Consider the following 57,671-nt stretch of genomic DNA (forward strand, 5'->3'; position numbering starts at 1 on the left):
TGGGTTTCTGCAGGAATTTTTAAAGCTAAGTTCCCTTTAAGCGTGGGGACCTTTACTTCCCCGCCCAACACCGCTGTTGTTAGCGGTACATCAATGTTGGTAAGTAAATCATTTTCTTGCCGTTCAAATGTTTGGTGAGGTTTGACAACCACCGATAAATATAAATCGCCCCCTGCACCGCGCCCTTGCCCGGCAATTCTTATTCGTGACCCGGTTTTTACCCCGGCCGGAATTTTTACTTCAATGCGCTTTTCGGACGGTTGTGTTCCCGTTCCCATGCATGTCGGACAAGGCGCCTTTTGGACGCGCCCGCTTCCTTTGCAAGTAGGGCAGGGTTTTTGGTCTTGGATGCTGAAAAGGCGGGTCGATCCGCTAAATGCCTCTTCCAAGGTTACTTCAATGGAAGACTCAATATCCCTGGCTTGCTTCGGAGGTGCTTGTTTTTGTTTGCGCCCCATATTAAAAAGGTCGCCGAAAATACTGCCGAGATCGTCTCCGCCAAAGCTGTAGCTTTGAGACTGACCTCCTCCCCCGAATATATCGCTGAAATCATAATGCTGGTACCCCGCTCCCTGTCCCCCCTGCGCTCCTTTTGAGAACCGGTCGGCGTATTGCCACTGGTCACCGAATTGATCGTATTTTTTACGCTTTTCGGCATCCGAAAGCACCTCGTACGCCTCGCTTATTTGCTTGAACTTTTCCTCGGCGCTTTTATCTCCCGGATTAACATCGGGATGGTACTTACGCGCCAGCTTGCGGAAGGCTTGTTTGATTTCCTTATCGTCGGCGGTTTTGTCTACCCCCAGCAGTTTATAATAGTCTTTTTCTGCCATAACAGTATTCCCTGTTTCCTTTATTTTCTATCGTAATTATAACGTAATTATAAGCAAATTGTCAATAATGTGGCAATAAAGTTAATAAAACAATGTCAACCAATGCTTGTGTGTGCCTGTAAAACAGACCGGAGCGGTTGTGTATTGGGAGGGAAAGGGGTCTGTTTTAGAGAATGTTGCGTAACTCAAAATACTTCATCAAAATCTTCAAGGAAAAGGCTTTGTTTCTTTAAAAAATTGGTTGACAAAACCTTTATTAGGGTATTGACAAGACCCAGTTTGTGGATTAGAATGAGGACGGTGCAGCCTGAGATATAGAGAATTTGATTGGTGCTATGTATTTCGTTATTGAAACGGGCACCTCTTTAGAGTTCGGAGTCAGGGGGCATTAAAAATTATCAAATCGCATCAATTCTTCAGTACGAAAATTATGTTTGGACTGTGAATAATATCAACAACAAGGAGGTGGTGTTTATCGAAGCAGACTCAACAAGGTTTATTGATATCTTTCGTAACATGTCGATAACAATGAAAGGAGAAAGAATTGAAAGAAGAAAAGGATTTGAAAACAGAAGAAACCAAACAATCAGGTGAAGTTTCAAGAAGAGACTTTCTTGTAGGTGCCGGTACCGTGGTTGTTGGCGGAGCTGTCGGTGCTGGGTTACTTTCCAGCTGTAACGGCGGCGAAGAGAAGACTGTAACGACAACTAAAACTGTTGAAAAGACAGTCACGGTTAGTGATGGTGCTACTGCTACCGTAACTGAAACCAAAACCGTTGGTGGCGAGGGAGCCATTACCGTAACCGAAACCAAAACCGTATCCGATGGTAGTAGTGGGGTTCTCGAACCTTGGCAGGAACCGGAGAGGGGTTATGTATATGCGACTAAGACTCCTACCCAATTTGAAGTTAAAAACGGTAGGATTATTAGGTGCAGAAGGATACGCTTTAATGACCACAACCCGGATATTAAGCAATGGTCAGTCACCGCTCGCGGTGCAACTTGGAAAGCCCCTCTGAAAAGCTCCTGCTCGCCTTACTATTTAATGAACAAAACCCGACAAACTTCCGCAAACAGAATTCCCTATCCTCTGCAGAGGGTTGACTGGGAACCTGGCGGCGATCCGGCAAAGATTAATGCCCATATGCGCGGTCGCAGCGGTTACAAGAGAATTTCTTGGGACGAAGCTGCTACCATTATTGCCAGTGAAATGAAGAGGGTTGCTGACACTTACGGTGGGGAAGCTGTTTCTTGTGCCCGTAGCGGTCACCATCATGAGGGTGGCGGTATCACCGGTACAACAACAACCGTTGATAAATTACTCCTCCACTGGACTATTGCCAACTATGGCTATGAACATGCCTCCACCGAGCGTGACGACCAAGGTAACAGTTTCGCAGGCGGACAGACTGGCGGTAGGTGGGTACTTGGTTCGGATTACGAAGCTACCGATCACTTTAAAGACATTCTTGAAAACTGTGAATTACTGATGGCTTGGCCCAGCGATGCCAGTCAGAAGACATGGATTGGTGCCAACGGTATTGCAATTGCAGCCCTTAACAGGTATGTCCACCACGATGTCAAAATCAGACAGGTGTATGTTACCCCTGAATTCAACAGATCTTGCAAATTTGCATATAAATGGGTTCCGGTTATTCCGCAGACCGATGCTATATTGGCTCTTGCTATCGCATATATTTGGTTGAAAGAAGGAACTTACGACCAGGCATACCTAGATACACATACCATAGGTTTCTCGGAATTCAAGAAATATGTACTCGGCGAAGACGGCAGCGGAGAAAAAACACCTGAACTAGCATCAGAACACACCGGTATTCCTGTATGGACCATTAAGGCTATCGCTCGAGAATGGGCGAGAGTACCGACTTCGACTCTCTACGGTGGACAGGGCGGTGGTGTTGCTTGTCGTAATATTTATGCTCATGAGACTCAGAGACTGCAGATTTATTTGAAGTGTATGCAAGGGCTCGGCAAACCCGGTATTCATCAGTGCCGCTACTACGGCGTTCCGATGGGCAATCCGGCGAAGAATCCTGCTGTTACTGCATATGCCGCAACTAATATCATGAATGCCAATATTGCCAAAGATACCGGTAAGAGGCTCAACATGCAGGACAGAGACCGCCCGATGATTCCGAGCGGTAGATGGCGTGCTGCTATGCTTGAACCGTCCGTAACCTGGTATAACAGAGAAGATCAGTTCTTTAAGAGAACCTATCCGATGCCCGGCAAATCAAGAATTCGCCTAATGTGGGCTGCCGGTGGTTCCTTTACCGGTAGTGATCAGCACGGACACGGTGCACAGTTAGGTCTACAGTCACCCGAACTTGAGTGCTATATTAACAGTAATATTTATCTGGAAGATACAACCGCCTATGCCGATATTATTCTTCCGATTACCCAACAATTAGAAAGACCTGAAATTGGTAACAATGGTTGGGCTTATAAGGCATTTGCCGCAAACAAAGAACCCATCGTTAAGCCTTTCTATGAAGCTAAGACTGACTTTGAACAGTGCTGCATTGTTGCCGAAAAACTCGGATTCCTTGATAAGCTCCTCGAAGGAAAGACTTACCAACAATTTGTTGATGATAATTTGAAAGAAGCTTACGAAAAATCCGGTGTTACCGACATGATTAGTTGGGACGAATTGGCTGAGGGTAAAGCTCTTTGTCAGGCTCCGGTAGAGGGCTGGTATGATACTGAGCCGTATTTCCATAAATTCTATAATGATCCTAAAAAATATCCGTTGAACACCGAATCCGGTTTGCTGGAAATTGTTTCCGGAAAGCTTCAAGAAAACTTCCCGGATGACAAGGAAAGATCCGGATTGGCAAAATGGGTACGCGGTGGTCCTCCGGAAGACGGTTGGGCTCATGACGAAGATCGCTTTATCAGTAAGAATAAAGACAAGTATACTCTGGTTATGATGAGTAATACTTCAGCGTGGAAATATCACTCCATGTTCTCTGATCAGCCGTGGTCAAGAGAAATTGAAAAGGTAGTCGGTTGGGATGGCTATGCGTATGCCCCGGTTTTGATTAATCCGGAAGACGCGGCCGCAAGAGGCATTGAGGCCGGAGATATCGTCCATTACTACAACGACAGAGGCGGTGTCCTTGGTGGCGCTGTTGTAACTCATCGTATGGTTAAAGGCGCTATCGGTGCTGAGAAGGCCGGTGGTGGTCACCACATTATCCCCGGTAAGTTGCATCGTGGCGGTAACCCCAACGCTATTAACCCGGATCACAACCACTCTATCACTGCGTACGGCGGTGCTTACACAGGCTTCTTAATCGAGCTTGAAAAAGTTACTATGGCAATGATGGAAGGTTGGAAGGCAGAGTATCCGGAAGCATTTGCCAGAGGTCCTGAGAACGGTGGTAAATACAGTAAGGTTTATGATCCTGCCTATGGTCCGTTCGCTGCCGGCTGGATCGAGGGAGGTATATAATATGGGTAAAGTTTTTATTTACGATGTTGACGCATGCTTAGGATGTTATTCTTGCCAGATAGCTTGTAAAGACGAGCACTGCAATAATGACTGGATGCCCTACGCAAAACCGCAACCTGTTTGGGGACAGTTCTGGTATAAATTAGACTTTAACGAGCGAGGCGAAGGAGACAAGCAGAAAATAAACTGGTTGGCCACTTTGTGTATGCATTGTGATGATGCTCCTTGTATGAAGGTTTGTCCCATTAATGCCATAACCAAGAGACCTGACGGTTTGGTTATTATTGAACCTGCCAAATGTGACGGTTGTATGGCTTGTGTTGGAGCTTGCCCTTACGGTGCTATCTACTTTAACCAAGATCTTCGCTTGGCTCAGAAATGTACCGGATGTGCTCACCTCCTCGATCGTGGTTGGCCGATTAAAGAACCGAGATGTGTGGATAACTGTTTTGAGAACTTAGCTTTAAGATTCGGTGAAGAGTCAGAATTTAGTGCCGATATTGCCAAGGCTGAGGTGTTCAAACCTGAGAACAAGCCCAGAGTGTACTATCTAAATCTTCCGAAGAAATTTGTTGCCGGTAACGTATACACTTCTTCAGATAAAGAAGTTGTTATCGGCGCGACCTGTACGCTTTCCGGGGCCGGTTCCGCTACCACTACCACAGATGTATTCGGTGATTTCTGGTTCGAAGGGTTGGCTGATGGTACGTACCAGGTAAAAATTGAAAAAGACGGCAAATCGGTAACACTTGATGCCGATACCACAAGCCGTGATGTCAACTTAGGTTATATAGATCTTAAATAATTCTGTAATCTGTAACTAAGGCTATATACGATGAAGGGTGAGGCTCTACCGATATTGCTTCACCCTTCATCACAATAAAAACAAAAACTTAAAGGAGAATTTGTTATGGGTGGTACCAAAGCTTGGATATTCCGAGCATTGCTTGCCGTTGCTACCGGCTTGTTTTTATTCTCGTGGTTTAACCCATGGTGGGAAGCTTACATTGTTAGGCTTGAGGTAAACGCGGTGGAGATTTATGCTCACGGCCTGGTTTCTTTCATACCTGACGAGTACTTATGGTGGATTTCAGGTTATGATGATATCATGCCTGCGTTTTTCACCCCCCTTATGTGGGTTTGGATGGGGCTTTGTGTTTTGGCTTTGCTGGCTAGTATGTTCTTAAGTAATAAGAAAGGCCTGAGCTTAGGCAAATTCAGAATGTCTTGGCCCACAATTCTCATTGCCGTCGTCGGTATATCGATGATTGTGGTTTGCATTATCGGTATTATTGTTATCCTTGCCAACCTCGAAAGTTTCTTTGGCGCGCCCTTGAACGGTCGTATTATGATTGACTTTGGTGATCCGTATGCCAGCGAAGTTGATACAAAACTTCTTCCCAGTTACTACATACTTGCAGGCACCGGTGTATTCCTGATTGTCCTTTCTTTCTTACGACGTTTTTTTGTTAAAGATTAAAGTTATTTAAACTGATACAGGGCAACAATTTTGGCTATTCGATTCAGACGAACAGTATGAAGTTGTTGCCCTGTATTGTGATATAATTAGATATATTTTCAAAGAGGTGTAAAAGAATTGTCCGAAAAAGAAAATAAACAAGACGAAAAAAATGAGAGTATTACAGAAAACAAACAAGCAGAAAATTCGGAAGAGATATCAAAGATACCCACTCCTGTTGCAGTCGGGGACGAAAGAGTAACTGTTACAAGGCATGATTTTTATAATGAGACTATCCCTGACGGGACGCAAATAGTTAGCGGCGTTAAGTTGGAGATGCGAAATAATACGGATAGTGTTGTGGCTAGCGTGCATTTTGATCTCAATTTTATTAATGAAGAAGGCCGGGTGTTTGATAGTATTGCCTCTAAGGTGTTTAACATCCAGCCTCAATCCAGTAACTTTTTTCGTGTAACTTCCGCTAAATTTCGTGATAATAAAATCAAGAGTTATGATTTTAAGATATTGGATACAACTTTTATTCCCGAGCCCTTTTTTGCCGGTAACGACTACGTGACCGTACTTAGGCACTCAGTAACCGATTGTGTTCCCGGAGAAGGTGACTGGGGGGATTCGGCAAGGGTTGAAGCTGCTATTGCCAATGCTACCGATAAAACTTTGTCGACTATTTTATTTGATGTCGAATTTTTAGATATTGAGGGCAATGTTATTTCAACTACCGAACATGTTGAACAAGAAATTAAGCCCGGTGTCAGCCGTGCTATTATGATTAAAACAAGTATTTACGAGCCGGGTTTATTGCAGAGTTATAACATAAAGATAGCAAAGGTAACAACTGCAGATGTCGAAAGATTTCAATTCCGCAGACAAGAAATGTCCACAAAGCAAACGGGAGAAGAGGAAATTATCGGTACTATAAAAAACCTTGGTACTGAAATAGGGTCTACCGCTGTAGTGGCTGCTTTTTATGATTATAGCGATAGGAATATTGGAACAAAGGTAATTATTGTATCCGATATTGAACCTGATGATGTTAAAAAGTTTCGCATTGTGTTTAAACCTCAAGAAGGAGATGTTGTAAGGAATGCAGATCTTCAGATTGCTCAGTTGGATGAGTACCTATCCTATTAGTTAATTTCTGTATTTGTAAAGCCATGTTTATCATGGCATATTATTGTTGTAAAAGGCTTCGTTTGTTATGAAAGTACTTCTGATTTTTCCCCCGGTATGGGCTCCTTACCGCCCGTACTTGGGGTTGCCGTCGCTTACGGCATATTTAAAAGAACACGGTGTGGATGTAATCCAAAAAGATCTCAATATAGAGATTACGAATATGCTTTTGTCCCAAAAACATTTAGAAAGTGTAGGCAAGAAACTTAACGGGCGCTTTAACCTTATTAACTCTAAAAACATGTTATCCGCAGGGATAGAACAGAAGTATTACAGTGATCTCTACAAAGCTAAGTCTTCCGCTCATTATCTTGCCGAAACAATTGAAGAATCTAAGAACGTGTTCCGGGGCAGTGATTTTTATGATATAAACAAGCTTTCTCGTGCGCGAGAAAAGCAGAAAAATGCCCAGAATATTGTATCTGTAAATAGTTTCCCGTCGGGGCAAGATTTATTTTGGCCGGTTAATATAAAATTTCATCGCACATATGCGGATATCAAGAAAATTACGGCAAATAGGGCGGAAAACCCATTTTATACCATTTATGAAGACCATTTTATCCCTTATTTATTAAAAGAGAAACCGGATATAATCGGCATTTCTATTGTCGGAGAAACACAATGGGTTCCGGCGTTGACGCTTTCGCGCATGATTAAAAGCATTTATAAAAGAGGACATATTACAATCGGTGGCTACACAACTACCGTTCTGTCAGAATCGTTCGAAAAATACCCTGATCTTTTTACGACATTTTTTGATAGTGCAATAATTGATGAAGGAGAAATTCCTCTTCTGAAACTGGTTGAAGCTATCTCGAAAGGCAAATCTCTGTGTGAAGTCCCCAATTTGGTCTATGCGGACGGCGGAAAAGTCGTTTCAAACGAAGGGACGTTTCCCGAAGATGTAAATAACCTGCCTACCCCATGTTTTGATGGAATGCCGCTTGATTTGTACTTAAGCCCCGAACCTGTATTACCTATTCTCTCCTCGAGGGGCTGTTATTGGAGTAAATGCGCTTTTTGTTCTCATAACGAGGTTTATAGGTGTAACTATCAGGTAAGAGATGCCAAGAAAGTTGTTGATGATATAAAGAAACTATCCGAATTGTATAACGTAAGACATTTCGCCTTTTCGGATGAAGCTATTTCCCCTGCTTCAGCAAATAGGTTATCCGACGAGATAATTCAAAGCGGGCTTGATATCAGGTGTTCAACAAATATTCGGCTGGAACCGCAGCTTAAACCGGAGCTTTGCCAGAAGATGTATAAGGCCGGTTTCAGGTTATTGTACCTGGGGCTTGAATCGGGATCTAACCGTGTGCTTGACCATATGCAAAAAGGTATCACCAAAGAAGTTGCCGCTGAGGTTTGTAAAAATCTGCATAATGCCGGGATTTGGGCGCATTTGTACACTTTCCTTGGGTTCCCTACCGAAACCAAAGAAGAAGCCCTTGAAACTATAGATTTCTTAATTGACAATAAAGATGTTGTTTCGTCGTTTTATATCGGGTCATTCCTGCTTAATAAGGGAGCAGTTATGCTAAAGCAACCCGAAAAATACGGGATTGCCGGTTTTGACAGCGGCCCTCATACTGATTTTAGTTTAGCGTTTAATCATGAGGTATCTTCAGGGTTATCTTTTGCTGAAGCGGACGAAATGAGTAAGAAATATCAGGCCGAAATAGTAAACAGCCGCCCCGGTAACGAAGTATTCAAAATAGATTACGAAGAAATTTTATTGTATCTGTCACACTACGAAAAAACGGACCCATGGCTCCTATCCTTAGGAAAACCCGAAACCACAAACTTAGGAAACAGAGAGTCGGTAATTTCGGGCAAATCCATACCCGTTTTAAAACCGTATGTCATATTCGAAAGCATCAATTTTAACATTTTTGACATATTGAGTGGCGCGGTTGAAAGCCCTAAGTCTGCGCTACTTCCTCAAAAAATATCACTTGTATTTGACCCCGTTAAATCAAACATTCAAGCTATTAACCCGCTGTTTATTGAGATTTTAAAACTTTGTAACGGAATTAATTCTGTTTCTCAAATAGCTTATGAGTTATCCATGAATTACGATGGTGATGTGGATAAGATAGAACAAGATTGCACTCGCCTACTTGAGTTTTTGCTTGAAAATGATATACTGGAAATGAGATGAGTATTTCGGGTTTTATAATCGGGTCGGTTGCTGGACTTGGTTTCTTTATAACTAATTCCATGGCGAGTTATCGTATAAGCTACATTTTTTATATTATTGATTGGTTCAATTGGTTCACACTCCCGTTAGCTTTTACGGGTTTTGGCCTTTGCCTGGTGGGTGCCATAAAGGGGCCTCATCGAGTCCTGGGAACTTTAGGGGCTTTGCTGTGTGCTGGTATAGCAGTGTTGAGTATTTCAAAGTTGGTGTAAAATTAACCGAAAACAACGATGTGCCTCAAGGTTTTAGAGAGATTAAATGAAATTACGGTCAATTAATTTTTATAATTATACAATGGATTTTCTCCTTTTGTATGGTTCGCTTACCCTCCTTTTTTCAAATATTGTGCTTTGGTTTGTTTTGCCGGCTAGTACCGGGCTTGGTGGTATTTATCGTTGTGATTACGGCTATACCGGTCAAGGCAGTGTCGGCAATATAGAAAAGGTTCTTAGCATCGGACGATTTGATTGGATTGAAGTTCATATTTGGATAGCGATTATATTGGCAATCATGGTTGTTGTTCATATTTTGATGCATTGGGATTGGAGTATTGAATCAATAAAGAGGGTAAAAAACTATACAAACACTAATAAAGTTGCGGCTTTAGAGCGTTATGTTGTAAATATTTTAATGGTCGTTTTTTCGGCCTTTGAGTTGCTTTCAGGTCTTGTTATTTGGCTTATTTTGCCACGTGGCCTCGGCTATCAAAATTTGGTTCATATTGGGGCCGGTCCTACATTTTGGAACTTGCAGAGGGACGAGTGGCGTAATTTGCACGATTGGGCGGCCGTGGCCCTGGTTGCCTTAATTATAATCCACGTTATTATTCATTGGGATTGGATTACAAAGATTACCATGGGAAAGTTTAAGGGCAAAAAAACCAAAGACGCAACTGAAAAAGAGTGCCCACAGGTACTTTTGGATATAGATGATGGAATCAACAGAACCGGTTACAGTAAAAGGGCAGGGTTTTTGCTGGGGCTGTCAGGAGCTCTATCCTTTATACCGCTCCTGCTTTTTTTCCAAATTGATCAAATGGCAAGATACGGATTCATGCTGTATCTCATTCCACTCCCCCTTATTTGTTTTTTGGTTGCCCAAAAATGGCATCGTATTGGCGGAGCACTACTTACATTTGCGGGCGTTGCTTCCCTGTTGATTTATTATTATTTCCCAGTAGGTACGCGCTGGCAAGCCCCCGGGCTGTGGAGTAGTTCCTTTTGGGGGGAACTGACAATAGCCCTTCTTGTTACTATTCCTCTGATTATTTCCGGCATTATCTATCTTTTGCATGGTCAGGAAACGGCTCAATGTGAAGCGGAACAAAAACTTAGCACTTGATAATTTGTTATAGTAATATCTTAAAACTGCTAACATCGACACCCCTAGCCTCCAAAAAACTCCTGCAAAATATTGACATTTAACCTTTCGGGTTCTTATAATAAAAGAAACCCTTTCTTTTGAAGCCCCTATGTTTGTTATTACTAGGTACTCCGTTGTATTTAAATTCCAAGATTCATGCAAATCGTGTGAAGGTATAGAAGTGCAAAATTTATTGAAATTTGGGGAGCAGTTTTTTATATGTCAAAGTATATCTTTGTAACCGGCGGCGTTGTTAGCTCCGTTGGCAAGGGCATTGCAGTTGCTTCTATCGGTAACATTCTCAAAAGCCGCGGCCTTAGTGTCTCGGTACTTAAAATGGACCCCTACCTTAATGTTGACCCCGGTAACATGTCACCCTATCAGCACGGCGAAGTTTTTATTACCAAAGACGGTGCTGAAACAGACCTTGATCTCGGCAATTACGAACGCTTTATTGATATTGAGCTCACCGCGAATTCCAGCGTCAGCTCCGGGCAAATCTACAGCTCCGTAATTACCAAAGAGAGGCGCGGAGATTACGGCGGCGGCACTATCCAGGTAGTTCCGCATCTGACCGGTGAAATCAAACAGCGTTTCAAAGCGCTTTCGGAAAAATCGCAGTCCGATGTAATCTTAGTGGAAGTCGGCGGTACCGTCGGCGATATCGAAGGCCAGCCATTTTTGGAAGCCATCAGGCAAATGCGTAAGGATGTCGGGCGAGATAATGTGCTTTACATTCATGTAACGCTGCTGCCGTACATCAATTCCACCAAAGAGCTAAAAACAAAACCCACACAGCACAGCGTCAACGAACTCAGGCGAATCGGTATTCAGCCGGATGTTATTATTTGCCGCAGTGATATTCCAATCCCCGACAGCATTCGCGATAAAATCTCCCTTTTCTGTGATGTAGATTTGGAAGCCGTTATTCCTTTGCTTACTGTTTCCACCATATACGAAGTCCCCATAGTTTTGGAAGAGTTCGGGATGACCGAGTTAATTGTAAAGCGTTTGCATTTAAAAGAAGCCGGCGGCCCCGACCTTTCGCTTTGGAAAGACATGGTTTCCTATATCAATTCACCTTGCGAGGAAGTTAATATCGCTCTGGTAGGGAAGTACGTTGAGCTTGAAGATGCTTATTATTCCGTGCGTGAGTCTTTATGCCACGCCGGGTTCTATCATAAAAGAAAAATCAACCTGAATTGGGTTCATTCGGAGGATTTGGCAAAAGAAGGCGGCGAATCCCTGCTGCGCCATGCGCAAGGCATTATTGTCCCCGGTGCATTCGACACCTGCGGCATTGAAGGCATGGTTAAGGCTGCCGAGTATGCCAGACAGCATAAAGTCCCTTATTTTGGCATCTGCTTCGGCATGCAGGCGATGGTAACGGAGCTGGCGAGCGCTTCCATAAAATCCGGAGCCGCTAACTTCGGCGAAGCCGCCGCCAAGGCGGATATTGAATCCTTATCCAAGCAGCTTTTTAGCAGCGATAACGGCAACCCCATGCGGGTCGGCGAGTACCCTTGCAAGTTAATCCCCGGCACAATTGCCGCTTCGCTTTACGGCCAAGCAGAAATCGGTGAACGCCACCGCTATCGTTACGAGTTTAATAACGAATACCGCGACGCGCTTGCCGCTGCCGGTTTGGTTTACAGCGGCTTATCTCCCGACGATAAGCTGGTTGAGATATACGAAATGCAAGATCACGTATGGATGCTGGGATGCCATTTTCATCCCGAGTTCCTTTCGCGCCCCGGCCGCCCCCATCCCCTCTTCCGCGGCTTTATCGGCGCTGCCAAAGATATACTGCGCGAGGGCGCACAGCCGTCGCTGCCTTTAAATTCATAATACGGAGCAGGAAATGAAATTATTTTTAGATACAGCCAATATCGAACAAATACAGCAGGGCGTCAAACTGGGGGTAATTTCAGGGGTCACCACCAATCCGACGCTGGTGGCCAAAGAGGGGCATCTTGATTACAAATCGGTTGTAAAGCAAATTTGCGCGATTGTTCCCGGGCCTGTTTCGGCCGAAGTTGTTGTTGAGGGTACCTCCGCAATGATTGAGCAAGCCAAAGAAATTGCTTCTTGGGCCGAGAATGTCGTTATCAAAATACCGGCAACGGCTGAAGGGTTGGAAGTAACCTCGGCACTGGCTCGGGATCATATCAAAGTTAATATGACGCTCGTCTTTTCCGCTAATCAAGCGCTGCTTGCCGCGTTGGCCGGAGCCTCATATGTCAGCCCCTTTGTCGGCAGGTTAGACGATATCGGCACCGACGGAATGCTGTTGGTTAAGGATATTGTTGATATCTTTAAGGCTTATAACTTGACAACGAAGGTAATTGCTGCTAGTATTCGACATCCACAGCATTGTTTAGCGGCTGCTAAAACGGGAGCCCAGATTGCAACTGTTCCCTACGGAGTTCTTACCCAAATGATAAAGCATCCGCTTACCGATATCGGAATTGAGCGTTTCTTTGCCGATTGGCGTAAGGTGTCTGAGGCTAAGGCTGAAGTCAAAGCTGAAGCCGAAGTTGAAAATGAAACCGACACCGAAGCTGGCGAGGTTTAATTCGTTATTTGGTTGCCGTTATGGTTCGACAAGCCCGTGCATCCTGAGCCTATCGAAGGACGCGAACGGCTGAAGATAACCACGAACGGTGGGGCTTTTCTCGTTCGCCCTGAGCTTGTCGAAGGGTTAAACGAACGAGAGGGAAAACGAAGATGCTGTTCGGTTGCCGTTATGGTTCGACAAGCTCACCATGAACGGCTAAAAGGCTCGTGCATCCTGAGTCTGTCGAAGGACACGAACGGCGGGGGGAACCCGAAAACACTAATTTATCATATTTGATTTAAATAAATAATAATAAACTCGAACTCAGAAGCTAACTGTCCTCTTATTTAGATATCCGAAAAACACATTTAGGGGTTAATGTCTAAAAGAGGGGATACGAGTCGGTCTTGGGGAGGTACAGAGAAAAAGAAAGAGGAAAGCTATGGAAATCAGTCAGTTAGAAAATAAAAGCAGAGAAGAGCTCTTAGAGCTGGCAAAAGAAAGCGGGCTCACCAGTTGCTCGGGGTTACGCAAGCAAGAACTTGTTATGAGGCTTTTGCAAGCCAACGCCGAACAGCAGGGCAACCTCTTCTGCAGCGGTATTCTGGATATTATGGCCGATGGCTATGGCTTTTTAAGGCAGTCCTCGTTACTGCCAAGCTCCTCCGATATTTATGTCTCCCAGTCGCAAATCCGCCGCTTTGGGTTACGCACCGGCGATTACGTCGTCGGGCAGGGGCGGCCGGCAAAAGCCGGCGAGAAGTATTACAGCCTTCTGCGAGTCGAAGCGATTAACGACCTCAACCCCGAAATATCCAAAACCCGTCCTTTCTTTAATTCTCTTGTTCCAATCTACCCCGATAAACTGATAAACCTCGAAACAACCCCCGACAACCTCTCCACCCGTTTAATTAACCTAATCGCCCCGGTTGGGCGCGGACAGCGCGGTCTGATTGTAGCGCCGCCTAAAGCCGGTAAAACAATGCTTCTCAAGAAAATTGCCAATGCCGCCACTACCAATTACAGCGATATCCATCTGATTGTCTGCTTAATCGGCGAGCGTCCCGAAGAAGTTACCGATATGCAGCGTTCCGTCAAGGGGCAGGTTATTGCCGCCACTTTTGACGAGCCGGTTGAAAATCACACCCGCGTTGCGGAATTAACCCTTGATATCGCTAAAAGAATGGTTGAAGCGGGCAAAGATGTCCTTTTGGTGCTTGACGGTATTACCCGCTTAACCCGAGCCTATAACCTGGCAATGCCCTCCAGCGGCCGTACACTTTCGGGCGGTATTGACCCCGTTGCCTTGCATCCGGCCAAAAAGTTTTTCGGTGCGGCGCGTAATGTTGAGGGGAACGGCAGTTTAACAATCCTTGCCACTTGTCTTGTTGATACCGGCAGCCGTATGGACGACCTTATCTATGAAGAATTTAAGGGCACCGGCAATATGGAACTGCATCTTGACCGCCGTCTTGCCGAGCGCGGTGTTTATCCGGCGATTGATATTAACCGCAGCGGTACCCGCCGTGATGATTTGCTGATGGATTCGGAAACGATTCGTCAGGTACAGCTTTTAAAGAGGATGATGTCCTTAATCAGCGCCGATGCGACCAATACGGTCGAGACTACGGAGCGTGTACTGGAACGCCTGCGCAAAACTCAAACCAACGCCGAGTTCTTGGCGAAGTTAACCAAAGAGAAATAGGCTTTTCGGATTGCCCCCCAAAAAGAAACGTCTTTGCGAGGAAGAAGCGTTAGCGAACAACGTTGCAATCTCTTACCCCCCGTCTTTGCGAGGAGGGAGCCGTTAGGCGAATGACGTGGCAATCTCGTTCCCACCGCCGTCTTTGCGAGGAAGGAGCCGTAAGGCGAATGACGTGGCAATCTCCAACAAATGGAATACCTCTTTGATTTATTAGAGATTGCTTCGCCTTCCCTTCGGGAATGGTCTCGCAAAGACAGAAGAGTATTGCTTCGCTACGCTCGCAAAGACAAAAGAAGTACGCAAAGACAAGTATTGTTGTCAAACCCCCCACAAATAAGCTTAAATAAACAGCAAAAAGAGCACCTCATGGAAAAACAATATTACATATATATAATGGCCAACGAACGTAACACCACCGTCTATACAGGCGTGACCGGTGACCTCAAAAAGAGAGTCTACGAACATAAAGGGAACTTCGTGGACGGGTTTACCAAAAGGTACAATGTCCACAAATTGGTATATTACGAGGTGTCCCAAAGTGTGGTTAGTGCCATTGAAAGAGAAAAGCAGATAAAGGGTAGGAGCAGGGCGTATAAAAACGAGTTGATTAATCAGTTTAATCCTGATTGGCGGGATTTATATGAGGAGTTATAAGTCATATCGTCTTTGCGAGGAGAGAGCCGTTAGGCGAGTGACGTGGCAATCTTGCCCCTCGCCGTCTTTGCGAGGAGTGAGCCGCCAGGCGAATGACGTGGCAATCTCCAAGGAATTTAATCTATATGAGATTGCTTCGCTGCGCTCGCAAAGACAAAGGTACATTTATATGAGATTCTTCGCTTCGCTCTGAAAGACAAAAGAAGGATTGCTTCGCTGCGCTCGCAAAGACAATGGTATATCTATATGAGATTCTTCGCTTCGCTCTGAAAGACAGGGGAGGATTGCTTCGCTGCGCTCGCAAATACAGAGGTATATTCATATGAGATTCTTCGCTTCGCTCGCAAAGGCAGAGGTGTATTTATATGAGATTCTTCGCTTCGCTCTGAAAGACATTTGCTCCCCCCCTTGCCATTCCCCACCCCGTTTCCCTATAATAAAACCTCGAGGTAACTGTTATGATTATAGTGGCATTGGTAGGCATGACCGGGGCGGGCAAGTCCGAAGCCGCCCATTTTTTTACCGAGATGGGTTTTGCCAAAATCCGTTTCGGCGACATCACCGATCAAGAAATCCAAAGGCGCGGCCTGATCTTAAATGAGGAAAACGAGCGTGCCGTTCGTGAGGGCTTTCGCAAGGAGCACGGCATGGCAGCATATGCCATCCTTAATCTTCCGCGGATTGAACAAGCGCGCAAGACTTCTCCGGTTATTATCGACGGTCTTTATTCTTGGGAAGAGTATAAAATCCTCAAAGATTACTTCGGCGCCGATTTTTCCGTTGCCGCCGTCTATGCCAGCCCCCAAACGCGCTACCAACGTCTTGAAATACGCCAAGTCCGTCCGCTGACGTCCGCCGAAGCGGCAGGGCGCGATGAGGCTGAAATCACCAACATCAACAAGGGCGGGCCGATTGCCATCGCCGATTATACAATTGTTAACGAGGGCACCATCGCCGATTTGGAAGAAGAAGTTCAAAAGGCGTTCGCATTTCTTACGGAGGCAAAATGAAAAGACCCGATATCGATGAATATTTTCTGAAGCTTGCCGCCGTTGTTGCCGAGCGTTCAACTTGTTTACGTCGTCATGTCGGCGCCGTTGCCGTGCGCGATAAGCATATTCTTTCTACCGGATACAACGGGGCTGCCGCCAACTGTAAGGATTGTCTTGAACTGGGCTGTCTGCGCAATCAGCTTAATATCCCTTCGGGGGAACGGCACGAAATCTGCCGCGCCATCCACGCCGAGCAGAACGCGATTATTCAGGCGGCGTTGCATGGGGTTAGTATTGAAGGATGTACTATCTATTGTACGCATACCCCCTGTATTTTATGTGCCAAGATGCTTGCCAACGCGAAGATTAAGCGCTTTGTTAGTTTTGGGGAGTATAGCGATAATGCTTTTTTGGAGCTTTTTAAGGAAGTAGGGATTGAGTTTGACCTGAAATCCCGCCCCCCCTCCCTCATTACCTTTTTGGATTGATGATTGATACCGCCGCCCCATGTCCCCTTTGTCACCCCACGTCTCCTTTGTCACCCCACGCCCCCCCTTGTCATCCTGCCTTTCCCCTCTTGTCATCCTGAACGCAGTGAAGGATCTAAGAGGACGGGAAATACAGGCTATGAGGTTACCTCAGAAGCACGAAAGAGGCAGCGCTCTACCATATAATAGGTAACCGAACACTGCACTATTCACCAACTCCTAGATTCTTCGGCAGGCTCAGAATGACAAAAAAGGGGTGTCTTCGGCAATAAGAAAAGGTAGCGCCCTACTCTCTCCAATCCAAGCTAAGGTCACGCCATTCCGGATTCTGTGATTCGATTAAAGCGATTTTCTTGTTGCGAGTCCAGCCCTTTAGTTGCTTTTCGCGAGTTATCGCCGAGATAACATCGGGAGTGCTTTCAACGTAAACAAGATAATCTATGTTGTACTTTTTGGTAAAACCGGGGAGTGATTTTGTTTTGTGTTCTTCTGCCCTGCGATACATATTATTGGTAACGCCGATGTAGAGGGTACGCTTACTGTTTGTCATGATGTAAACATAGTATTGTGACATTAAAAAAACCTCTCGGTAGATTACATCATCAGCCTATGTTTGGGCAAGTCCGTAACCGAACACTGCACTATTCGCTAACCCCTAGATTCTTCGGCAGGCTCAGAATGACATTATTGTGTCACCCCGAACGCCCCCTTTTGTCATCTTGAACGCTCCCCTTTTGTCATCCTGAACGCAGTGAAGGATCTAAGAGGTCGGGAAATATAGGCTATGATGTAATCTCAGAATCAGAAAAGAGGAATCGCCCTACCTTATAATCCACAGCCGAACGGTGCACTATCCGCTAACCCCTAGATTCTTCGACAGGCTCAGAATGACATTATTATTGTCACCCCACGCCCCCCCTTGTCATCCTGCCTTTCCCCTCTTGTCATCCTGCCTTTCCCCTCTTGTCATCCTGTCTTTTCCCCTTGTCATCCTGAACGCAGTGAAGGATCTAAGAGGACGTGAAATACAGGCTATGAGGTGTCTTCAGCAATAAGAAAGAAGCATCACTCTACCGTATAAATGCTCTATTCGCTAACTCCTAGATTCTTCGGCAAGCTCAGAATGACAAATGGGGGGATCGCCCTACCATATAATAGGTAACCAAATAGTGCTCTATCCTCTAACTCCCAGATTGCTTCACTTCGCCCCCCGCAACAAAGTAACACAAAAAAAATAAAAAAACCTCAAAAAACTTAAAATACCCCTTGACACGCCCATCCATTATATGTAGTATATGAGAGAACCCGCTGGTAGGCGGGCTCGCCAAGTAAATAAAAAAGGAGGAAAATGCGATTGGAAACAGCCCGCAAGGGGGATTGTTGCGTCCGCGACATATACAGATTTATAGGGATAACCATGTCTCTGCAAGAAGTGAAGGAGCCATCGGTTCCTGAATGTTTTGCGGGGATGCAATTGGATAATAAATATAAACAAGGAACATATACTCTTTAAGGAGAAATAAAAGTCGAATGAAAAATAAAATAATGAAAATATTGGGCGTCGTAATGACGGTTGCCATGCTCGGTAGTTTTATGGTAGCAGGTGCCCCGGTTTCCGCCGCGGGTTCAGCTCCTTCCGTAAACGACTGGAGCTCCGTAACCATGCCGAATTTGATGCCTGATACCGATGTTGAGCTGATTGAACAGGCTGTCGACGACGGCACCATTTTTATCAGCGTCTATTTTGAAGAATCCACTACCATTAAAACTGACGTTGGCAATAAGGTAATGACAGCCGAAACTTGGGCGATGTTTAAGTCAACCGACGGCTACAACTGGGAGCTGACCAACATTTATAACCAGCCCCACATTACCGCCATTGAACCTTCCGCCAACTACAAAAACGACAAAGTCGTTTACGTAGCGGTTGAATCCCTTGGTGCCTACACCACCCTTTATCGCTGTACCGACGGCGCTGATATCAAAACCAATAAGGGTGAGATGGGGCAGATTTCCGCCGGACAGGGCGGTAACCTCGTCGCTACTGAGATCTACGACCTCGACAGCTACTACGACGGCAGTTATGTTTGGCTGCTCGCCGCCACCGATATCGATGCTTTCGCTATCCGTGACGACAGGGGCTTAACTACCATTTGGACCGATATGCAGCTCTCCGAAACCCTTGGCGGTGCTGATTATTCTGATGCTACCGGTACGGGTGTCGAAGTATACAAAGCCAAGTTCGCCAAAGATTACGCTCAATCGGGTGTTATCTGGGCGGTCTATTATGATAATGTCGGTTTCGAACCGGCCGCTTTGGTTGACAGAGGCTTGGCAGATGTTTTCGGAACCGACGGCTACGGCATTATTGCCCGCAGTTCCGGTTCAACCCTCTGGGGCACCAAGATTACCCCGATTGTTCTCGGACCTGAGGATGATGGGATTGCCACCGCATACTGCGACTTCGAATTTTCCACTAACTACAACAGTGATGATAACCCCGAGATTTATCTTGCCGTAGGCTTTGATGAAGCCGATGGCAGTAACGGTGTCTGGAGATTCGAAATCGGTTTCTACGGTGATGCCGGTGAAAGAACTGCCTTTGATGCCGGTGAAGACGATATTGGTTTCTGCAGTCTCGAAGTTAACGGCACCAATCTGATTGCCGGTGCTTATGATGAAATCAACGGCGCGGGCGAGTCTACCCAAGTTTGGTTCAGTACCAACAGCGGTACCACCTGGAACCAGGCTGATATCGACCCCACCGGTGAACTTAATTGGACCTGTAACATTTTAATCAGTAAATACGGCGCTACCAAGGGCTTAGCCTTTGCTGCCACCGGCGGCGCACAGAGCGCCATCTCGATTTCCGAAGCCGAAGATAAGGGCAATATCTGGGCGCAGACCGCTTTTATTGATGATGTTATCGATTCTGTAATAGGTATTGCATTTAATCCGACTAACACCATAGCTTTATTGGTTACCGAAAATGATGACGACAATCAGAGTGTTTGGGTGACCGATAATGTTAATTCAAAGACTGTTAAATGGAAGAGAATTCTCTGCACCGGATATAACAGTAATACTATTAACGAATTCGAAAAATTTGATTTTGCTGCCGATGGCTCTGCCTTTATGGTTTTGAACGATGGCGTAATATACAGTTCTACCGATGGCGGCAAACACTACTCCAAACTAAAGTCCATCCCGAGCTGGGGCAATATTGAAGCTTGGATAATCCCCAACGCTTCCACCGTTTATGCCGCTACCGATGAAGGTTTCTGGACAACCACTTTGGTTAGCAACAGATTAGCCGATAAGGACCTCGTTTCAATTGCTAAGAGCGGCAATTCCATTGTTGTTGGTGATAATGCCGGCAAAGCCTATGTTTCCACTGACGGTGGTATCAATTTTGGCGCCGCCATTGCTTGCGGTGATGCTATGGACAATGTTTTCGTTGCCTTTGATGCCAACACCAACGGTGTTTTCTACTATGCTACCGATAAAGGCAAAGTCGGTGTAGTTACCCTTGACGGCAACAAAGTTAAGGAAACCGGTACCGGAAATAACGTCGAATTGAAAGATAACGGCGGTAAGGGTGTTGTTGCCAATTTAGGATCTGCCACTGCCATTATCGTTGCTCCGGACAATGCCCTTTATGTTGCCGGTGCTACTAAAGCAGGCGGCACAACAATCAGCGCTGCAGGAATAGCAGGGGGAACTTTGGATTTCACAGGCAGTGATTCCAGTGCTTTCGCTGATCCCAGTGTTGATATTGAGACTAGCCCGTATCTTGTTATGGGTGATTTGATAACATTATTCGGCACGTTTGACGCTGGTGAAGATTTAAGCATGTACGCTGCTGATGTTGTCGCCGATTCTTCCACTATCATTAGCGGTAAGATTTATGTTGAGGGCGATGATTCAGGAGCCATGGGTTACTTCGAATTTACATATTACGGTGGCTTTGACGGATTCCTTATCAAGGGCGAAAACATTGAGGTAGAAGTAGACGGTTTAGTGGTTGGTGAATCTACTTCTTCTTCCGGAGCCGATTCAGTTGAATGCATGCAGAGATTACTGCTTGGCCAGTCCGATAACAACTGGGAAGGCCCTGTTACTAACAAAGCCGGCATGAACGGCTTGCAGTACACCGCCGGTTCCAACATCCTCTGGACTGTTGTTGAAACTCAACTCTATGCCTTCGAAGACTTCTTAAGCGGCAAAACACAAGGTGTTAAAGCTGTTGAAGTTGATGTTGACTACACCTCCGTCACTAAGACTGTTGAGGTTTCTTGGACTCACATGAACGAAGATGGCGATACTGTCTATCTCGTTTCCTACCAGAAGACCGGTACTAACACTTCTGCTGCATTCGCTACTTACAATGTTAAATCTACTGTTGATGTAGGCAGTACTGTTAAAACCAAGATTTCCGGTCTTGATGCATCGGCCGAATATACCTTTAAGGTTCGCGTTGCTAATGACAGCCCGATTCAGAGCCGCTGGTCTGACGGCGTTAAAGTAACCACCTCTGCTTATGTTACTGCTCCGAATCCTGTCAGCCCGTTACAGGCTCAGCCTCAGTCAGCTACCGCTTCACTCCATCCGACCTTTACCTGGTCCACCGGTGGCGGTGCTGCTAAATACGAATTCCAGCTTAGTGACAGCGCAAGCTTTGCTAACATCATTGATACCGTAGTTGTTGCCGAAACCGGTTACACCTACAATGGTGACGGTCTTGCTTACGATACCGATTACTACTGGAGAGTTAGGTCTGTTGCCGCTGATGGCGTCGGTATAAGCGCATGGGCAACCTACAACAACAACGGTGCTCCGTGTGCCTTCCACACTATGGTTGATCCGGATGCCTACAAGGCTGAATTGACTGTAACCCAGACCGAAACCAAGATTGAACTTACTGTTACCGAGAACAACCCGACTTACACCATCCCGGTACCTGAGTTCACCGTAACCGTTCCTGTTACCAACCCGCCGGCCACCACGGTTACCAATGTAGTCGAGATTCCTGAACAATCAACCCCGGCTTACATTTGGGCAATCGTTGCAATCGGTGCTCTGTTAACAATTGCGGTCATCGTCCTGATTATCAGAACCCGCAGAGTAGTCTAAACAGGCTGCGCTAAAGGTCTTTGGTAAAAAGAAGATGTCCTGAATTGAAATAGGGACGCAAACAAAAAACCAACCGGAGCCCCCCAAAAGGGGGCTTCGGTTTTTTATATCGGAGATTGTCTTTGCGAGGAGTGAGCGTCAGCGAATGACGTGGCAATCTCGTTCCCCCCCGTCTTTGCGAGGAAGGAGCCGCTAGGCGAGTGACGCGGCAATCTCGTTCCACCACCGTCTTTGCGAGGAGGGAGCCGCTAGGCGAATGACGCGGCAATCTCGTTCCCTCTCCGTCTTTGCGAGGAGGGAGCGTTAGCGAGTGACGTGGCAATCTCGTTCCCCCACGTCTTTGCGAGGAATGAGCCGCTAGGCGAATGACGTGGCAATCTCGCCCCTCACCGTCTTTGCGAGGAATGAACCGCTAGGCGAATGACGTGGCAATCTCGTACCCATCCGTCTTTGCGAGGAAGGAGCCGTCAGGTGAATGACGCGGCAATCTCGCCCCTCACCGTCTTTGCGAGGAGAGAGCCGTTAGGCGAGTGACGTGGCAATCTTGCCCCTCGCCGTCTTTGCGAGGAGTGAGCCGCCAGGCGAGTGACGCGGCAATCTCGTTCCACCACCGTCTTTGCGAGGAATGAGCCGCTAGGCGAATGACGCGGCAATCTTGCCCCTCGCCGTCTTTGCGAGGAATGAGCCGCTAGGCGAATGACGTTGCAATCTCGTACCCATCCGTCTTTGCGAGGAAGGAGCCGCCAGGCGAATGACGTGGCAATCTCCAAGGAATTTAATCTATATGAGATTGCTTCGCTACACTCGCAAAGACAAAGGTACATTTATATGAGATTCTTCGCTTCGCTCTGAAAGACAGGGGAGGATTGCTTCGCTGCGCTCGCAATGACAGTAATGAATTGTGCTATAATTCAAAAAGAGAGAGAGAGAAACAACGGGAGCCCTAAAATGCCCGAAGAACCGAATTTGGCACAGACCCTCGAACGCATCTTCCCGCCGCACCTCATCGACTTCCTTAAACACGTGGGAGAAAAGGCCGCCGAACGCAACGAGCAGGCCTACATCGTCGGCGGAGCGGTGCGTGACCTAATTCTGGGTATTAAAAACTGCGACATTGACCTCACCGTCGAGGGCGATGCGGCGGCGCTTGCGCGTGAAGTTGCCCCAAACGGCGAGAAAATCACTATTCATCAACAATTTAATACCGCCCGTATCAAATTCGCCGACCTCGATATCGATTTCGCCACCGCCCGCTCGGAAACCTATGCCCGCCCCGGCGCGCTCCCCAAGGTCACACCGGCAACCCTCACCGCCGACCTCAAAAGGCGCGACTTCACAATTAACGCCATGGCAATCGGGCTTTGCGGCGAAAACTACGGTAAGCTCTACGACCCCTATAACGGCAAAAGAGACATTGAGGGTAAAATCCTACGGGTGCTGCATGATAAGAGCTTTGTTGACGATTCTACGCGTATCTGGAGGGGGCTGCGCTATGAGAAGCGCCTCGGATTTAACTTGGAAGAGCATGCCCTGAATCTTTTACAAAGGGATATCCCGATGCTCGACACCGTTAGCGGCGAGCGTATCCGCTACGAAATCGAATGCGTGCTGAAAGAGGCGCGCCCCGAGGAAGTTTTGAGTCGCGCTTATGAACTGGAGGCACTCGGCAGACTTAACCCTGCGCTTGAGTTTAATCAAAACAGCGCGGATTGCTTTATTCAGGCGCGAGAGACCTCTGCCGAAAAGATGCTTGAACCCCTTTATTGGGCTTTACTGACGTTTGCATTAAATATTGAAGAAAAAAATAAGCTGATTACTTATTTGAAACTCCCCAAGCGGATTAGCCAAACTTTGCGGGATTGCGCTGCCGTTCGCGAGAGGCTGGCGGAGTTGGCATCTCCAGAGTTAAAAAGGAGCGGGATTTACCGATTGCTGCACGGATTTACGGATACGGCGCTTGAGGCGGCGGTTATTTGTGCGGATAATGACGCGAGCCGCGCGGCGCTGGTTTTGTATTTGCAAGAGTTGCAAGGGATAAAGACAATTATTACCGGCGACGACCTGCTGGGGGCGGGGATGCGGGGTGGGGAGATTAAATATGTTCTCGACGCAGTCCTGGACGCACGCTTAAACGGCGAAGTGGCTACTTTTGAAGAGGAGCTTGCCCTTGCAAAAACCCTTTTATAAACCCCGTTTGCCATGAGCTTATACCCACTCGTTCGCCCTGAGCTTGTCGAAGGGTCTAAAGAACGAGGGAGAAAGGCCACGAACGGCTAAACTCTACTGTCTTTGCGAGCGTAGCGAAGCAATCTCTAACAGATAAACTCCGCTGTCTTTCAGAGCGAAGCGAAGAATCTCATATAGATTAAAATTTCTTGGAGATTGCCACGTCACTCGCCTGACGGCTCACTCCTCGCAAAGACAATCCAAATTCCGAGCACCCTGAGCCTGTCGAAGAATCTGGGAGTTGCCGAATAGTGCAGCGTTCGGTTACTGTTTATACAGCAGAGCGATGCCTCTTTTTTGCTTTCAAAGTCACCTTATAGCCTATGCTTCACGTCCTCTTAGATCCTTCACTTCGTTCAGGATGACAAAAGAGACCCATCCGCCCTGAGCTTATACCCACTCGTTCGCCCTGAGCTTGTCGAAGGGTCCAACGAACGAGGAGAAACTAAGACTACTATTCGACAGCCGTTATGGTTCGACAGGCTCACCACGAACGGCTGGAGCATTCCTATTACTGTCATTCTGAGCCTGCCGAAGAATCTAGGGGTTAGCGGATAGCGCAGCGTTCGGTTACTGTTTATACAGTAGAGCGAAACCTCTTTCGTGCTTCCGAGGTCACCTCATAGCCTATACTTCTCGTTCTCTTAGATCCTTCACTTTGTTCAGGATGACAAAAGGGCACTTACTCCGACGCAATTAAAGCAATCGCCAAAGCACCGGGGCCGGCGTGCACCCCCAAAGCAGGTCCCAATCTGGCAATAATCGGCTTTTTCCCGCACATAGCCTCCAACTTCTTCGCCAAACTTTCCGCTTCATCGGCGATAGTGGAATACATCACGGAAATATCTTCAATCTTGCCCACTTTCTCCGCATATCCGTACAGGATTTCAATCGCCTTATCACGGCTACGTGCTTTAGATGCCGGCATAAATTCCCCGTCTTTAAGCGTCAAAAGCGGTTTGATGTTGAGCACATTCCCTAACAGCGCCTTGCCTTTGCCGATTCTGCCGCCCATTGCCAAGTATTTAAGGGTATCAAAAACTGCCCAAATATGAGAGCGCTCGGACATTTCTTTAATTTTTTCGAGTATTTGCTTAATATTCGCCCCGCTCGCGGCCATTCTGGCGGCCTTAACCACGATTAGCCCCAAACCCATTGATACGGAATTGGTATCAACCACCTCAACCGGGCACTCCGCGCTTGTTAATTCTTTGGCGCGCAGAGCTGAATTATAGGTGCCGCTTAATTTTGCGGCAAGATGGATTGAAAGAATGCCGTCAGCACCTTCTCCGCTAAGTTTATTGTAGACATCAATAAAATCCTGCGGGCTGGGCTGTGAAGTGGTCGGATGAACCGGGAAACTCACTAACTTTTCATAAAACTCGTTCTCGGTGATTTCTTCACGATCGCGGTAGGTTTTGCTGTCAAACTGAACATAAACGGGGACACTCGCAATGCCGAGTTCGTCGGCCAGCGATTGCGGTATATCAGAGGTGCTGTCGGTAACAATTTTTACTGCCATGAGTAGGGTTTTCCTCCTATATTTTTTAGAGTTATTTTGATAATTAAACTGTTAAACCAAGTATGATTTGAGGGCTGTTTTTGAGATTATTAAGATATGTTGATTAAGAAATGCTTAAAAATACAAGGCGCCGCTGTACTGTTTTAAACGTTTGCGCATTTGCTTGGCGTTGGGGACAAACTTATCCAACTCTTGCCAAAACAGCGGGCTGTGATTCTTAACGCGGGTATGTACCAGCTCGTGTAAAATAACGTACTCCATCAATTCGTCCGGCAGCTTTGCCAGCTTTATGTTGAGGCTGATATTGTTTTTTGCGGAACAACTGCCCCAGCGCGTTTTCTGGCTGCGGATTGTAACGCGGTTATAAGTAAAACCGTGCTTTTCCGCAAGATTTGCAAGCCGATTTACCAGTTTTATCTTGGCGGCGGCTTCCTCTTCATAACTAAATCTGAGAAGTTCCTGCTCGGACTCGTAATTTTTAATTTTTGCAATTTGTTTCCGAACCCATCCCATTTTCGACAAAAGAAATTGTTCTGCTTTTTCGAATGAAGATGAACCGGGAACATTCACTCGCACTTCACACAAAGGAGTAACCGAAATACTGATACGCCGCGCCCTCTCGCTGCGCTTAAACAGTACACTGACACCTTCGATTTCGAGCGTTTTTGTTTTCACAATCAATTTTGTCGGTTATTATACATCTTTTAAGACATAAAATGTAGTCAAACCGATCCAAAAGCGGTTATAAATTATAAGCCCCTGCGTTAAACAAAACAGGGGCTTATTTTTAATGTTAATCCGATTTAAGTGCCGCAAGATTTATTTGATTTTATCTTTGTCGGCGCGCGCCTTTTCGGCGACCATTTTCACATCAAGGTTTCCGGGTCCACCGCAATCCGGCACATAACAGGTTACTTCTGTGAAAATACATTCGGCATGGCAACTCGGGCATTTTGTGGGGGGTAATTCCGCCTTCAAAACATAATCACATTCACTGCACATCCACCAGTTCATGATTCCCTCCTTAAGTTTTTTGATTCTATCCTGTATAAGCTATAAAAACATCTTTCATTATATCAGATTTAGGGATAAAAATGTCCAGATAAGGGTTTTTAAGTTAGAGAATAACCGAGACGCCCTTGCTTTTGAGATATTCCTTAACCTGCCTGATACTTAAAATGCGGTAGTGGAACACCGACGCCGCCAAAAGAATTTGAGCGCCGCCTTTGGCTACCCCGTCGTAAAAATGCTCAAGCGTACCGGCGCCGCCCGAAGCAACCACCGGTAATGTTACCGCATCGGAAATGGCCTTTATAAAATCGGTATCGTAGCCTGCCTGCTTACCGTCTTCATCGATACTGGTCGGAAGAATTACTCCCGCCCCCAATTTTTGGCATTGCTTGGCCCATATTACGGCATCTTGCCCCATCGGTTTGGTGCCGCCGGAGATTACCAGTTCAAATCCGGAAGGATATTCGCTGTTGCGGCGTGCATCGATAGCAATTGTTATTTTCTCCGAGCCGTATTTTAAAGCGGCTTGCTTGATAAGAGACGGGTTTTTAACTGCCGCGCTGTTTACGGAAACCTTGGCGGCTCCCGCTTCTAAAACCGAGGCGATATCATTTAATGAAGAAATGCCCCCGCCGACCGTTAAAGGAATACTGATAGCCTCGGAAACTTTACGTACCCATTCGAGGCGTGTCTTGCGGTTCTCTAAGGTTGCGGCGATATCGAGCATTGCCAGCTCATCGGCGCCCTCTTTTTCATAAAAGATGGCATTCTGCACGGGGTCTCCCGCATCTTTTACATCAACAAAACTAACACCTTTTACGACTCTGCCGTCTTTCATATCCAAGCAGGGCATAATTTTTATTGTGCTCATAGAGGTTAACCTTCCTTAACGCTTAGTAGGGCTTCTTTTAAAATTTTACCACTTGTTATTGCTTTTCGCCACGTGCAAAATAAGGTTTCAAATATGCGGCGCTAATTTTTTTGTTGATGTTTTTGGAATTTTTGTTGGGAGAGGGATGTTGTAAAGGCATTTATCCTATTGTCATTCTGAGCTTGCCGAAGAATCTAGGAGTGAACGGATAGCGTACCGTTCGGCTGCTCTTTAAACAGTAGGACGATGCCTCTTTCGTGCTTCCGAGGTCACCTTATAGCCTGTATTTCTTATCCTCTTAGATCCTTCACTGTGTTCAGGATGACAAAGGGGGGCGTTCGCCCTGAGCTTGTCGAAGGGTCCTACGAACGGGGGGGAAACGAGGATTACAATCCAGCCGCCGTTATGGTTCGACAGGCTCACCACGAACGGCAGGAAAACCCCTTTGTCTTTGCGAGCGCAGCGAAGCAATCCTCCTCTGTCTTTCAGAGCGAAGCGAAGAATCTCATATAGATTAAATTCCTTGGAGATTGCCACGTCGTTCACCCAAGGGCTCTCTCCTCGCAAAGACGTTTCCACTATTGTCATTCTGAGATTGCCGAAGAATCTAGGGGTTAAAGAATAGAGCGCCGTTCGGCTAGCAAATTACGTCTGGGCGATGCCTCTTTTTTGGTTCCGAGGACACCTCATAGCCTGTATTTCTTATCCTCTTAGATCCTTCATTACATTCAGGATGACAAAGGGGGGCGTTCGCCCTGAGCTTGTCGAAGGGTTCACCGAACGAGGGAAGACAAAGATTACTATTCGACCGCCGTTATGGTTCGACAGGCTCACCACGAACGGCTAAACCACTGTCTTTGCGAGCGCAGCGAAGCAATTCTCCTCTGTTTTTCAGAGCGAAGCGAAGAATCTCATATAGATTAAATTCCTTGGAGATTGCCACGTCGTTCGCCTAAAGGCTCCCTCCTCGCAAAGACATTACTCCCTCTTTCATATATTCTTAACAATTCTGATACACAAAAAATCCAATATGGTATAATCGTTATCAAATATTTTTTGCGGATAATATAAAAGATGGCTATATTTACATATGAAAACATCGTAGACCCGTTTTTACGCAGTGCCAGACGCGCTATGTTCGATTTTGCGGATATGAAAGAGGGTGATCTGGCCCTTGATGTCTGTTGCGGAACAGGCGCTCAGGTTATCGAGTACGGCAAGCGCGGCGTTACGGCAATCGGTATAGACAGCGACAAAAATATGCTCGCTTTCGGTATCAAAAATAAACAGAAGCTGCAAATGGAAAACACCTCGTTCTTGTTAGCCGATGCCACGGCCTTGCCTTTTGAGGATAACAGGTTTGATTATGTCTCGGTTTCTTTTGCCCTGCATGATAAGCTCCCCGATTTGCGCCGCCAAGTGGTTTCCGAAATGATGCGGGTGGTTAAGCCGCAAGGTTTCTTGCTCCTGATGGATTTTAATATTCCTTTACCGTTCAATATTTGGGGGGGTGCGGCAAGCACGGTTGAATTTCTTGCCGGCGGAACTCATTACCAAGGGTTTAAAGACTTCAAAAAAAATAATGGGCTTCACAAGATAATTGAAGACCATGGGCTGACAGCGATAAAAGCGGATTATTTTACCGGTCGGATGGTTGCCGTGGTAAAGGCGCACGTAAATAAATAGCCTTCCGAACTATATTTTATTTAACGATACGGCTGATAGCTTTAAATTTTTCGCCGCCGGCTACCTTAAGCAGTTCAAAGAGTGCGGTTTCGGTTCCTGTAATCGTAATACCCTTCTGCCTCATCAGATTAATCCCGATTTCCTTGTTCTCTGGCGTGCGTGATGAAACGGCATCGGCAACCGCTTGTACTTCGTATCCCGCTTCTTTTAAGGCCAGTGCAGTTTGATAAACGCAGATATGGCACTCTATTCCGCAAACCAGAACTTGTTTTCTGCCTAAACTAGATAAAACATTTTTGAAATTCTCGTTAGCGCAGCAACTGAACTCGGTTTTTTCAATCGGGCAAACCCCCGCAAGCGATTGCATAACTTCAGGAATAGTCCCTCCCAGTCCCTTGGGGTATTGCTCCGTTAGTATTATCGGCAGTTCAAGCACATTTGCCCCTTGAACCAGCTTTAGAACATTATCGGTCAGATTTTCTTTTTGATAAATAACGGAATGCAGTTTTTCTTGGATATCAATTACCAGTAAAACGGTATTATCGATATTTAGCATTGCCGAAGCTCCTTCAAAATTACCGATACACTTTACTTTAAGAGGTTCATTATAATAAAAACCATCCACAGAATAATTGTAACTACCAGTGCAACTATTGAAATAATGAACTGCTTCTTGGAACCTTTGAGGGCGGCGCTGGTTTGAGTTTCGTTAAATATCTGTGAAATCAATTTTTCAAGATGGGCTACACGCAAAGAAAGTGCTTTTAATGTTGATGTTTCAATAATTCCCGGGGCAGACTGCAACAGAGATTCTAATTTTTCCCGCTGAGAAATGATATTGTTCGAAACGTTTTCCCATTCCTTGTTAATTTCGGCTACTTGGCTTTTTAAGGTTTCGATTGCGCTTTGGTAATCTTTTTTGTGCCAAGTTTTCCAGCTGTCGACTTCACCGCTCAGATTTTCGAGCATGTCGTGCAAATCCTCTACTTTTTCCGTTAAACAAGTGTCGGTTACGGTTGCATCAACTGCTTCTTTTATCTCTTCAACCTGTTTTAGCGTTTGTGATGTTTCTGCCAGGTTAGCTTCGAGATATTGTGCTTCTGTCGGGCTATTTGTCGAGGTATATAAATCTTCACTCATTGCTTTTCTCTACAGGCATTATACCACGCATACGTATTAAACCAAACCACGGGTTTATTTTTCGCTTAATTGAGATGTGCAATTAGGGCAGCGAGTGGCTTTAATCGCAATGCTTGAAAAACAAAACGGGCAATCCTTGGTAGTTGGTTCGGCGTTTGCGGTTTCCGCTTGGCGATGTTTGCCTAAATTGTTAACGACACGAATTATAAAAAATACAACCAGCGCAATAATTAAAAAGTTAATGACAGTGTTAATAAATGCCCCGTAGGCAATTACGGCAGCCCCGGCTTCTTTGGCATCGCTCAGGGAGGCGTACTCGGTCCCTGAAAGGTTAATATAAAGATTGGAGAAATCAACATTTCCCAGTATCAATCCGATTGGGGGCATAATAATGTCGTTGACCAGTGATGTTACGATTGCACCGAAGGCGATGCCGATAATAACACCGACGGCCATGTCCATTACGTTGCCGCGTTGGATAAACTCCTTAAATTCGGAAATAAGCTTTTTCATGGGGCACTCCTCTTTCTCTAAAACCGCTGTTTTTATTTTTACTATACTGATTATACAATAACTTTTCACGTTAAACATATAATATCCGCAAGTTTTGGGCTTTTAGGCTCCGATACCATTGCGACTGCGGTCTTTTTGGAGTAGAATTGTTTTATCGAAACCCGTAAAGGAGTTTGCCATGTTTAAAAAGATTCTGGTTCCCTTAGACGGTTCGGAACTGTCGGAGGCCGCATTAGCCCATCTTAGCGATTTTAAAAAGGCGGAAGTGATTTTAATGCGGATTAAAGAACCGCTGGACCCAAATGTTATCGGAACGCTTGACGCTAAAGTCGCATTGGAATTGGACGAGGCGTATTACGAAGAGGCGGTACAATATTTGGAAAAGATTGTTAAAAACCTGAAAGAAAAAGGGATAACCGCTAAAACAGAGGTTTTAACAGGCAATTCTGCGGATGAAATTATTAAATATTCCCAAAAGAATGATATCGATCTGATTATAATGTCGACGCGCGGCAGATCAGGGCTTTCACGTTTGGTTTTTGGCAGCGTAGCGGAGAAAGTAATCAGAAACTCAACTGTTCCCATTCTGATTAAACCTCCGAAACAACCTAAAGAAACCGAAAAGTAAACGCTTGTGGGTTATAAATAAAAAACAGGCAGATGCAGTACCGATTGCTTCTGTTTGCATTCTGATCATCTGTTTACAACAGAAAAAGCCGTTCGGACACCCGAACGGCTTTATGATTTAGGATACTATCACGTTTTTTAAGATTGTATATCCAAGTTTCTGGGATAGAAGATTAATAAAGCCGCCACAAAAACAGCATTTAAAAGCATTCCTATCCAAATTTGTTCAAAATTGACATATCCTTGCCAGAGGCCGTAAAGGGGGCTGATTATAAAGAAACTACACCATAATATCGCAAATTTAATGGCGTTAATATTGCGTAAGGGGTTAAGTATTGTCATTATAAACCAGACGCCGGCGGCAATAAACGCACTCCCGATAATAGTCATCAGAAAGGCCATACTATCGTTTAGCGCTTCCAATCCGAATAAATCAACAATCCTTTCCGGGGAAACCAAGAAGATGAAACCTTCCGCAATATAAATTGCGCCGCAAATTACCATAGCTGCAGTGATATTACGCATATTACCTCCTGTCCTGTATTTTTGATTGTAAAGGTTCTATAACAATTTTGGCACATCGCAACTTGCAATGTCAATCGATTTTAATCCGAAACCGCTATAATCCGTCGGCACTTTTGCCGGTTTTGTTTTTGAGCCAAGTGAGCGCTTTTTTGGTATCACTGGCAATCCGGGCTTTATTGTGGTTTTTTACCCGGTATTTAAAAGACCAATACGTAAATTCTTTTAAGGTGGTCATATCAAGATCGTTTGAAAACCTGTGGGCCCTCTCTTTTTTAAAGAGTTTTAACAGTTCCGGTTGCGTAATGTCGTAAATACGCCTGTAGGTTTCGTTGGAGATGCTTTGCTCTCCGATATAATCAAGCGACTGCTCTTTACGCACCTCGTCTTCAACTACTTGCAGAAGAATCTCTTCGATTGTAACACCGTAGAAAAAATTTAAGTGCTGTTGGTATTTTTGTTCTCCGATTAGTTGTTTGAATTCCTCTGTTTTTAATTTGAACGGCGGTTCCCCGTTAAAAAGAAGGTTATGTTTTTCTTCCTCCGGTATTAAATCGCTAACGGTATTACAGAGTCTTTCCGCCAGCAGCAACCAGTCAAAGGCCTCTCCGCCGATAATATACTTGTATTTGCGTTTACCGATTTTTTCTTCCGGAATTTGCCAAATATTAATCGCCTCCAGCAGGGCAGGATACCAATGCTTGCCCCGGGCGATGGAATCTCTTAAATGCCTGATGGCTTCCTCTTCGGCTTGCGTTAATTGATTTGCGTTTGTTTTCATTTTTGCTTAAAAATTCGGTTTTAATTGTTATCATTCGGGTCTTATTATTAAATAACACAATACGGACCGGAAATAATAGCGCTCAATTAAATTTGCGTTTTGCGTTCGGAACGGCAATCTTCTGCGAAGATATTCGATTTTTAATCTTAAATATCTTAGGGTGATGTCCGGATTATCCCGAGGCTGCTATTTCCCGCAGCATTTCTTAAATTTCTTACCGCTGCCGCACGGGCAAGGGTCATTTCTGCCGATGACCTTACCTTCAACTTTGGGAGCCTTCGGGGTTTTACTTTCTTTGTCTTCCCCGGTTGCCTTTGCCATTACATTGGTCGGCTTGGGAGGCGGCGCTCCTTTTTTAATGGTTGTTTTGTAAATGGCTCTCAAAATGCTGTTTTGAATGGAACCCATTAAGTCGTCAAACATATCGCGGCTCTGACGTTTGTAAGCCACCAACGGGTCGCGCTGTGCCATTGATTGCAATCCGATGCCTTGCCGCATGTTATCCATGGCGGTCAGGTGCTCAATCCATGCCGTATCGATAATTCGTAACATTAAAAGCCTTTCCAATAACCGCATGTTTTCGGGGCCGACTTCGCTTTCCTTGGCATCGTAAAGCTCTTTGGAATATTCAATCAAGCGGTCGCGCATTTCCTCGGCGCTCATTTGAGAAAGTGTTTCGGCGTTTATATCGGCCGATAGCGGCATAATCGTTCCGAGCTCGCTTAAAACGGAAGCGGCGGCTTCTTCCATATCCCAACCGCTGCAGTTGGCCTCAACAATGTTTTTTATTTCGGCTTCCACAATCGATAAAATATTGGCTTTTAAGTCGGCGCCGTCGATGATTTTATGGCGTTCGCCGTAAATAATTTCACGCTGTTTGTTTATAACATCGTCATAATCGACTAAATGTTTACGGATATCAAAGTGGTAACCTTCAACACGGACTTGCGCATTTTCAATTGAGCGGCTGATTAACTTATTTTCGATGGGGGTGTTTTCGTCAAACCCCATCGTATCCATTACACCTTTAATGCGGTCGCCGCCGAATCGTTTCATTAGGTCGTCTTCGAGCGATACAAAGAAACGTGAACTGCCCGGATCGCCCTGGCGTCCGGCTCTTCCGCGTAACTGGTTATCAATACGGCGCGCTTCATGGCGTTCGGTTCCGACTACATGCAATCCCCCCAGCTCGATAACTTGGTCGTGGCGTTCTTTCCATTCCTGCCATTCTTTGCTTTCGGCGTCCTGCGGTTCTTTTCCGCCCAGAATAATATCAACACCGCGCCCAGCCATATTGGTGGCAACCGTAACCGCTCCCGGTTTTCCGGCTTCGGCAACAATATTGGCCTCTTTTTCGTGCTGTTTGGCGTTAAGCACTTCATGTTTAATACCTTTTCGTTTCAACAGTGCGCCGAGGTATTCCGATTTTTCAATCGATACGGTACCAATCAGCACCGGTCTGCCGGTTTTTCGGACCTCGTCCACTTCTTGCACCACGGCCTTGAATTTGGATTCGACATCCTTATAAATATAGTCTGAAAAATCCTCTCTTGCCTGCGGTTTGTTGGTGGGAACAATAACCACTTCCAGTTTGTATATTTTATGGAATTCCTCGGCTTCGGTAACCGCGGTGCCGGTCATACCGGCCAGCTTTTGATACATACGGAAATAGTTTTGAATTGTAATGGTGGCATAGGTGCGGCTTTCATTTTGGATTTTAACATTTTCTTTGGCTTCGATTGCCTGGTGCAACCCTTCGGAATAACGCCTGCCGTGCATCATCCTGCCGGTAAATTCATCGACGATGACAACCTCACCGTCTCTGACGACATACTGATGGTCTTTTTTGTAGAATTCGCGTGCGGTTAGGGAGTTACGCATATGGCGCATAAGGTCGGCATTTTCCGGATCGTACAATCCGCCGCCGTCATTTAAGAGCCCCTCACGCATAATCAGCTTCTCCATTTTGGCAAAGCCTTCATCGGTTAATTCGGCGCTGCGTTCTTTTAACTTAACTTCGTAATCCACTTCGGGGGTCAGGCGTTGGATTAACCGCGCGAAAATCTGATATTTCTGGCCCGCTTCCATATCGGGGGCACTGATAATTAAGGGTGTGCGCGCCTCGTCTATTAAAAGGTTATCAACCTCATCAACAATTGCATAGCTTAGGGGGCGCTGGACATACCTTTCGGGGTCAATCGCCATATTATCGCGCAAGTAGTCAAAACCGAATTCGGATGACGTGCCGTAGGTAATATCGGCATTATAAGCCTCTCGGCGTGATATCGGTCTAAAATGCTTCCATACATCGTTTTCAATTCCGGAATCGTAGCTTGGGTCAAACAGCAACGACGGAGAAAGCTCATCGCTTTTTTGCATCGGATAAATACTGGCAACGCTAACACCCAAGGCATGAAATACCGGCCCCATCCAATACAGGTCACGGCGCGCCAGATAGTCGTTAACGGTTACCAAGTGACAGCCTTTACCGGTCAGTGAATTAAGGTACAGGGGGAGTGTTGCCACCGCTGTTTTACCTTCACCGGTTTTCATTTCGGCAATTTTACCTTGGTGCAATATAATACCGCCCATCATCTGGACGTCAAAAATCCTGAATTCCTTGTTTTTGTCTTTGGTAAGCACTCTTCTGGCGGCTTCACGCACGGCGGCAAATGCTTCCGGCAGAAGCTCGTCGAGGGTGGCGCCGTTTTGGATTCGGGATTTAAAATCGTTTGTTTTGGAGCGTAATTCCTCATCGGAAAGTGCCTCAAAATCGGGTTCAAGGGCGTTTATTTTATCAACAATCGGCAGCAGCCGCTTAATTACCTTTTCATTGGAACTTTCGGATCCTCCGAACAATTTAAACATTTTTTCACCTTCGTTAATTCGATTTGGTTTAAGCCAGGGGCGCGGGCAGCTTTATTCTTCCTGTAATTCGGGATCAATCGGGCATTCCGAGTTAATAATTGCCAGCGCCTCTTCGGCCAATGACGCGGGTACCATTATTCGGACTTCTCCCATTCCGTCAAAAAGGAAGCTGTGGACAGAGCCGGCAGCGTTGGAGCGAAGGATTGAGGGTATATTGTAGCCGTCCAGCATTCCTTTGATTGTCTGGGCTTCCAACTCCCCTTTAGCTTTGTATACTTCGATCATATCTTTTATTTGGGGTCAAACAATTCCCCTACCGATTGCCCGGTATGTATGCGCCTGATAGCTTCACCCAGAAGAGATGCAATCGGTAAAACGGTAATTTTATCAATTTTTTTACTGCCGGTTACCGGAATGGTATCGGTTACCACCACTTCTTTGACGCGTGAGTTTGCGATGCGTTCGATAGCGGGGCCTGAGAATACGGGATGCGTACAACCGGCATAGACTTCTGTGGCGCCGTTATTTAAAAGGGCGTTTACGGTGTTAACCAAGGAGCCGCCGGTATCAATTTCATCATCAACGGTAATGGCAATTTTCCCCTTAACATCCCCGATAATATTGAGGGTTTCGGTTTTATCGGCATTGCCGATGCGTCTTTTTTCCATAATTGCCAGCGGGGCATTCAGTTTGGCGGCATAATCGCGGGCAAGTTTGGTGCTTCCGATATCGGTGGCAACAACGACAATATCTTTGAGATTTTTTTGTTTAAAGTAATCGCTGATGATTCCGATAGCGGTCAGTTCATCAACCGGTATATTAAAGAATCCCTGGATTTGAGCGGCATGTAAGTCAATCGTAAGGATACGATTGGCACCGGCAACCGTTAACAAATCGGCAACCAACCTTGCGGTAATCGGAACCCTCGGCTGGTCTTTTTTGTCGGTTCGGCTGTAGCCGTAATAGGATACAACCGCGGTAATTCGTCCGGCGGAAGCCCTTTTTAGGGCGTCAATCATAATTAGAAGTTCCACTAAACTCTGGTTAACGGGGGATGAAATCGGTTGTATTACAAACGTATCGCGTGAACGCACATTCTCTAAAATACGTACGAAAGTGTTTTCATTGCTGAATTGCATGACCTCACACTTCCCCAGCGGTATGTTAAGATATTCAACAACGGCCTTTGCCAACCCCGGGTTAGCATTGCCCGTAAATACCTTCAGCTCGTCCATTAAACTCCCCCTATATCCTGTAAATTACATGCCATGCTTTAAAAACTATTTATCAATCCCGGGAACCGGAAATTGACTGCACATTTCCACAACTTCTTTTTTGATTTGAGCCTGGATTTCCAAATCGTTAATATTGTTAATTATTTTCATTATCATTTCGGCAATCCGTTTGATTTCGTTTGTTCCGAATCCGCGTGAAGTAACGGCGGCGGTGCCTAAGCGCATACCGCCCGGAACGCGTGCCGTTGAAGTTGTATCAAAGGGAACGGTGTTGCGGTTAACGATAATGGCGGCGCGTCCCAACGCTTCTTCGGCATCCTTGCCGTTAACACCGCTTCCGCATAAATCAACCAACATCAGATGATTATCGGTTCCTTCGGAAACAAGCCGCAATCCCATTCTGTGAAGTTCGGTTGCCAATGTATTGGCGTTCTCAATTACGGCTTTTTGATAGTCGTAAAATTCCGGTTGCATTGCTTCTTTAAAAGCGACCGCTTTACCGGCGACAACGTGCATAAGCGGCCCCCCCTGCATTCTGGGGAATACCGCCGAATCAATCGCTTTTGCCAAGTCTTGATTGCAAAGAATAAATCCGCCTCGCGGCCCTCTTAGTGTTTTATGTGTGGTAGAGGTTACTATTTGGGCGTAAGGAACGGGTGAGGGGTGCAATCCGGCGGCAATAAGCCCGGCAATATGGGCCATATCAACCATAAAAACGGCATCGACTTTATCGGCAATATATCTGAACCGTTCAAAATCAATAACCCTCGGATAGGCGCTGGATCCGGCAATCACCAGCTTTGGCTTGTGCTCTACCGCCAGTTTTTCGACTTCGTCGTAATCAATACGTTCCGTTTCAGGGTTTAAGCCGTAGGAAACAATATTGTAATACCTGCCGGAAAAATTGACGGGGGAACCGTGGGTTAAGTGCCCGCCATGAGAAAGATTCATTCCCATAACGGTATCTCCCGGGTTTACCAGAGCAAAGTAAGCCGCCATATTTGCCTGTGCCCCGCTATGCGGTTGGACATTGGCATGTTCGGCTCCGAAAAGCTCTTTGGCGCGTTCGATGGCGATGGTTTCGATTATATCGACATCTTCACATCCGCCGTAGTAACGTTTGCCGGGATAGCCCTCGGCATACTTATTTGTTAAAAAAGTACCTTGTGCTTCAAGCACTGCCTTACTGGCATAATTTTCAGATGCAATCAGGTTGATTGTTTCTTGCTGACGTTTTTTTTCAAGCTCAATCGCCTGACTGATTTCCGGGTCGTTCTGCTTTAAAGAGTCCATAAATCTCCTTCCTGGGGGATGAAATGAATATAGTTAATTGTACTATTGTTGAGGCTTGTTATCAACCTAAGCGGTATCGGAATTGATATTTGCGTCCGTTGTAATAATATCTTCGGAGGCGGGCTCCGCAAGTGTTAAAGCGTCCTCCGATACGGTATCCGGCTGTGTCGGTTTTCGCAGCAATCCCATGTTCCAAAGAATATAGCCGATAAGAATTGAGCATAAAGGAACGGATAGCCACAATGCAACCGGCGACAAGATAACAAAAGAAACCGCATGCCCCATAATCCAGATAATCGAAATTACCTTTCCCCAGAGATGTTTTTTTAAGCTTGCGATTGTGATTGTCATTGCGATTGCAATCGCGCCGATGGTGGCGTAGAGATAGAAATAATAAGTTAGCCTGTCGGTAATTAAAACAATCGGAATCCACATCAGATATGTTCCGACAAACCACATTATACTGAAAAAACCCTCGCGGTTGCCTTTAATAAATCTGTATACCAGGAAGGCATAGACGGGTATTATCGCATAAAGTAAAGTGGGGTTAATAAGCCCTTGCCATTTGATAATATTTGTTCCGTAAAAGGTCGGGTTTTGAGGGATAAAGATCCACTCCCAAGGGTAAGCCTCCCAGCCGCCCGAATAGTTTTCGAACGTCAGTTCCCCCGCCGATGACATCATTTGGATAAAATTAGTAAACGGATTAACGAATTTCATGTAAATTATAGAGTCACAAACGAACAAACCGGCAAAGAAAACAATCGGTACCATATACACCGAGAGAAGGAAGCGCAGCGGCTTGCGGAAACCGGTAAAGACCCAGTGCAATCCGATAACAACGCACCCCAGCGCACCGGTCATTTTACAAAGCATTGATAACCCGAGCGCGGCACATGCCGCGAAAAACTTGTCTTTCAGATAAAGCCAGAAAGCCAGAAACATAAAGAATAAGCTGTAAACATCCAGCATATCAATGCTTGAAATTAAGAAACTGAGGTTTTCCAAAGCCAGCAGAAAAGTTGCCAGTGTCGCAATCGGTATCGATAGCTTAAGCTGCCGGCAAATTAAGAAAAGCAGAGCCAGATTTGCTATCCCGAAAAGGATTGGCGGCAGGCGCCAACCGATAGGATTATCGCCGAATAACTGGATACCGCCGACAATAATCAGTTTTGATAACGGCGGGTGCTCGGGACGATCGGTGGTATGGGCATCGATAATATTTTGAGCATCTTTAATGTAATAGGTTTCATCAAAGATATATCCGTCGGACGGTTGGGTGATAACGCTTAAATGCATTACAAGCGAGAACAAGATTATCAGGAATAATCCGCAGTATTGCCAGTTGATGAATTTGGAGAATAAGTGTTTTATTTTTTCCATGTCAAGAAATTATTTAAAAGATAGTTCCACAAGAAAGCGATGATTATACCGATTAGCACGGCTACAATGTCATGGAAACCGAATACAACGGCAAACAGATTGGTTACGCCGATTTGAATCAGCGCCCCGATAAGGCAGATTAAATTGAAATTTAGTAACCTTTTGAAGAACGATAAAACTCCGCCGGTGTTACGGTCGGAAAAAGTAAAGAAGTTGTTTAGTATAAAATTGGTAATAATTGATGTTTCAATACTGATGGTTAGGGCAATATTTCCCGAAAGAATACCGGCCGACGTATTATCGATTGGGCTAAATCCCCCGTAACGCGTAAGCAGGGCATATAACCCAAGATTAACAATAACACCGGTGCCGCCGACAATACTGAATTTGATAAAACGTGTAAGCTCACCCGTACGCCGCATAAGGCTGAAAATATGTTTCAGATAGTCCAATTGTTGTTTTGTATTTAATTTGCTCTCTCCGCGGCTGCGGGTTACAAACATAAAAGGTACTTCGACAACCGAATTCCATTTTCCGAGCATCAATACTTCAAGTAAAATCTTAAATCCGGAAGGGTTAAGATCAGCACCTTTAAGTACATCTCTTTTTAAGGCAAAAAGCCCCGACATCGGGTCGTTAATTTTTCTGGTTGAGGGCAGAAAAACATGCGATATAAATGCGGCGCCCTTTGATATTATCCGGCGCAGCAAACTCCAGCCTTCACATCCGCCCCCCTCAATATATCTGGAACCTACGGCGATGTCGGCTCCGTCTTCAATTGCTTTTATTACGGAAGGAATCACTTCCGGCGGGTGCTGTAAATCGGCATCCATAACAACGATTATGTCGCTTTTTGTATAGCTAAAACCATCAACAACCGCCGATGCCAGCCCTTTTTTGTCGCGTCTAACAATTATTCTGACCGGAAATTCTTTGGCAAGCGCCTCTACCAACTCTTCGGTGCCGTCCCTGCTGTTATCATCCATGATAACTATTTCGTAATTGTAACCGCCCAATGCCGCAGCCAGCCTTGTTACCAAGGGCTGGATATTATCTTTTTCTTTGTAGGCCGGAACGATAAGTGAGACGCTTTTATTTATCATAATAAACCCATACCGTTTAAATATACTCGGGATTTTGCTTATTCTATCATAAAGCTATTTATAAAAAAACAACCGTCAATAATTTCAGAACAGGGATAACTTTTTGGCTTATTCAAATTTGGGTGTTAAACCGCTAATCTGATACAATGGTATAACGATATTTTTAAGCCGGAGATAGCCCAAAATGGAAGCTTCAAAGAACAACTTGCTTGATTTTCTGCGTGAGCCGCAACAATTGATTTTACCGGACAACCAGTCGTTTTACGTTTGTACCGATGAAATACGCGAAGGATTTTGGAACAACATCGTCCGCCTTGCAACCGATGTGACCGCCGACGAGTATCATTTGGGGCTCTTTTTGATATTGGAGAAAGGGCTTTTTTGCACATACGAAATACCCAAGATGATCTTAATTGACGGGCACCAAAGATTGGTTACCGTACACTTATTTTTGACGGTGCTTGCCAAAGTCGTCGGAGACGGGCATAACGGCAATATCGAGCTTAGCGGAAAATATGTTTACGATAACTACTTTACCAATAACTCTTTGAATAAAGAAGACGATAGCAACGAGCTTTATTATAAAATGGTGCTTACCTCGGTTGATAATAAGGTTTATCGAAGGCTTGTTGAAGGTAACGACCATTTGCCTCTTCCGTCTTTACATCCGATGGTTGCGACATACCGCTTTTTTGAAAAGGCGATTCGAGAGAGCGATATTGCTTTAAGTGATATTTATAAAGCGCTTCAAAAGATTACCGTACTGCCCATTTCAACCGATCGGTGTTACAGCAACCCGCAGTTTATTTATGAAACAGTGATGGAAGCCAAATTGACGCGGGAACGCTCAAAATTACTGCTCAAATGGCTTTCGGGGTTACTTTCGGTTTCGTGTATTCCTAAACAGGGATAGACCGAGGAAACAGCTATCCACCTTCCTTCCAATCGTTTTAAAAGACCGGAAGGTTTGTAACAATTCGCATATCTAAGCGATTTGAACACCGGGTTCCGGCAAGCAGTGGGTAAAGACAGAATCCACTTTGATAACACCGACTGAAACAATGTCCATGTTGATTTGCTCTTTGACGTGTTTGGCGTAGGTGTCGAAGATTTCACCTTCGGTTTCAAACCCTTTAAATGTCCCTTTTATTTGATAGCCCGCCGGTAACATTTGAATACTAAAGACGGTAACCGCCACTTTTTTATTGTTTTCCAAGTTTTGATTGGTTTTATAGCCCCAAATATCGGCAAAAACAATTGTTTCCAAATTGTATGCATACAAGGTTCCTTTGGGAACAGCATTCAAATTTCCTTCGCTGTCGGCGGTACACAGCACCTTCGGTAAAATAGGGCTTGCATTTAGCATTTCCATTACATTTTGGGGCATTTTGGCCATTATGGTTCTCCTTGCGATATCTAATCAAAGTTTATCTGTTTTAGAATTATAGTATATACCAATATCAAAATCGATGCTATTTGGTGTTAATTTTGTTTGAGGGCTTGGTTCGGTTTATATTTATGTTATAATTTTAGTTAGTAAGCTGCTTGGGTGTTAAACAGTGAAATTTAAAAAAAGAACTTACAAAAATCCGGCTGTTTTCTTTAGAGATGTGTGCTTTTTAACTAAAAACAGAAGCAAAATAAAGAAAGTCGTAAAAAGCAATATCGTTTCCCCTCAATTTCAGGAAAGGTTAATGCTTGCCGTAACCGCGGTTAACGATTGCAGATACTGCTCTCATTTTCATACAAAACAGGCTTTAAAGAGCGGATTATCGCAGGAAGAAATTGATTTGCTCCTTTCGGGCAATATTGCGAATTGCCCCGAAGACGAATATGTTGCCTTAATTTATGCGCAGTATTGGGCTGAAACGAATGCTAATCCTGATAGCGATGCGGTTAATAAGTTAAAAGAGGTCTATTCCGACGAAAAGGCAGAGGCAATTGAATTGATTCTTCGTATGATTCGAATGGGTAATTTAATGGGTAACACTTGGGATTACTTTTTATATCGAGTATCATTTGGCAGGCTGGGTGTTTAAGGGTCCCTTGTCCGTTAATAAATTCGAGATTTATGCAAAAACTAACGTTTAATATAATTTTAGTCTTAACTTGTATGCGTTAAAAGGATAAAAGGTATGGAAATATTGTTTGCGGTTATTTGCGCTGTTTTAATTTTAGTTGGACTTGTGGGCGTAATCGTTCCCTTTTTACCGGGGGTTCCCCTTGCATGGTTAGGGTTTTTTATCTATGCAATCGGCACGGATTGGGAGCGGATTTCCGTTACCGTTACAGTGGTTTTCGGGGTAATAATGCTTTTTGCGCTCTTGGTGGATTTTATTGCACCGTTATTGGGAGCAAAAAAGTATAAAGCCGGCAAATGGGGGATTATAGGGGCATCTGTTGGTCTTTTTGTCGGCATTATTATTTTTCAAATGTGGGGGATTATATTGGGGCCGTTATTGGGTGCGCTTGTCGGAGAGATAATTGCCGGTAAATCCGCCGGACACGCTTTTAAAGTTGCGTTGGGAACCTTTGTCGGGTTTGTTTTCGGCAGTTTAATGAAAATTGTGCTTATACTTGTAATGGCTGGGTTTTTTGTTGTTTCCTTGTTTTAAGATTATAGTTTGAGCCTTAAAGACCGATATTATTAAAAAAGCCGAGAAAAAATCTCGGCTTAAATTATTTGTTGGCTATGAGAATTGAGGTTACAAGGTTACGGAAGGCGGCTCATTAGCGGGCTCCTCTTCCTCTTTTTCATCACCTTGTTTTGTAGCATCGCTTATCAAATAAGCATATACGTAGACTACATCTCTGCCGAGGTTAGCATTGGGTCCGACTTTACACCCCAGCTCCGACAGCGATTCCTTTACCGATTTGGCAGCAATCGGAGTATAACAATGGCGCACCATCCACCAATGACCTTTCAGCGGCACCCCGTGTTTCTTGAAAATAGTGTTTTTCCAATCAGAGGTTGTATCAACAAACCATGTTTCGTATTGGCCGCTCTGTTTTTCAATATGAGCAACAATATCGTTGTAGGCTGATTGTATATCTTGGCGTTCCATTAAGACTCCTTAGGCAGGTTATATCCATGATTATACAACATTGGGTGCGTTGCGTTAAGGGATACACACATTCGGCAGAGTTAGTGGCTTTGTTTACTAAAACATCACTCTTTGATTGTCTGCTTTCAAAGACAACCAAAGAGCAAGCATTTCACCAAAGGAAATAAACCGTTCTCGGATTAGTCTTAAACGAGCTGATATTATGGAGTTAAAATAATTTCATACAGCTTGTTCAGGTCAAAAACTTTATCCGCCGATACCCATTTTTGCTCCATAAGAATATAACATAATACTTCGGTGGCTTTTTCTCCGCTAAAACCTCTGTGCCCCCAAAGTTTATTCAAAATATTATCAGCGTTTCCATATGCATAAAGAGAGGACCTTCCGGCGTCCGATACCCATAGAAAACCATGGCATCCAATACATCCGTTATGAGTGTCTTCTCCTATTTTACCCATTTCTCCGAAAGTTATTGCAGAGGCAGATCCAGGCTCGGTAGTGATAGAAGTGGAACTAGAACTAGAAGTAGTTACTATCTCAGATGTGGTTGATGTTTCGGTTGTTGTGTTAGTTGTCGTAGTTGTTACCTCAGATGTAGTTGATATTTCGGTTGTTGTACCGATTGTCGACGTTGTTTGGCTAATATCTGTTGTTTTGTTTTCCGCGGCTGTCGTAGTCGGGGTATTTGTTCCGCAACCCACCAGAAATGATGCAAGGAGGGACACGGTTATTACCAATGCAGATATCGTTGTTAATTTAGTTCTCATTGTCGTTTCCTTATACGGAGGATTTTCCCTAGAATGATTTTACCACCACTGATATTAATTAATCAATACGGATGGTAAACGGGCGATAATTCCTGCAAGACCCCTATTTTTCAACGTTAAAACAGGCTGTTTTAATTGACTTGACATATCCCTCATGTTATCATTACAAAAAAGATAGGATTCAAACTTTAACTTTTTGATACAGGAAAAAATGTCAGCGCTTAGCGATCTTTATGAGAATATTAGGTGCTGTGGTAAATGTGAAATTGCTCGGACACGAACCCAATCTGTTCCGGGGGAGGGTGCGGAAGACGCTGAGATAATGTTTATCGGGGAAGCCCCCGGTTTCCGTGAAGACCAACTGGGCCGCCCGTTTGTGGGTCAGGCAGGTAAATTCCTTGATGAGCTGCTTGCTTTAATTGGTCTGGATCGCAAACAGGTTTATATCGCCAATGTTGTCAAATGCCGCCCCCCGACCAACCGCGACCCATTGCCCCAAGAAATACTGAATTGCCGCCCATGGCTGAATAAACAAATTGATATTATTCAGCCCAAGGTGATTGTTACACTTGGACGTTTCTCTATGGCAATGTTCTTCCCGCAAAAAACCATTGGTAAAATCCACGGTACCGTTGAAAATCGTGACGGTGTACTTTATGTTCCCATGTATCATCCGGCAGCCGCTTTGCACCAAGCAAATTTAAAGGAAGTTATTAAGGCCGATTTTCTTAAATTGCCCGAATACATAGCTGCCGGCAAAGAAATGTCCGAGGTTAAAAAAGAATCTGTCGCTACTACAAAACAGTTAAGGATGTTTGAGGTTTAAACAGTGAGAAAAAGAAGAACAACCAAATTAAAGGTAATCCCTCTCGGAGGGTTTGGTGAAATAGGTAAAAATATGGCCGTTCTTGAATACGAGAACGAGATTATTGTTATTGATGCGGGGCTTATGTTCCCCGAGCCGGAAATGCTCGGTATCGATATGGTGCTTCCGGATATCAGTTATCTTTTGGAAAACAAAGAAAAAATTAAGGCGATTCTTATAACGCATGCACATGAAGACCATGTCGGCGCGTTGCCTTATATTTTGCCCCAGCTGAATGTGCCGCTTTATTGTACCAAGTTGGCAAAGGGGTTAATCTCAGGTAAACTCAAGGAAAGAAAAGCGCTGGCGGGTGCCGAGCTAAATGTGGTTACATTTGGGGAGCAGATAAATTTGGGTAAATTCAGGGTAGAATTTTTCCCGGTTTGTCATAGTATTCCCGATGCCGCCGGTCTGATTATCCAAACACCGATTGGCACATTGGTACACACCGGTGACTTTAAATTGGATCATACTCCGGTAACAGGCCCGAAAACCGATCTTTCAAGGTTGGCACAAGTCGGTTCACAGGGGGTTTTGCTGCTCCTTTCCGATTCTACATACGCCGAAATCCCCGGATATACCCCTTCCGAAAAAGTGGTTGGGGAGGCCCTCGAAAATATTATTGCTCACGCCGGCGGGAGGGTGATTGTTACTACGTTTGCTTCATTGGTAACGCGTGTCCAACAGGTTATCGATGCCGCTGTAAAATACCAGCGAAAGGTTTTTATTATCGGCCGCAGTATGACCGAAACCGTAAAAATCTCCTTGGAATTGGGTTATTTGAAAGCGCCCAACGGAGTGCTGGCTAAAATCGATGAATTAAATAAACTGCCTAAGGAAAAGGTGGTTATAATTACAACCGGCAGCCAGGGAGAGCCGACATCCGGGTTGGTTAGAATAGCCAATAAGGATCATCGGCAAATTAGTATTATCAAAGGTGATACCGTTGTTTATTCGGCATCACCCATTCCCGGAAATGAAGCACTGGTGAACAAGACGGTCGATACCCTTTTTAAACAGGGCGCTAAGGTTTATTACGGAAGAATGGCGCAAACACACGTTCATGGACATGCCAGTCAAGAAGAATTAAAACTGATACTGAATCTGGTAAAGCCGCGTTTCTTTATTCCGGTTCACGGTGAGTTCCGTCATCTTGCTTTTCATGCCAAGTTGGCTGAAAGTGTCGGAATACCGGAAGAACGGATATTTGTTCTTGAAGACGGGGACGTGCTTGAATTAAATACGCTTAGCGGTAAAAAGACCGGTAAAGTAGAATTTGGGAACGTTTACGTCGATGGACTCAGTGTCGGTGATGTCGGCGGAATAGTACTGCGCAACAGGCGCATGCTTTCGCGTGACGGTATTGTGGTAATTGTAATTGCGGTCCGCAAGAAAGACGATAAACTTGCAGGCAGACCCGATATAGTTACAAGGGGATTTATTGACATCAATGAATATAAGGATATGCTTGAAACAAGTAAGGATATCGTAACCAAAATAATGAACCACGAAGGCGAATTTGCCTCCGAAATCGGTTTCCCTGACAGTAGGATTAGAGCGGAATTAAATAAATATTATTTTGATCAAACTAAGCGACGACCGATGATACTTCCGGTAATGGTTAAGGTATAATGTAGGTATAGTATATTGGCGGGAGGGCGGAGCATTATGGCAAAAACAACACCGAAAAAAGAACCAAAACCGAAAGCGGTAAAACCTCAAAAGAAGCCGACAAAAGCTAATGCCTCTAAACCAACAGAGAAAAAGAAGCAGGCCTCGTCTGATAAATCTTCTTTACGTTCCTTTTTTGCGAAATGGGCTCGCCGTACTGTCCTTCTGGTTTTATTCCTCGCTTTGCTTTTCTGGCAGTGGGATAATATTTATAAATGGGTTACAACCACCGTTACGGATGCTATCGGCTTATTGGGCTGGGGAATTATCCTTATTGCGCTTGCGGTTATAATTATTATCGGTATTATCTATCGCAAACAAATCGGTGTTTTTGTTCAGCGTTATAAGCTTTATCTTTGGCATAAGTGGCTGGGCGGGATTGCCTTATTTTTTGCTGCTTGGGGCGTGCTGGGGTTATTTGATGTCGGTGGCTCTTTCGGGCGTACCATTGTTACCTATGACACAGCGGTAGGCGTTTTAAGGGTAATCGGTCTTGTTGTGCTGGGTGTCGTTTTAGTGGCGCCGCGCGCCTGTTTACGCGGTTGGGTTAAGTTCTCTATGTGGCTTACGAAACCGTTTGATTCCTCTCCGTCAAAAGCAAAGCCGGAAGAGGCAGGGTATCAACCTCCGCTGAAATCCCCCGATTACTACACTAAAAAATTCGGCGGTAAGAAACCATCCCCGCAGTCCGAGGTGTTACTGGTAAAAGAACAATCAGCCAAATCAGTTGCTATTGATGAGCCCGAGGCATATGAACCGCTACCCGATAGAATTGTTCCGCCTAAGGTTCTGATACCGCCGGAAATTGACATCAAAAAGCCGGTTGACGATGCGGTAGTCGATGAGGCGATGAAAGATAAAAAAGAATCCGCAACAGCTGCGGCTCAAAAAACTCCGGATAAGGGCGCAAAAACCGAAAGCGCCGATATTAAACAAGTGGCACAGGATGTTTGGCGTAAATACGGTCAATCGTCTTCGTTGGAACTAAGCGACGGTTGGAAATTACCTCCTGTCGATATACTGGATAAAACAACCGAACTTGAATACGGGCAAGCCGATAACGCCATGCGCGCCAGAAAAATCGATGAAGCACTAACAAGTTACGGTGTTGATGCCAGGGTAATCCAAATAAACGTCGGTCCGACTGTCACCCAGTTTGAAGTTGAACCCGGTTGGGATGTAAAAACCAAGCTCGTCAAAGAAAGAGACGAGGACGGCAATATCAGGGAAAGAGTTGAAGAGGTTTCACGTACCAGAGTCAAAGTAGATAAAATCACCTCGCTTTCAAACGACTTAGCGCTGGCATTGGCCTCGCCGACAATTCGTATAGAGGCCCCGATTCCGGGCAAATCCGTGGTAGGCATTGAAGTTCCGAACTCATCTTTTGGGACTGTGAGTTTGCGCAGTGTTATCGAAAGCAACAACTTCCAAAAGCTCCTCGTAAAATCCAAACTGGCGATGGCTTTGGGTAAAGGAGCGGGAGGCGAAGCCGTTTCAGGGGATTTGGCTAAAATGCCGCACCTTTTGATTGCCGGTGCCACCGGAAGTGGTAAAACAGTCTGTTTAAACGCAATTATCTGCTGTTTATTGATGTGCAATACACCTTTTGATACCAGATTGATTATGATTGATCCCAAAAGAGTCGAATTGGTGCAATTTAACAGCTTACCGCATTTGATGACCCCTGTAATTGTGGATACCAATAAGGCCTTAAACGCAATGCGGTGGCTGAGCCAAGAGATGGATATGCGTTATAAGAGGCTGGCAGAGGCCGGGGCCCGCAATATTGAGGGATACAATAAGACCAGAACCGGCAAAGACAGAATGCCGAATATTGTTTTGATTATTGATGAATTGGCAGACTTAATGATGGCGGGATTTGATGAAGTGGAGCATACACTTTGCAGGTTGGCACAGCTTGCACGTGCTATCGGTATTCATTTGGTGGTAGCGACACAGCGTCCTTCGGTGGATGTGGTTACCGGTTTGATTAAGGCCAACTTCCCGACACGTATCAGCTTTGCGGTTACTTCTCAGGTTGATTCGCGCACTATTTTGGATATGGTAGGCGCCGAGAAATTGCTTGGCAAGGGTGATATGTTGTATATGCCAACCGAAGAGGCTAAACCCAAACGTTTGCAGGGGTGTTTCATCTCCGACCCCGAAATTGAAAGACTGGTTTACTTCTGGAATAGCCAGAAGCCTGAAGAAACCGAAGCCGAGGATGCAAGTCCGCTTGAATTGGAAGAGATTACAATTCCGGAAGGTGTCGGTATAGGCAGAAAAGACGAACCTCCGAAAGATGTCTTACTGCCGGATGCCCTGAAGCTGGCGGAAGAGCATGAAAGGATATCGACATCGTTCTTGCAGCGCCGATTACGTATTGGGTATCCGAGGGCTGCGAGGCTGATGGAGCAGTTGGAAGAGGAATTGGGGAAAGTCATTGATGACGGCGGGGCGGAGGCTTAGCGGTGTCTTTGCGAGGAATGAGCCGCTAGGCGAATGACGTGGCAATCCCGCTTTTGTCATCCTGAACGCAGTGAAGGATCTAAGAGGACGGGAAATAGAGGCTGTTAGGTGGCCTCAGCACTAAAGAAAGAGGCATCGTCCTACTGTGAATCTGCTACCGAACGTTAGACTATTTATTAACTCCCAGATTCTTCGATAAGCTCAGAATGACAATAATGGTAACGTCTTTGCGAGGAATGAGCCCTTAGGCGAGTGACGTGGCAATCTCCTACGGATTTATATGAGATTGCTTCGCTGCGCTCGCAAAGACAAAGGGTTTAGCCGTTCGTGGTGAGCTTGTCGAACCATAACGGCGGACGGATTGTAATCCCTCGTCTTTCTCCTCGTTCGTTGGACCCTTCGACAGGCTCAGGGCGAACGAGGAAAAACAAGCTCGGTATGTACGGAATTACAACATCCTTGGCGATGAGAAAGAAATTACTTCTTTCTTCTGGAGGTTAGCCTCTTAAACAGGGAATCAATGTAAATTCTTGCCGTGCTCTTGCCACGTTTCTGCATTTGTTCTTTCTTGCTGGTAAGTCTTTTCTCGCGGCGTTCTTGTCTTGTTTCGATTACGATTTCTTCATTGTTCATTCCGGCAACTCCTTTACAATAAGTTCTCTCCGTAGCTCAACAATGCGGTCGCGCAGTAGTGCAGCCTTTTCGAATTCCATGTTTTTTGCCAGAGTTTTCATTTGCTTTTCGAGGTCCTTTATCAGGCGTGCAATGTCCTCTTTGCTTTGAGATGTCGCAATATACTCTGCCTTCGGTTCGGCAACAACCCCTACCCTGACGCGGTCGGTGATATCTTTAATCGCTTTTTTAATCCCCTGCGGGGTGATATTATGCTCGGCGTTATAGCTTTCTTGTATACGGCGGCGGCGATTAACTTCATCGATAGCGCGCTGCATTGAACCGGTAACCGTATCCGCATACATTATAACATGCCCGTCAATATGGCGTGCAGCCCTCCCCATTGTCTGGATCAATGCTCCTTCGGAGCGTAAAAAGCCCTCTTTATCGGCGTCAAGGATGGCAACAAGGCTGACTTCGGGCAAATCCAATCCTTCACGTAAAAGGTTTATCCCGACAATCACGTCGTAAACTCCAAGGCGTAAGTCGCGCAGAATTTCAACCCGCTCCAACGTATCAATTTCGGAATGCAGATAGTTGGCTTTGATATCCATTTCAATCAGATAATCGGTTAATTTTTCGGCAAGAACTTTTGTAAGCGTGGTAACCAGGCAACGCTCCTTCTTAGCCACTCTACGCTTAATTTGGGCAAGCAAATCATCGATTTGCCCCTCTATGGGTTTAATCTCAATAGTGGGCTCTAAAAGCCCTGTGGGACGTACCAGCTGTTCAACTACCTGGAAGCTGTTTTTCAGTTCGTATTCGGCAGGTGTGGCCGAGGTAAAAATAATCTGATTGATACGGTTTTGAAACTCATCAAAATTTAACGGACGGTTGTCCAACGCCGAAGGCAGTCTAAACCCGTATTCCACCAGCGTTTCTTTACGTGAGCGGTCGCCGTTATACATCCCGCGTATTTGCGGCACCGTCATATGAGATTCGTCAATTATTAACAGATAATCCTCCGGGAAATAATCCAAAAGGGTATAAGGGGTGCTCCCCGGCGCGCGTTGTGAAAGGTGGCGTGAGTAGTTTTCAACCCCGTTACAATAGCCTGCCTCAGCCAGCATCTCAAGGTCAAAGTTGGTGCGTTGTTCCAGCCGTGCCGCTTCCAAGACCTTCCCTTGTTTTTGGAATTCAGCCACTCTTTCAGCGAGCTCTTCTTTAATTGATTCAATTGCCAAAAGGAGCTTTTCCTGCGAAGTAACAAAATGCTTGGCGGGGTAAATATCGATTTTATCGAGAACCGCTAAAAATTCACCGCTTAAGGGGTCAATCCGCACAATTCGTTCCACTTCGTCACCGAAAAAATCAATACGCAGGGCAATATCTTCGTAAGCCGGTTGAATTTCCAATGCATCGCCGCGAATACGAAATTTACCTCTCGAAAAGGCGATATCATTACGTTCGTATTGCATATCCACCAGTTTACGCAGGATTTCATTGCGCCGGTAGGTTTGTCCTTTTTCAAGGCTTAAAACAAAACTGCGGTATTCTTCCGGTTCTCCCAAACCGTAGATACAGGATACCGAGGCAACAATAACAACGTCGCGGCGCTCAAAAAGCGAACGGGTGGCGGCATTGCGCAGTTTATCGATTTCCTCGTTGATATCGATTTCTTTTTCGATGTAGGTGTCACTGCGCGGTATGTAGGCTTCGGGCTGATAATAATCGTAATAGCTAACGAAGTATTCGACGGCATTTTCCGGGAAAAAGTCATTAAACTCGGCATAAAGCTGAGCGGCCAAAGTCTTGTTATGGCTGATAATAAGGGTTGGTTTTTGGACGCGCTCGATTATATTAGCCATTGTAAAGGTTTTACCGCTGCCGGTAACACCCAGCAGGGTTTGCCCCTTGTGATTATTAACGATTCCGTCAACAAGTTTGGCAACGGCCTGCGGTTGGTCACCGGTTAAACCGAAATCGGAGACAATTTTGAATTCTGACATAATTATAGTATACGGGTTAAAAGGGATATCGGCAACGGAAATTCGAACTTAGTTTGTTATTTTTCGGAGGTATTTGGGGCGGAAATAAAAGAACCCTCAAAAGTGAGGGCGGGTGTTAATTTCAAGTTTGGTAGCGGGGGTTGGATTTGAACCAACGACCTTCGGGTTATGAGCCCGACGAGCTGCCACTGCTCCACCCCGCGTTGATATAACCTTAACAGTATAAACCTTTACAGCTTGTAATGTCAAAATGAGTATTCATTCTATTAGTTAGAAATTGCCACGTCATTCGCCTAAGGGCCCGCCCCTCGCAAAGACAATCCAAATTCCGAGCATCCTGAGCCGGCTGGAAAACCTCTTGTCTTTGCGAGCGCAGCGAAGCAATCTCTAATAAATCAAAAGAGGTATTCCATTTGTAAGAGATTGCCACGTCGTTCGTCTGGAGGGCTCATTCCTCGCAAAGACGTTACCATTATTGTCATTCTGAGCCTATTGAAGGGTCTGACGAACGAGGGAGATTAGGTTCACTGTTTGTCCGCCGTTATGGTTCGACAGGCTCACCACGAACGGCCGGAGAAAATCATGTCTTTGCGAGTGTAAGCGAAGCAATCTCTAATAAATCAAAAGAGGCGGTTCGCGGATTATATGTTTTCCTGTTTTTCATCCTTGTTTTGAGAAGTATCCGCACTCCATTTTTGTAGCCTTTCGGCTATCTGCTGCTCGTTTCCTTGGTCGCTGGGGTGATAGAATTTCTTATCCTTAATCGAATCCGGCAGATTCTGCTGTTCGACATAATGCCCTTCAAAGTCATGGGCGTACTTATATCCTTTACCGTAGCCGATATCCTTCATCATCGAAGTAACCGCGTTACGAAGGTGCAGCGGAACCGGTTCGTTGGCTCCTTTTTTGATTTCCTCTTCAACCGCTGAATACGCTTTGTAGAGAGAATTGCTTTTGGGAGCCGTTGCCAGATAAACCGCTGCTTCGGCAAGCGCCAGTTTCCCCTCGGGGAGCCCCAAGAAATGGATTGCCTGCTGTGCCGCCATTGCCACTACCAGCGCCTGCGGGTCGGCCATCCCGACATCTTCCGAGGCAAAGCGTACAAGCCTGCGGGCAATATACAAAGGATCATCTCCGGCTTCCAGCATTCGGCCCAGCCAGTAAAGAGAGGCGTTGGGGTCGGACCCGCGCATTGATTTATGGAGGGCGGAGATTGTATCAAAATGCCTGTCTCCGCCTTTATCATACGATAATGCCCTGTGCTGAACGGCATCTTCAATTGTGGATAAAACAATCTTTCTTTTACCCTCGGCATTCGGTGCCGTAACAAGGGTTGCCGTCTCAAGCGTGTTTAAGGCGGCACGCGCATCGTTATTGCACATTGTTATCAGATAATCGAGGGCATCGTCTTCAATTTCAACTTTGTAAACCCCTAACCCGCGCAAGGTGTCTCTGGTGGCACGCAGGATGATCAGCTTGATTTCCTCTTTGCTGAGCGGCTTGAGAATAAATAATTGAGAGCGTGAAAGCAGGGGGGATATAACTTCAAAGGACGGGTTTTCGGTGGTGGCGCCGATTAAGGTGACCGTTCCGTCTTCCACAAACGGCAAAATAGCATCCTGTTGCGCTTTGTTAAAGCGGTGAATTTCATCAATAAAAAGGATAGTCCTTTTACGCATCATTATACGCCGCTCTTTGGCTTCTTCAATTGTTTTTCTGAGTTCCGTAACGCCGGCGCTGACCGCTGATATCAGACTGAAGTGAGAAGAAGTGGAGTTGGCAATGATATTGGCAAGTGTAGTCTTGCCGCTTCCCGGAGGTCCCCAAAGGATTAGCGAGGGGAGGTTTCCGGATTCAATCGCCATTCTTAATACACGCCCTTTGCCGACAATATGCGCCTGCCCGACAAATTCATCCAGCGTTTTGGGGCGCATTCGTGCCGCAAGAGGGGCCTCTTTTAATTTTTCTTTTTCGAATTCGTGTTCAAACAGGTCCATTTTTATCGCCAATCGTATATTTTAAGGGGTTATGTTCCATTATAAAATCAGACGGAACAATTTACAACAAGCAAGAGCCGTTATTGGGACTGATTTGCCGATGTTGCGGTTTGTCTTTTATACCTTGTCTTTGCGAGCGCAGCGAAGCAATTCTCCTTTGTCTTTGCGAGACCATTCCCGCAGGGAAGACAAAGCAATCTTCCTCTGTCTTTGCGAGCGCAGCGAAGCAATCTCATATAAATCAAAAGACATTACATTTGTAGGAGATTGCCACGTCACTCGCCTAACGGCTCGTTCCTCGCAAAGACGTTACGATTATTGTCATTCTGAGCCTGCCGAAGAATCTAGGAGTTAGCGGATAGTGAACCGTTCGGTAGTGGATTTTATGGTAGGGCGATGCCTCTTTTTTATTGCCGAGGACGCCTGATAGTCTATACTTCTCGTCCTCTTAGATCCTTCACTGCGTTCAGGATGACAAAAGGGGAAAGCAGGATGACAAAAGATCCCGTTCGCCCTGAGCTTGTCGAAGGGTTCAACGAACGGGAGAAAACAAGGACTGCCATTCGTCCGCCGTTATGGTTCTACAGGCTCACCATGAACGGCTGGAAAACCCCTTGTCTTTGCGAGCGTAGCGGAGTAATCTCATATAAATCCGTAGGAGATTGCCACGTCACCCGCCTGACGGCTCGTTCCTCGCAAAGATGTTATGTATAGGAGTAGCAAGCAATCTCTAATAAACCAAAAAGGCGCTTACATTGTTCTGCTATTTGTACCGTTGCACTTCAAAGCGGTAGATTTTCACTTTTTCATGCGCCGAAATTCCGGCTTTTTCTTTGGTGATATCAATTTGCTCTTCAACGGTGTTTACCCCTTCAAGATCCGGAAGCAAAAGCCCCTTACGGTAGCCCTTTTCGATAATAATGCCGTATTTTTGAGGATCTAATTCACTTATATCCTCGACCGGCTCAGGGGCGGTTAGGATATCCACGCTGTAATCGAGTTGCGGCAGTTCATCCGCGGTAACAGCGGAAAAGCGGGGGTCACGGGTGACCGCACTGATGGCATTGACAATAATTTCCTGCGCAATATTTTGATGGGAAGGGTTAAAGGTGCCGATACAACCGCGCAGCTGCCCCAGTTTGTGTACGGAAACAAAAACTCCGGCCTTCCCTTGAAAGACAGGGGGCAAGGGGTGGGGTGGTGCAATGGTTTTTCCTTCTTTGATATAGGCGCTAACGGCATTTTTAGCCAGCTCAGCCGGTTCGGACATCTTTTGAGGGATAGGCTTTTTGAAAATGATTCCGGCATATCCGACTACCTGTGAGTAATCGCCGGTAATATCACCGCTTGTTTGGTATTTTACCAGTTCCGCCCTTTTAACACCGAGCTCTTTGGCGGCTGTGATTAAACTGACAACCGGTCCGAATCCGCACATACTGATATTTTTTTCACGGATGCGGTTTAAAAGTTCATCTTCATTTAAGATTAGAATCGGTTCAATCGCCATGTTATCTTTCATAACGGCCGATTCCTGTTTTTCGTAATGCGACATATCGCTTGAGGCAACAATAAGAACGTCTTGCTTCAAATCAACTATAGATTTGGCAATTGCATGCCCGATTTCGCGGTAAACCGTTCCGGTGCTTCCCGACAGTATTATGGGGACTATTTGGACGTTGTCATTAAAGTATTGAAGGAATGGGAGCTGCACCTCAATTGAGTGCTCTGAAAGGTGCGCCCGGCTATCCTCGGTTAGGAATTTAGAATTTGCCAAGATGCGTTTTGCCAATCCGGAGTCAATTCTAACATCGCCAAGCGGGGTTTTCCATATGCCGTCGGTCATAATACTGAACTGTTTTCCCATTCCCGTATGGTTTGGCCCAAGGATAATACATGTATTTTTAATGTTTACTTTTGATATTGTTTCTCCGGCAACCTTCCCCGAATAGATATATCCGGCATGCGGCATAATTATGCCGATGGCGTCTTCTTTAACAGTTTCCTTATCAATCAGCTCTGATATTGTTTTTCGGAGTTCGGCGGGAGAGCCGGGATAAAACATTCCGCTAACGGTCGCTTCTCTGTTCATTATGCCGCCTCCGCATCGGTTTTGATATTTAAATCCGCCCCGCAGTAAGCGCAATTACCGCTTTTCAGTCCGAGTGTTTCGGTCCGATAGCCGTGTCTTCGTATAACCATCTTACCGCAAGAATAACAAACAGTGCTTTCGCTGTTATGCCCCGGGATATTTCCGCCGTATACGAATTTCAGCCCGTTTTTTCGGCCGATATTGATGGCGCGTTCCAGGGTTTCAACCGGAGTCGGTAAAACATCGGTCATTTTATAATGGGGATAGAAGCGGGTTACATGCCAAGGGGTTAACTCCCCGAGGTCTTCCTTTATCCAGTTGGCAATCCCTTCCAATTGGTCATTATCGTCATTGATTCCCGGGACGATATTAGTAACAACTTCGATATGCATTCCCCATTTCGTTTTTGCCCTTTTGGCGGTTTCCAAGATTCCGCGCCAACCGGTGATTTTGGCCAATTTCCTGTAGGTTTGATCGCTAAAACCCTTAATATCAACGCGGTAGGCGTCTAAATAAGGCCCGATGGTATCCAATGCTTCTGTTGTCATATATCCGTTGGTGACATAAGCGGTATACAATCCGTTTTCTTTGGCCAGTTTTGCCGAGTCCAGTGTGTATTCGAACCATACTGTCGGCTCATTGTATGTCCAGGCAATTCCCTGACAGTCATTTTCCTTCGCCATTGCAACCAGCTCATCAGGTTGGATTTGGCGGCTTTTTAGCGGTAAATCCGTACATGAGATTTCCCAGTTTTGGCAATCCGAACAATGAAAATTACAGCCCCACCCCCCGAGCGATAGCACGGCGCTTCCCGGATGGAAATGAAACAAGGGTTTCTTTTCGATTGGGTCAATTGCAATTGAAGATACCTGTGCATAGTTAAGGGAATAGAGCTTCCCGTCTTTATTTTGATACATTCTGCAAACACCGGTCTTGCCGATACCTATGTCGCATCGCCATTGACAGGTATTACAGCGTACCCGTCCATCGGTCAATTTTTCATAGAGCAAAGCTTGATGCATAATTAACCTCGTTAATATTATACACTATTATACGAAGATATTGTGTTAAGTGTTTAATACTGATAAGATAATAAATCAAAGATTAAACAGTCGTCGTACTTTTATAACTATTCGGAAAAAGTTGTATAATAGGAGATTACGGAGGGTGTTACCATGGGGATAGCTATCGGGTATGTGCTTAGTATTTTACTTACCTTAACCGGGGGCGTCTTTTCATATTTTTGCATAGCTGAGTTTTATCACTTTGCCGTTAAAAACCTCGAGTGGTTGGC

Annotated in this window: 49 protein-coding genes and 1 tRNA gene (1 of these 50 running past the window's edge); 24 read left to right on the forward strand and 26 right to left on the reverse strand. The window is 45.4% G+C overall.

What is annotated here, in order from left to right:
* On the reverse strand, positions 1 to 833 hold an 833-nt coding region (locus WC958_00005; protein ID MFA5628637.1), incomplete at its 3' end, for a DnaJ C-terminal domain-containing protein.
* A 544-nt stretch (positions 834 to 1,377) separates the two neighbouring features.
* Between WC958_00005 and WC958_00010 the strand changes: the two genes are divergently transcribed.
* The 12 genes from WC958_00010 (at position 1,378) to WC958_00065 (ending at position 16,919) form a co-directional block, all read left to right on the forward strand.
* Entirely contained in the window at positions 1,378 to 4,308 is a 2,931-nt protein-coding gene (locus WC958_00010) for a molybdopterin-dependent oxidoreductase (GenBank protein ID MFA5628638.1), read from the forward strand.
* A gap of 1 nt (position 4,309) precedes the next feature.
* Positions 4,310 to 5,113 carry a 4Fe-4S dicluster domain-containing protein gene (locus tag WC958_00015; GenBank protein ID MFA5628639.1) on the forward strand — a complete coding sequence of 268 codons (804 nt, stop codon included), beginning with the start codon at positions 4,310 to 4,312 and terminating at the stop codon, positions 5,111 to 5,113.
* Between the two features lie 105 nt (positions 5,114 to 5,218).
* Positions 5,219 to 5,788 (forward strand): hypothetical protein, encoded by a 570-nt coding sequence (locus WC958_00020; GenBank protein MFA5628640.1) that lies wholly within the window; start codon positions 5,219 to 5,221, stop codon positions 5,786 to 5,788.
* A 117-nt stretch (positions 5,789 to 5,905) separates the two neighbouring features.
* A complete protein-coding gene (locus tag WC958_00025; protein ID MFA5628641.1) occupies positions 5,906 to 6,919 on the forward strand; it encodes an FxLYD domain-containing protein in 1,014 nt (337 codons plus the stop codon).
* 67 nt (positions 6,920 to 6,986) lie between these two features.
* Entirely contained in the window at positions 6,987 to 9,122 is a 2,136-nt protein-coding gene (locus WC958_00030; GenBank protein MFA5628642.1) for a PqqD family peptide modification chaperone, read from the forward strand.
* A 297-nt stretch (positions 9,123 to 9,419) separates the two neighbouring features.
* On the forward strand, positions 9,420 to 10,502 hold the full coding sequence (locus WC958_00035; GenBank protein MFA5628643.1) for a DUF4405 domain-containing protein: 1,083 nt from the start codon (positions 9,420 to 9,422) through the stop codon (positions 10,500 to 10,502).
* 240 nt (positions 10,503 to 10,742) lie between these two features.
* Complete coding sequence (locus WC958_00040; GenBank protein ID MFA5628644.1) at positions 10,743 to 12,371, forward strand: CTP synthase; 1,629 nt, start codon at positions 10,743 to 10,745, stop codon at positions 12,369 to 12,371.
* A 13-nt stretch (positions 12,372 to 12,384) separates the two neighbouring features.
* Positions 12,385 to 13,098, forward strand: coding sequence for a fructose-6-phosphate aldolase (fsa, locus tag WC958_00045; GenBank protein MFA5628645.1), 714 nt, complete (start codon positions 12,385 to 12,387; stop codon positions 13,096 to 13,098).
* 424 nt (positions 13,099 to 13,522) lie between these two features.
* A complete protein-coding gene (rho, locus tag WC958_00050) occupies positions 13,523 to 14,785 on the forward strand; it encodes a transcription termination factor Rho (protein ID MFA5628646.1) in 1,263 nt (420 codons plus the stop codon).
* A 366-nt stretch (positions 14,786 to 15,151) separates the two neighbouring features.
* A complete protein-coding gene (locus WC958_00055; GenBank protein MFA5628647.1) occupies positions 15,152 to 15,439 on the forward strand; it encodes a GIY-YIG nuclease family protein in 288 nt (95 codons plus the stop codon).
* A gap of 458 nt (positions 15,440 to 15,897) precedes the next feature.
* Positions 15,898 to 16,449 (forward strand): AAA family ATPase, encoded by a 552-nt coding sequence (locus WC958_00060; GenBank protein ID MFA5628648.1) that lies wholly within the window; start codon positions 15,898 to 15,900, stop codon positions 16,447 to 16,449.
* A complete protein-coding gene (locus WC958_00065; protein MFA5628649.1) occupies positions 16,446 to 16,919 on the forward strand; it encodes a dCMP deaminase family protein in 474 nt (157 codons plus the stop codon). The genes WC958_00060 and WC958_00065 overlap by 4 nt, the downstream gene beginning before the upstream one ends.
* 286 nt (positions 16,920 to 17,205) lie before the next feature.
* On the opposite strand, the gene WC958_00070 is transcribed toward WC958_00065, so the two are convergent.
* Positions 17,206 to 17,493, reverse strand: coding sequence for a GIY-YIG nuclease family protein (locus tag WC958_00070; GenBank protein MFA5628650.1), 288 nt, complete (start codon positions 17,491 to 17,493; stop codon positions 17,206 to 17,208).
* A gap of 956 nt (positions 17,494 to 18,449) precedes the next feature.
* Between WC958_00070 and WC958_00075 the strand changes: the two genes are divergently transcribed.
* On the forward strand, positions 18,450 to 22,052 hold the full coding sequence (locus WC958_00075) for a fibronectin type III domain-containing protein (GenBank protein ID MFA5628651.1): 3,603 nt from the start codon (positions 18,450 to 18,452) through the stop codon (positions 22,050 to 22,052).
* 948 nt (positions 22,053 to 23,000) lie between these two features.
* A complete protein-coding gene (locus WC958_00080; protein ID MFA5628652.1) occupies positions 23,001 to 24,239 on the forward strand; it encodes a hypothetical protein in 1,239 nt (412 codons plus the stop codon).
* Positions 24,240 to 24,960: 721 nt separating this feature from the next.
* On the opposite strand, the gene WC958_00085 is transcribed toward WC958_00080, so the two are convergent.
* The 4 genes from WC958_00085 to hisF all read right to left on the reverse strand — a co-directional run bounded on the left by WC958_00085 (position 24,961) and on the right by hisF (position 27,682).
* Positions 24,961 to 25,800, reverse strand: a complete 840-nt coding sequence (locus tag WC958_00085; GenBank protein ID MFA5628653.1) for a DegV family protein — start codon at positions 25,798 to 25,800, stop codon at positions 24,961 to 24,963.
* A 114-nt stretch (positions 25,801 to 25,914) separates the two neighbouring features.
* Entirely contained in the window at positions 25,915 to 26,475 is a 561-nt protein-coding gene (locus tag WC958_00090) for a M48 family metallopeptidase (GenBank protein MFA5628654.1), read from the reverse strand.
* 144 nt (positions 26,476 to 26,619) lie between these two features.
* Positions 26,620 to 26,814, reverse strand: coding sequence for a hypothetical protein (locus WC958_00095; GenBank protein ID MFA5628655.1), 195 nt, complete (start codon positions 26,812 to 26,814; stop codon positions 26,620 to 26,622).
* 103 nt (positions 26,815 to 26,917) lie between these two features.
* Positions 26,918 to 27,682, reverse strand: coding sequence for an imidazole glycerol phosphate synthase subunit HisF (gene hisF / locus WC958_00100; protein ID MFA5628656.1), 765 nt, complete (start codon positions 27,680 to 27,682; stop codon positions 26,918 to 26,920).
* 1,074 nt (positions 27,683 to 28,756) lie between these two features.
* Between hisF and WC958_00105 the strand changes: the two genes are divergently transcribed.
* On the forward strand, positions 28,757 to 29,368 hold the full coding sequence (locus WC958_00105) for a class I SAM-dependent methyltransferase (protein MFA5628657.1): 612 nt from the start codon (positions 28,757 to 28,759) through the stop codon (positions 29,366 to 29,368).
* Between the two features lie 16 nt (positions 29,369 to 29,384).
* Here WC958_00105 and WC958_00110 read toward each other — a convergent pair whose 3' ends face one another.
* From WC958_00110 to mscL, 3 genes are read right to left on the reverse strand one after another with little or no spacing between them, the layout of a single operon-like run.
* Positions 29,385 to 29,924, reverse strand: a complete 540-nt coding sequence (locus WC958_00110) for a hydrolase (protein MFA5628658.1) — start codon at positions 29,922 to 29,924, stop codon at positions 29,385 to 29,387.
* 32 nt (positions 29,925 to 29,956) lie between these two features.
* Complete coding sequence (locus WC958_00115; protein MFA5628659.1) at positions 29,957 to 30,508, reverse strand: hypothetical protein; 552 nt, start codon at positions 30,506 to 30,508, stop codon at positions 29,957 to 29,959.
* A gap of 54 nt (positions 30,509 to 30,562) precedes the next feature.
* Complete coding sequence (mscL, locus tag WC958_00120; GenBank protein MFA5628660.1) at positions 30,563 to 31,021, reverse strand: large conductance mechanosensitive channel protein MscL; 459 nt, start codon at positions 31,019 to 31,021, stop codon at positions 30,563 to 30,565.
* 178 nt (positions 31,022 to 31,199) lie between these two features.
* Between mscL and WC958_00125 the strand changes: the two genes are divergently transcribed.
* Positions 31,200 to 31,649 carry a universal stress protein gene (locus WC958_00125; protein ID MFA5628661.1) on the forward strand — a complete coding sequence of 150 codons (450 nt, stop codon included), beginning with the start codon at positions 31,200 to 31,202 and terminating at the stop codon, positions 31,647 to 31,649.
* 137 nt (positions 31,650 to 31,786) lie between these two features.
* Here WC958_00125 and WC958_00130 read toward each other — a convergent pair whose 3' ends face one another.
* From WC958_00130 to WC958_00165, 8 genes are all read right to left on the reverse strand, one after another.
* On the reverse strand, positions 31,787 to 32,173 hold the full coding sequence (locus tag WC958_00130; protein ID MFA5628662.1) for a hypothetical protein: 387 nt from the start codon (positions 32,171 to 32,173) through the stop codon (positions 31,787 to 31,789).
* Between the two features lie 94 nt (positions 32,174 to 32,267).
* Complete coding sequence (locus WC958_00135) at positions 32,268 to 32,951, reverse strand: hypothetical protein (GenBank protein MFA5628663.1); 684 nt, start codon at positions 32,949 to 32,951, stop codon at positions 32,268 to 32,270.
* A 186-nt stretch (positions 32,952 to 33,137) separates the two neighbouring features.
* Positions 33,138 to 35,819 (reverse strand): preprotein translocase subunit SecA, encoded by a 2,682-nt coding sequence (gene secA, locus WC958_00140; protein ID MFA5628664.1) that lies wholly within the window; start codon positions 35,817 to 35,819, stop codon positions 33,138 to 33,140.
* A 51-nt stretch (positions 35,820 to 35,870) separates the two neighbouring features.
* Positions 35,871 to 36,104: a DUF2007 domain-containing protein gene (locus tag WC958_00145; protein MFA5628665.1), complete on the reverse strand. Its 234-nt coding sequence runs from the start codon at positions 36,102 to 36,104 to the stop codon at positions 35,871 to 35,873.
* Between the two features lie 5 nt (positions 36,105 to 36,109).
* Entirely contained in the window at positions 36,110 to 37,054 is a 945-nt protein-coding gene (locus WC958_00150) for a ribose-phosphate pyrophosphokinase (GenBank protein MFA5628666.1), read from the reverse strand.
* Positions 37,055 to 37,099: 45 nt separating this feature from the next.
* Positions 37,100 to 38,347: a serine hydroxymethyltransferase gene (gene glyA, locus WC958_00155; protein MFA5628667.1), complete on the reverse strand. Its 1,248-nt coding sequence runs from the start codon at positions 38,345 to 38,347 to the stop codon at positions 37,100 to 37,102.
* Positions 38,348 to 38,413: 66 nt separating this feature from the next.
* Positions 38,414 to 39,730 (reverse strand): glycosyltransferase family 39 protein, encoded by a 1,317-nt coding sequence (locus WC958_00160; protein ID MFA5628668.1) that lies wholly within the window; start codon positions 39,728 to 39,730, stop codon positions 38,414 to 38,416.
* Positions 39,718 to 40,833, reverse strand: coding sequence for a glycosyltransferase family 2 protein (locus WC958_00165; protein ID MFA5628669.1), 1,116 nt, complete (start codon positions 40,831 to 40,833; stop codon positions 39,718 to 39,720). The genes WC958_00160 and WC958_00165 overlap by 13 nt, the downstream gene beginning before the upstream one ends.
* Positions 40,834 to 41,017: 184 nt before the next feature.
* Here WC958_00165 and WC958_00170 point away from each other — a divergent pair, with 184 nt between their 5' ends.
* Entirely contained in the window at positions 41,018 to 41,746 is a 729-nt protein-coding gene (locus WC958_00170) for a DUF262 domain-containing protein (protein ID MFA5628670.1), read from the forward strand.
* A 72-nt stretch (positions 41,747 to 41,818) separates the two neighbouring features.
* Here the strand turns inward: WC958_00170 and WC958_00175 are convergent, their stop codons facing one another.
* The gene (locus WC958_00175; GenBank protein MFA5628671.1) at positions 41,819 to 42,229 is read right to left on the reverse strand and encodes a pyridoxamine 5'-phosphate oxidase family protein; all 411 of its coding nucleotides are present in this window, start codon (positions 42,227 to 42,229) and stop codon (positions 41,819 to 41,821) included.
* A 163-nt stretch (positions 42,230 to 42,392) separates the two neighbouring features.
* Here WC958_00175 and WC958_00180 point away from each other — a divergent pair, with 163 nt between their 5' ends.
* Together WC958_00180 and WC958_00185 are read left to right on the forward strand one after the other, a co-directional pair.
* Complete coding sequence (locus tag WC958_00180) at positions 42,393 to 42,872, forward strand: carboxymuconolactone decarboxylase family protein (GenBank protein ID MFA5628672.1); 480 nt, start codon at positions 42,393 to 42,395, stop codon at positions 42,870 to 42,872.
* A gap of 96 nt (positions 42,873 to 42,968) precedes the next feature.
* Positions 42,969 to 43,448: a DUF456 domain-containing protein gene (locus tag WC958_00185; GenBank protein MFA5628673.1), complete on the forward strand. Its 480-nt coding sequence runs from the start codon at positions 42,969 to 42,971 to the stop codon at positions 43,446 to 43,448.
* Between the two features lie 90 nt (positions 43,449 to 43,538).
* Here the strand turns inward: WC958_00185 and WC958_00190 are convergent, their stop codons facing one another.
* Complete coding sequence (locus WC958_00190; GenBank protein MFA5628674.1) at positions 43,539 to 43,898, reverse strand: hypothetical protein; 360 nt, start codon at positions 43,896 to 43,898, stop codon at positions 43,539 to 43,541.
* 200 nt (positions 43,899 to 44,098) lie between these two features.
* On the reverse strand, positions 44,099 to 44,356 hold the full coding sequence (locus WC958_00195) for a hypothetical protein (protein MFA5628675.1): 258 nt from the start codon (positions 44,354 to 44,356) through the stop codon (positions 44,099 to 44,101).
* 49 nt (positions 44,357 to 44,405) lie between these two features.
* Between WC958_00195 and WC958_00200 the strand changes: the two genes are divergently transcribed.
* From WC958_00200 to WC958_00215, 4 genes are all read left to right on the forward strand, one after another.
* The gene (locus WC958_00200; GenBank protein ID MFA5628676.1) at positions 44,406 to 44,702 is read left to right on the forward strand and encodes a hypothetical protein; all 297 of its coding nucleotides are present in this window, start codon (positions 44,406 to 44,408) and stop codon (positions 44,700 to 44,702) included.
* 174 nt (positions 44,703 to 44,876) lie between these two features.
* On the forward strand, positions 44,877 to 45,491 hold the full coding sequence (locus WC958_00205; protein ID MFA5628677.1) for a uracil-DNA glycosylase: 615 nt from the start codon (positions 44,877 to 44,879) through the stop codon (positions 45,489 to 45,491).
* A gap of 3 nt (positions 45,492 to 45,494) precedes the next feature.
* A complete protein-coding gene (locus WC958_00210; protein ID MFA5628678.1) occupies positions 45,495 to 47,162 on the forward strand; it encodes a ribonuclease J in 1,668 nt (555 codons plus the stop codon).
* Between the two features lie 36 nt (positions 47,163 to 47,198).
* Positions 47,199 to 49,670 carry a DNA translocase FtsK gene (locus WC958_00215; protein MFA5628679.1) on the forward strand — a complete coding sequence of 824 codons (2,472 nt, stop codon included), beginning with the start codon at positions 47,199 to 47,201 and terminating at the stop codon, positions 49,668 to 49,670.
* Between the two features lie 477 nt (positions 49,671 to 50,147).
* Here the strand turns inward: WC958_00215 and WC958_00220 are convergent, their stop codons facing one another.
* The 6 genes from WC958_00220 to amrS form a co-directional block, all read right to left on the reverse strand.
* Positions 50,148 to 50,303 (reverse strand): hypothetical protein, encoded by a 156-nt coding sequence (locus WC958_00220; GenBank protein MFA5628680.1) that lies wholly within the window; start codon positions 50,301 to 50,303, stop codon positions 50,148 to 50,150.
* Entirely contained in the window at positions 50,300 to 52,291 is a 1,992-nt protein-coding gene (gene uvrB / locus WC958_00225) for an excinuclease ABC subunit UvrB (protein ID MFA5628681.1), read from the reverse strand. The genes WC958_00220 and uvrB overlap by 4 nt, the downstream gene beginning before the upstream one ends.
* A 128-nt stretch (positions 52,292 to 52,419) precedes the next feature.
* Positions 52,420 to 52,494, reverse strand: a tRNA-Met gene (locus WC958_00230).
* 438 nt (positions 52,495 to 52,932) lie between these two features.
* Positions 52,933 to 54,288 (reverse strand): replication-associated recombination protein A, encoded by a 1,356-nt coding sequence (locus WC958_00235; GenBank protein ID MFA5628682.1) that lies wholly within the window; start codon positions 54,286 to 54,288, stop codon positions 52,933 to 52,935.
* Between the two features lie 763 nt (positions 54,289 to 55,051).
* Positions 55,052 to 56,377 (reverse strand): AmmeMemoRadiSam system protein B, encoded by a 1,326-nt coding sequence (gene amrB / locus WC958_00240; GenBank protein ID MFA5628683.1) that lies wholly within the window; start codon positions 56,375 to 56,377, stop codon positions 55,052 to 55,054.
* The gene (gene amrS, locus WC958_00245; GenBank protein MFA5628684.1) at positions 56,377 to 57,399 is read right to left on the reverse strand and encodes an AmmeMemoRadiSam system radical SAM enzyme; all 1,023 of its coding nucleotides are present in this window, start codon (positions 57,397 to 57,399) and stop codon (positions 56,377 to 56,379) included. Before amrS ends, amrB begins: the two co-directional genes overlap by 1 nt.
* A 153-nt stretch (positions 57,400 to 57,552) precedes the next feature.
* On the opposite strand from amrS, the gene WC958_00250 reads away from it, so the two are divergent.
* Positions 57,553 to 57,671 carry the 5' portion of a hypothetical protein gene (locus WC958_00250; protein MFA5628685.1) on the forward strand. It continues 79 nt past the right edge of the window, so 119 of the gene's 198 nt are visible here — the first part of the coding sequence; it begins with the start codon at positions 57,553 to 57,555; its stop codon lies off the right edge, out of view.

The sequence above is a fragment of the Dehalococcoidales bacterium genome (assembly GCA_041656115.1).
GTDB lineage: Bacteria > Chloroflexota > Dehalococcoidia > Dehalococcoidales > UBA5627 > UBA5627.

Excerpts from the sequence above, each read along its gene's own strand:
- WC958_00015 (MFA5628639.1), top strand. The coding sequence starts at position 4,310 with ATGGGTAAAGTTTTTATTTACGATGTTGACGCATGCTTAGGATGTTAT.
- WC958_00020 (MFA5628640.1), top strand. The coding sequence starts at position 5,219 with ATGGGTGGTACCAAAGCTTGGATATTCCGAGCATTGCTTGCCGTTGCT.
- WC958_00030 (MFA5628642.1), top strand. The coding sequence starts at position 6,987 with ATGAAAGTACTTCTGATTTTTCCCCCGGTATGGGCTCCTTACCGCCCG.
- WC958_00035 (MFA5628643.1), top strand. The coding sequence starts at position 9,420 with ATGAAATTACGGTCAATTAATTTTTATAATTATACAATGGATTTTCTC.
- WC958_00040 (MFA5628644.1), top strand. The coding sequence starts at position 10,743 with ATGTCAAAGTATATCTTTGTAACCGGCGGCGTTGTTAGCTCCGTTGGC.
- fsa (MFA5628645.1), top strand. The coding sequence starts at position 12,385 with ATGAAATTATTTTTAGATACAGCCAATATCGAACAAATACAGCAGGGC.
- rho (MFA5628646.1), top strand. The coding sequence starts at position 13,523 with ATGGAAATCAGTCAGTTAGAAAATAAAAGCAGAGAAGAGCTCTTAGAG.
- WC958_00055 (MFA5628647.1), top strand. The coding sequence starts at position 15,152 with ATGGAAAAACAATATTACATATATATAATGGCCAACGAACGTAACACC.
- WC958_00060 (MFA5628648.1), top strand. The coding sequence starts at position 15,898 with ATGATTATAGTGGCATTGGTAGGCATGACCGGGGCGGGCAAGTCCGAA.
- WC958_00065 (MFA5628649.1), top strand. The coding sequence starts at position 16,446 with ATGAAAAGACCCGATATCGATGAATATTTTCTGAAGCTTGCCGCCGTT.
- WC958_00070 (MFA5628650.1), bottom strand. The coding sequence starts at position 17,493 with ATGTCACAATACTATGTTTACATCATGACAAACAGTAAGCGTACCCTC.
- WC958_00075 (MFA5628651.1), top strand. The coding sequence starts at position 18,450 with ATGAAAAATAAAATAATGAAAATATTGGGCGTCGTAATGACGGTTGCC.
- WC958_00080 (MFA5628652.1), top strand. The coding sequence starts at position 23,001 with ATGCCCGAAGAACCGAATTTGGCACAGACCCTCGAACGCATCTTCCCG.
- WC958_00085 (MFA5628653.1), bottom strand. The coding sequence starts at position 25,800 with ATGGCAGTAAAAATTGTTACCGACAGCACCTCTGATATACCGCAATCG.
- WC958_00095 (MFA5628655.1), bottom strand. The coding sequence starts at position 26,814 with ATGAACTGGTGGATGTGCAGTGAATGTGATTATGTTTTGAAGGCGGAA.
- hisF (MFA5628656.1), bottom strand. The coding sequence starts at position 27,682 with ATGAGCACAATAAAAATTATGCCCTGCTTGGATATGAAAGACGGCAGA.
- WC958_00105 (MFA5628657.1), top strand. The coding sequence starts at position 28,757 with ATGGCTATATTTACATATGAAAACATCGTAGACCCGTTTTTACGCAGT.
- WC958_00110 (MFA5628658.1), bottom strand. The coding sequence starts at position 29,924 with ATGCTAAATATCGATAATACCGTTTTACTGGTAATTGATATCCAAGAA.
- WC958_00115 (MFA5628659.1), bottom strand. The coding sequence starts at position 30,508 with ATGAGTGAAGATTTATATACCTCGACAAATAGCCCGACAGAAGCACAA.
- mscL (MFA5628660.1), bottom strand. The coding sequence starts at position 31,021 with ATGAAAAAGCTTATTTCCGAATTTAAGGAGTTTATCCAACGCGGCAAC.
- WC958_00125 (MFA5628661.1), top strand. The coding sequence starts at position 31,200 with ATGTTTAAAAAGATTCTGGTTCCCTTAGACGGTTCGGAACTGTCGGAG.
- WC958_00130 (MFA5628662.1), bottom strand. The coding sequence starts at position 32,173 with ATGCGTAATATCACTGCAGCTATGGTAATTTGCGGCGCAATTTATATT.
- WC958_00135 (MFA5628663.1), bottom strand. The coding sequence starts at position 32,951 with ATGAAAACAAACGCAAATCAATTAACGCAAGCCGAAGAGGAAGCCATC.
- secA (MFA5628664.1), bottom strand. The coding sequence starts at position 35,819 with ATGTTTAAATTGTTCGGAGGATCCGAAAGTTCCAATGAAAAGGTAATT.
- WC958_00145 (MFA5628665.1), bottom strand. The coding sequence starts at position 36,104 with ATGATCGAAGTATACAAAGCTAAAGGGGAGTTGGAAGCCCAGACAATC.
- WC958_00150 (MFA5628666.1), bottom strand. The coding sequence starts at position 37,054 with ATGGACGAGCTGAAGGTATTTACGGGCAATGCTAACCCGGGGTTGGCA.
- glyA (MFA5628667.1), bottom strand. The coding sequence starts at position 38,347 with ATGGACTCTTTAAAGCAGAACGACCCGGAAATCAGTCAGGCGATTGAG.
- WC958_00160 (MFA5628668.1), bottom strand. The coding sequence starts at position 39,730 with ATGGAAAAAATAAAACACTTATTCTCCAAATTCATCAACTGGCAATAC.
- WC958_00165 (MFA5628669.1), bottom strand. The coding sequence starts at position 40,833 with ATGATAAATAAAAGCGTCTCACTTATCGTTCCGGCCTACAAAGAAAAA.
- WC958_00170 (MFA5628670.1), top strand. The coding sequence starts at position 41,018 with ATGGAAGCTTCAAAGAACAACTTGCTTGATTTTCTGCGTGAGCCGCAA.
- WC958_00175 (MFA5628671.1), bottom strand. The coding sequence starts at position 42,229 with ATGGCCAAAATGCCCCAAAATGTAATGGAAATGCTAAATGCAAGCCCT.
- WC958_00185 (MFA5628673.1), top strand. The coding sequence starts at position 42,969 with ATGGAAATATTGTTTGCGGTTATTTGCGCTGTTTTAATTTTAGTTGGA.
- WC958_00190 (MFA5628674.1), bottom strand. The coding sequence starts at position 43,898 with ATGGAACGCCAAGATATACAATCAGCCTACAACGATATTGTTGCTCAT.
- WC958_00195 (MFA5628675.1), bottom strand. The coding sequence starts at position 44,356 with ATGGGTAAAATAGGAGAAGACACTCATAACGGATGTATTGGATGCCAT.
- WC958_00205 (MFA5628677.1), top strand. The coding sequence starts at position 44,877 with ATGTCAGCGCTTAGCGATCTTTATGAGAATATTAGGTGCTGTGGTAAA.
- WC958_00215 (MFA5628679.1), top strand. The coding sequence starts at position 47,199 with ATGGCAAAAACAACACCGAAAAAAGAACCAAAACCGAAAGCGGTAAAA.
- WC958_00220 (MFA5628680.1), bottom strand. The coding sequence starts at position 50,303 with ATGAACAATGAAGAAATCGTAATCGAAACAAGACAAGAACGCCGCGAG.
- uvrB (MFA5628681.1), bottom strand. The coding sequence starts at position 52,291 with ATGTCAGAATTCAAAATTGTCTCCGATTTCGGTTTAACCGGTGACCAA.
- WC958_00235 (MFA5628682.1), bottom strand. The coding sequence starts at position 54,288 with ATGGACCTGTTTGAACACGAATTCGAAAAAGAAAAATTAAAAGAGGCC.
- amrB (MFA5628683.1), bottom strand. The coding sequence starts at position 56,377 with ATGAACAGAGAAGCGACCGTTAGCGGAATGTTTTATCCCGGCTCTCCC.
- amrS (MFA5628684.1), bottom strand. The coding sequence starts at position 57,399 with ATGCATCAAGCTTTGCTCTATGAAAAATTGACCGATGGACGGGTACGC.